This is a genomic window from Streptomyces sp. NPDC028635, from assembly GCF_040637635.1.
GTDB lineage: Bacteria > Actinomycetota > Actinomycetes > Streptomycetales > Streptomycetaceae > Streptomyces.
This window is the reverse complement of sequence record NZ_JBEZWX010000046.1, coordinates 1-54,674: the sequence shown is the minus strand read 5'-3', so window position 1 is coordinate 54,674 and position 54,674 is coordinate 1. Positions and strand designations below refer to the sequence as shown.

Sequence of the window (54,674 nt, the reverse complement as noted above, 5' to 3'; positions counted from 1 at the left end):
CCGGCCCCACCGACAGGCTGGGGCCGGACGCGGCGACGAGCACCGTCTCCAGGCGGACGTCCCGGCTGGGGCGGTTGCGGCCGCCGGTGCGGACGTAGGGCCTGATCATGTCCGGGTCGTGCCGCGGACCGCTCACGTCGTGGTGCCGCCTTCCGCGGCCGGGCGGCGGCCGGCGACGTCCATCTCGTGGCCGAGCCGGGTCGCGAGGCGCACCATGTGGTGGGTGATCAGGCCGACGTCCGCCTCGGGGCCGGTGGTGACGACGGAGAGCATGGTGTTCCTCGCGGCCGCGGTCGTCAGCCCGATGCGGCCCTGCGACTCGATGAGCAGCTGGCACATGCCCTTGCCGCCGACGTGCTCGTCCCATGCCTTGCCGGCGGCGCGCAGCGACGCGGTCACGGCGGCGAGCTTCTCGGCGTCCTCCTGTCCGATGGTCTGGGTGCGGGCCTGCAGGAGTCCGTCGCCGCTCATCAGCACGGCGTACGCGACGCCCTCGACGGTGCCGAGTTCCTGGTCGAGCAGCCATCCCAGGCTGTTGCTGTGCGTGTCGCGCATGGTCAGTGTCCTTCGGTGGGTCCGTTGTCTTCCGGCAGCGCGCGCCCGCGGCGGCTGCCTGCCGCCCAGGCGGCCGCGACGCCGGGGCGGCCCGGCACGACGGCGTCCTCGGCCGGTGGCGGGGGTGTGCCGCGCGGCCGGGCCGGGCGCCGGCGGACCGTGAGGCCGCTGGCGGTGGTCCGGGCGGGTTCCGGAGCGGCGCCTTCCCGCGAGGCGGGAACGGCGGCGGATCCGGGCGTCCCGACGGCCTCCGCCGGGGCGGCCGCGGCGGCGTCCTGGCGTGCGGCCGCGGCGGCCGGCTCCGGTGCGGCGGGTCGCGCCGCGGCGGCCGGCTCGGGGGCGGCGGGTCGCGCCGCGGCGGGCCGGGGAGCGGGGGCCGGTGCGGTCAGCAGGCTCTTCGGCAGCACGAGGACGGCCCGGGTGCCCTGGTAGATGTTCGGTGCGGTGAGCTCGACGCGGAAGCCGTAGTTCTCGGCGAGCAGTGAGGCGACCCGCAGACCGGTCTGCGGGTGGGCGCCGAGCCGGGTGATGTCGTCGCGGTGCTTGCCGGACATGATGTCGCTGGCCCACAGCAGCCGTTCGTCGTCCATGCGCAGGCCGGCGTCGTCGACGGTCAGGAAGCAGGCGTGGTGGCCCTCCTCGACGGAGACGTGCACGCGGGCGGTCTGCGGGGAGTACCGCAGGGCGTTGTCCAGCAGCAGGGCCAGGGTGTGCACGACGGCCTCGACGGCCCGGCTCTCCACCGCGACGGTGTCCAGCTCGTGGTGTTCGATGCGCTGGTAGCCCTCGATCCGGCCCATCGCGGCGCGGATCACATCGGTCAGGGTGGTCCGGGGCCAGCGCCGGGACAGCTTGTCACCGGCCAGGACGGCGTAGCCCTGCGCGGTGAGGAGCATCTGCTGCGCGATGTGGTCGATGTGCACGAGGGTGGCGTACGCCTCGTCGTCCTGGTGCGAGCGCACGCCCTGGCTGATCTCCCGGCTCAGCCGGGACGCCTTGGCCACGACGTTGGACGCGAAGCTTCGCACGGCGGCCCGGGTGGCCTCGCGGGCGTCGCGGTGCGCCTTCTCGATCGCGCCGTCGGCAGCCGAGCGGATCTGTGCGGTCTGCTCGTCGGCCGTGGCCTGCGCCGCCTCGCGCACACGGGTCACGGTGGCGGTCACCTGGCCGGTGAGGTCGCGCAGCCGGCCGGCGAGCGGCGTGTGCGCCAGCGGCGGGGGCGGGGTGAGGTCGGCGTCGGACGCCTCGCCGGAGGCCAAGGCCGGTATCGCCGCGGTGAGCCGGGCGAGGGCGTACTCCGCGGCCTGCAACTGCTCGGTGAGATGCTGCGCGTGGCTGCGCAGCTGTTCGGCTCTGCCGCGTTCGCGCCGGTACACGCGGTGGAAATGCCAGGTGGTCCCGGTGGCGGCCAGGGCGACCGTGGTGCCGGCGGCCAGTAACAGGTCGGTCATCGAGTCCTCTCCAAGGTGTCCGGCCCGTGAACCGGCCGGCACGGGGCATGGCGGCCGGGCGAGGTGCCACCACCGGCTGGATGCGGGCATGACAGGCCCGACGCCGGGATCCCGGCGAACCCGCGCACGAGCGGGCGGCGCCGCGCCGGTGAGGACGCGACGCGGGTCCGGGCGGCGGCGCGTGCGGTGCCGCCGAAATGGACGGGCCTGCCGGCCAAGTCGGGGAAGGCGGCGGGCACAGTGTCCTCTCGGGTCCGCGGTCTCGTCGTCCTGCGTCGCGTCCGCGACGCCCGGTGGCCGTTGCCGGTCAGCCCGGAGTTTATCGGCAAACCCGCAGTGTGTTCGACGCTTCGGCCCGGAACCTGTGAAAGATCCATGACGACCCGGCAGCGACCCTGACCTGCGGGTCCGTTCCTTCGCCTATGTCCCGAACAACCCTGGTAAGCAGGGAGGTTGCCCCCTTTGCGTACAGGGCCGGCGGGAGCTGACGGCTTCCCGGTACTCGGTACGGCGGACGGCTCGAAGGTCACCGGGCGGGTGGCGCCGACCGTACGCCCGCGCGGAACTTCGGGACGCGCACGGTGACTTTCATCCCCGCGCCCACGGCGGTCTCGATGACGAGCCCGTAGGCGTCGCCGTACACCTGACGCAGCCGCAGGTCCACGTTGCCCAGCCCGATGCCGGTGGACGGCCCGCCGGTTCCCCTCAGGATCCGGCGCAGCCGCTCCGGTTCCATGCCGACCCCGTTGTCCTCGATGACCACCCGGGCGTCGGGACCGTCGTCCTCGGCGAGGATGGTGACGGAGCTGCGCTCCACGCTGTCCTCCAGGCCGTGCTTGAGGGCGTTCTCCACCAGCGGTTGCAGACACAGGAACGGCAGCGACACGGACAGCACCTCGGGTGCGATCCGCAGGTTCACCTGAAGCCGGTCTCCGAAGCGGGCCCGGGCGAGCTCCAGGTACTGCTCGATGGAGCGCAGTTCGTCCGCGAGCGTGGTGAAGTCACCGTGCTTGCGGAAGCTGTAGCGGGTGAAGTCGGCGAATTCGAGGAGCAGTTCGCGGGCCCGGTCGGGGTCGGTGCGGACGAAGGAGGCGATGGAGGCGAGGGAGTTGTAGATGAAGTGGGGCGATATCTGCGCCCGCAGCGCTCGGATCTCCGCCTCGATCACGTCGGAGCGGCTGCGCTCCAGCTCGACCAGTTCCAGCTGGACGGAGACCCAGCGGGCCACCTCGTCGGCGGCCCGGGCCAGGACGGCGGACTCCTCGGGCCCGAAGGCTCCCAGAGCCCCGGTCGGGCGGCCGTCGACGGCGAGGGGCGTGAGGACACCCCAGCGCACGGGGCAGTCGGGCTGCTCGCAGACGACCCTGACGGCCTGCGTGGCGCCCTTGCCCACCACGTCGGGCATCAGCCGCTCCACCAGGTCCCGGTGGTGGGCGCCCGGCCCCTCCCAGGCGAGCACCATCTCCTGGTCCGTCAGGGTCATGGACGCCTCGCCCAGCAGCGGTCTCAGCCGCCGGGCCGCCTTGCGGGCGGTGTCGGTGGTGAGCCCGGCGCGCAGCGGACGCGCGGCGAGCGAGGCGGTGTGCAGCGTGTGGAACGTGGCGCGCTCCACCTCGGTGCCGAGCGAGGGCGGCTCGCGGCGGCCGCGCCGGCCGGTGCCGGTCAGGTACCCCACGGCCGCGCCGAGAGCGAACAGCGCGGTGGCGCCGGCGGTGAGGAAGGCGAGGAGCTGAGTGCTCATGACCGGACCCCCGTCTCGGGCAGGTGCAGGCGGGCCATGATGGCGGAGGTGCTGCGCGGGACGCGGTGCCGGGTGGCGAGGGACACCACGATCATGGTCGTGAAGCCCAGCGGCACCGACCACACCGCCGGCCAGGCGCACAGCACGTGCGGCCACCCGGTGCCGGGAGTGGCGCCCATCGCCGCGGCGACCGCGACCAGCGCGCAGCCCCCGCCCGCCACCAGACCTGCCGCCGCACCGGGCGGGGTGAGGCCCCGCCACCAGATCCCCAGCATCAGCAGCGGGCAGAACGACGAGGCGGAGACGGCGAAGGCGAGTCCGACGGCGCCTGCGGCGGGCAGGTCCGGCAGGGCGAGGGAGGCGGCGACCGGTACCGCGATGCCGAGCAGCGTCGCGAGCCGGAAGTGCCGTACGCCGAGTGTGGGCAGGACGTCCTGGGCGAGCACTCCGGCGACCGACAGGGTGAGCCCTGAGGTGGTGGACAGAAACGCCGCGAACGCCCCGCCGGCGACCAGCGCCCCGGCCAGGTCGCCGGCCGCGCCGCCGATGAGCCGCTGCGGCAGCAGGAGCACCGCAGCGTCGGTGTCGCCGGACAGCATCAGATCGGGGGCGTACAGGCGGGCGAGCGCGCCGTAGACGGGCATGAGCAGGTAGAAGGCGGCGAGCAGTCCGAGGACGATGACGGTGGTGCGGCGGGCGGCGCGTCCGTCGGGGTTGGTGTAGAAGCGCACCACGACGTGCGGCAGCCCCATGGTGCCGAGGAACGTGGCCAGGATCAGGCCGTACGTCGCGTACAGGCCGTGTTCCTCCCGGCCCTGCGTCACGGGTCGCGCCCAGTCGGCGGGCAGGGCGCGGACCCGCTCCCCGGTCGCCACCCGGGGCACGCGCGCACCGGCGGGAAAAGTCAGCGCGCTGCCGGCCGCGAGACGGTGTGTGCCCTCGGCGAGCAGGATCTCCTCACGGTCGTGGCGCGTGCCGTCGACCGTGCCCCGCGCGGTGACGCGGACGGGACGGTCGATCGCGAGGTCCTGCGGAGCGTCCAGGCTGACGAGCGTGGGCCGGTGGAAGGTGGCCGGGCGGTCCCAGGACGGCTGCGGGGTGTGGTCGGCGCGCCAGGCGGCGAGCAGGAAGAGCACGGGGACGAGCAGCGCGGTCAGTTTCAGCCAGTACTGGAAGGCCTGGACGAAGGTGATGCTGCGCATGCCGCCGGCCGCCACCGCCGTCGTCACCACGGCGGCGACCAGCAGACCGCCGCACCACTGGGGGGCGCCGGTGAGCAGGCGCAGGGTGAGTCCGGCGCCGCGCAACTGCGGCAGCAGGTAGAGCCATCCGATGCCGACGGTGAACACGGACGCGATGCGCCGTACCGCCTGGGACTCCGTCCGTGCCTCGGCGAAGTCGGGCAGGGTGTAGGCACCCGAGCGGCGCAGCGGGGCCGCGACGAAGATCAGCAGGACGAGGAAGCCGGCCGTGTACCCGATCGGGTACCACAGCATGTCGACGCCCTGGGCGAGCACGAGCCCGGCGACGCCCAGGAACGACGCGGCCGACAGGTACTCGCCGCTGATGGCGTAGGCGTTCAGCCGTGGCGGGACGCTGCGGGAGGCGACGTAGAAGTCGGACGTGGTGCGGGAGATGCGCAGCCCGAGCGCGCCGACGAGGAGGGTCAGTGTCACGACCACCGCCACCGCGACCATCGCGTAGGTCTGGTTCAACCCCTCGCCCCCTGCGCGTCGTGCGGCCCGGCCCGCGCCGTCTCACGAGGGGTCCGGCACCGGGGCTCTCCTGCTGGTGCCCGCCGCCTCGGCGGTGATCGCGTGTGGCGGTGAGTGTACGCAGCGGTGCCGTGGTGGAACAGGTGCCGTGCCTTCTTCCGGGCGGCGGCGCGGGGCCGGGACCGGCCGGTGCCCGGCGGGGTCAACGGCCGTTCCGCGGCCCGCCGTTCGCTCGCTGGACGAGGAGATCGCGCAGGTCGCGGGCGTTGCGCCGGCTCACGGCCAGGATCCGGTCGCCGATGCGCACGCTCAGGCTGCCGCCGTCGAGACGGAGCTCCTCGATGCTCGCCAGACGGACCAGATACCGCCGGTGGATCCGGACGAAGCCGCGGGGGCGCCAGCTCTCCTCGAGGGCGGCCAGGGAGTGGCGGATCAGGTGGCCGGTGCCCTGACGGGTGTGCACACGGGCGTAGTCGCCGTGTGCCTCGACGTGGGTGATGTCGTCGACGTCGACGAAACGCGTCACCCCGCCGAGCTCCACCGGGAGGCGGGAGCCGCCCACGGCGGAGGACCGGGCCCCGAGGACGCCGCTCTGCGCGGGTGCGGCGTCGGGGACGTCCGGGCGCATGCGGGCGGCATACGGTCCGGAAGCGGCGGCGAGGGCCTCGGTCACCCGCCGCACCGACTCCGTGAACCGCTCCCTGCGGATGGGTTTGAGCAGGTAGTCGACGGCCTTGAGGTCGAAGGCGCGTACCGCGTGGTCCTCGTGGGCGGTGACGAACACGATCAGCGGCGGCGCCGCGAACCCGGCCAGCAGGTGCGCCATGTCGAGGCCGCTGAGGCCGGGCATGCTGATGTCGAGGAAGACGACGTCGATGCCGTCGTCCGCGGCGTGCCCCTCGCCGACGGCCCGGCCGAGCCGGCGCAGCGCCTCGGTGGCACCCTGGGCTCCCTCGGCGTGGCTCACGCGGGCGTCGTCGCGCAGCAGGTACAGCAGTTCCTCCAGGGCCGGTGCCTCGTCGTCGACCGCGAGCGCCCGCAGGCCCGCCCGCCGCGGCGCCCGGTCGCGTCCCTGCGCGCCGCCCGCGCTCCCGCCACCCATCCGGCCCCTCCCCCGGGCTCGACCGGCCCACCCCGTGCGGTGGGCTTCCCGGAAGGACGATAGCCACGAGACGACCGGGTCCGTCCAGACCTTTCTCATGCCGGGGTCTCGCGCATCCGCCCGGCCGGCAGCGGCGCGGCCCGGACGAGGTCACGGTTCCCTGGACCGCGCGGACGCGACGTACTCGTTCTCGTGGCGTTCCGCCCGGCGCACGTACCAGCGTCCGATGCACAGCAGGACCGGATAGGGCACCACTCCGAGGGCGAGCCACACCACGAGGGGGACATGCCCCTGCGCGTCGAGCGACGGCATCCGGCGCAGGATCAGGGGCAGCGGCCCGAGCAGGGCGACGAGCAGCACGACCGCGCCGAGGGCGAGCCTGGCCTGTCTGCGCACCAGCGCCCGGACCGGGGGGACGTCGTCGGGGGCTCCGGCGTCGCTCCCGACGGCCGGCCCGGGGTGCGGACGCGGGCGCCCACCGCGGGGCGCGACCGGCTCACCGGTGACCACCTCACGCCGGGGAACGGCGTCGGCACCCAATTCCCGCACCCCCCAAGGGCCCCGCTGGGCCGCGCTGCTGCGGCGAGTGTACGCAGCGCCGCGATCTCGGACCAGACGGCGGGTCGCGCGGGCGGGCCCGCGTCACCGAGGCCGCGGGTCAGGGTCCGTCCTCGGTGAGCTCGAGGTCCTGGTGGGCGATCTCCAGCTCGACGAAGCATTCCTCGGCCTTGCGGAAGGCGATCTCCAGGGCGGCCGCCGCCCGCGGGCCCGCGTGCGCCGCCGACCACCGCCGTACGTCGTCCAGGACGTCGGACCAGCGACCGGCGGCGCTTTTGATCCTTCCCACCGTTTCGGTGAGTTCGTGCGCGGTCCTCGGGGAGCCGGAGGGAAGCCCCCGAAGCTCGTCCAGCAGTTCCTGGATACCGGCCATGCGGCTCCTCCTCCGGGCCGCCCGGGAGGAGGAGCCCTGAGCCGCACGATAGGCGTCGGGACCGCTCGCCTTCCGCACCGGGGGCGGGGCGCATCGGCGAGCGGTCCGTGTCATCGCCGGACGGTCGGCGCCGGCGGACGAACGGGGGGGATCAGCCCGCCGGCGCCGACCGCCCGCGCACCGGGTGGGTGCGGCGGGGTCAGCGGCCGGCCGTCGTCGCCTCGCGTGGCCCGGGGTTGCGGTCGTCGGTGCCCAGCGCGTGCAGGATCTCCTCGACGCTCTCCTTGGCGTCGCCGAAGAGCATGCTGCTGTTCTCGCGGAAGAACAGCGGGTTCTGCACGCCCGCGTAGCCGGAGGCCATGGAGCGCTTGAACACGATGACCTGCTCGGCCTCCCAGACCCGCAGCACCGGCATGCCGGCGATCGGGCTCGACGGGTCCTCGGTGGCGGCGGGGTTGACGGTGTCGTTCGCCCCGATGACCAGGACGACCGAGGTGCCGGCGAAGTCGTCGTTGATCTCGTCCATCTCCAGGACGATGTCGTACGGCACCTTCGCCTCGGCCAGCAGCACGTTCATGTGCCCCGGCAGGCGACCGGCCACCGGGTGCACGCCGAAGCGGACCTCGACCCCCCGCTCGCGCAGCCGGCGGGTCAGTTCCGCGACGGGATGCTGGGCCTGCGCGACGGCCATGCCGTAGCCGGGGGTGATGATGACCGAGCTCGCGTGGGCGAGCATCTCGGCCGCCTCCGCGGCCCGTACCTCGCGGTGCTCACCCTGCTCCTCGTCACCGCCGGAGGGCGCCTCGATCCCGAAACCGCCCGCGATGACGGAGAGGAAGGACCGGTTCATCGCCTTGCACATGATGTACGACAGGTAGGCACCCGAGGAGCCGACCAGCGCGCCGGTGACGATCAGCAGGTTGTTGTCGAGCAGGAAGCCGGCCGCGGCAGCCGCCCAGCCGGAGTAGCTGTTCAGCATGGAGACGACGACGGGCATGTCGCCGCCGCCGATCGAGGCGACCAGGTGCCAGCCGAGCGCCAGCGCCAGCACGGTCACCGCGATCATCAGCGCCAGGTCCGGCCGAACCGTGAACCACACGGTCAGAGCGACGAACGCGACGAGCGCACCGATGTTGAGCGCGTTCTTGCCGGGCAGCATCAGCGGCCGGGACTTGATGCGCGCCGACAGCTTGAGGAACGCGACGATCGAGCCGGTGAAGGTGACGGCGCCGATGAAGATGCCGATGAACACCTCGGCGTGGTGGATGCCCAGCAGGTCCGCCCCGATCCGGGTCTGCTCGCTGCCGTGCGCCTCCACCTCGAGGTAGCTGTTCCAGCCGACCAGTACGGCGGCGAGGCCGACGAAGCTGTGCAGGACGGCGATCAGTTCCGGCATCTGCGTCATCTCGACGCGGCGGGCCCGCCACAGGCCGATCGCGGCGCCGAGTGCCATCGCCACCACGATCAGCGCGACCGCTCCGGCGGTGATGCTCTGCGCGGCGACCACGACGGTGGCGACCAGCGCGAGAGCCATGCCGGCGATGCCGTAGACGACACCGGCGCGGGAGGTGCGGTGCTGGGACAGGCCGGCCAGGCTCAGGATGAACAGCAGCGCGGCGACCAGATCGGCAGCGTGGGAGGCTGTCAGGGAGGTCATCTCGGCTCAGCCTTTCGAGAACATGGACAGCATGCGGCGGGTGACGGCGAAACCGCCGAAGACGTTGACGCTCGTCAGCAGGATCGCGACGACCGACAGCGCGGTGACGAGCGTGCTCTCGTGCCCGATCTGGAGCAGGGCACCGATCACGACGATGCCGGAGATCGCGTTGGTCACCGACATCAGCGGCGTGTGCAGCGCGTGGTGCACCTTGCCGATGACGTAGTAGCCGATCACGACCGCCAGCGCGAACACGGTGAAGTTCCCGGCGAGTTGGGCGGGCGCGAAGGCGACCAGCAGGAACATCGCGAGCATGCCGAGCCCGATCAGGGTGAAGCGTCCCGCAGGGGTCAGTCGCGTCCGTTTCGGCTCGGGCTCCGGCCTGGGGGCCGGGGTCTGCGCGGCGGGCGCGGCGGAGACCGCGACGGGCGGCGGCGGCCAGGTGACGTCACCGTCGCGCACCACCGTCACGGCCCGCTGGACGACGTCGTCGAAGTCGATCGTGAGCTGTCCGTCCTTGCCGGGCGTGAGCAGCTTGACCAGGTTCACCAGGTTGGTGCCGAACAGCTGCGAGGCCTGGGCCGGGAGCCGGGAGGCGAGGTCGGTGTAGCCGATGATGGTGACGCCGTTGTCGGTGACCACCGCCCGGCCGGCGACCGTGCCCTCGACGTTGCCGCCCTGGGCGGCGGCCATGTCGACGATCACGCTGCCCGGCTTCATCGCGGCCACGTCCCGGGCGGTCAGCAGGCGGGGCGCGGGACGGCCCGGGATCAGCGCGGTGGTGATCACGATGTCCACGTCCTTCGCCTGCTCGTGGTAGAGCTCGGCGGCGGCGCGGTCGTAGTCGGCCGTGGTCGCCTTGGCGTACCCGTCGGTGCTCGCCTCCTGGACGACGTCCACCGGGAGGTACTCGCCGCCCAGCGACTTCACCTGGTCCGCGACCTCGGGCCGCGGGTCGGTGGCGCGCACGACGGCGCCGAGGCTGGAGGCGGCGCCGATCGCCGCGAGACCCGCGACGCCCGCGCCCGCGACGAGCACCTTCGCCGGCGGCACCTTGCCCGCCGCGGTGACCTGGCCGGTGAAGAACCGGCCGAAGACATGCGCGGCCTCGATGACCGACCGGTAGCCGGCGATGTTCGCCATCGACGACAGCACGTCCATCGACTGGGCCCGCGAGATGCGCGGCACCGCGTCCAGCGCCAGCGCGGTGATGCCGGCCTCGGCGAGCGTCCCGAGCAGCTCGGGCCGCTGCGCCGGGGCCAGCAGGGCGACCAGGCTCGCGCCCCGCCGCAGCCGGGCGATCTCCGCGTCGGAAGGGGCGTTCACCTTCAGCACGACGTCCGCGGTCCAGGCCTCGCCGATCTCGGCGCCCGCCTCGCGGTAGGCCTGGTCGCTGAAGCCGGACGCGGCGCCGGCCTCGGGCTCCACCACGACCTCGTAGCCGAGGCCGAGCAGCTGACGCACCGTGGCGGGGGTCGCCGCGACACGCGTCTCCCCGGAGGCGGACTCGGCGACGACGCCGAGGCGCTGCGGTGGGTGGTGCGCGGGTTCATGGGCAGACATGTCTCGTGTTCTCTCCTCGCAGGAGGGACGGGTATCCGCGATCAAAAGGCTGTCCACGAGCCGTGTTCCCCGTGGAGCAGGTCGTAGGAACCTACCCGCCCGACGGGTCTGGGCTAAGGGTGTCACCCAGTGGTTTGTTTCACTCCGGGGTCATGGCGTGGTTCACTCCGCGCCGCTCGCTGCGAGCACGCGGGGCAAAGGGGTGGTCCCCACCGGTCACCGTGCCGGCGATCGCGGCGGCGGTCGCGATGTCCGGCCCTCGGGCCGTCATCTCCGGCGGCCCTCGGGCCGTCACCTCCGCCGTGCACAGTCACGGTGCGTCGGTACCGGTGCCGTCACGACCTGGGGCGATGTCGGCGGCCACTGATAGCGTGCCAGGCCCTGTCGACAAGATCACGAAAGGCGGCACCCGTGCGGGAAGTGACGCGCCACGACGTCAGCGACCGGCGTCTGGCCGAGGCACTCGAGGACATCCGCAGGCGGGCCAGGGGGCGCCTGCACGGGCTGCGGTACGACGACGCGTCCCCGCGGCGACTGCGCGAGATGGGCGACGAACTCGTCGAGCACGTCGCCGCCCGGACGGTGGGTGAGCCCATGCTCGACGAGACGTCGCTCCTCGCTCTGCGGACCGCGGCGGAGTGTGCGCTGGGCGCGCTGAGCATCGGGTGTTTCCCCGACGGGGATCAAGAGGTCTCCTTCCCGCTCGTCGAGGAGGAGCTGACCAGCGAGGACATCGCCTTCGGCGAGATGGTCGACGACGCCCCCACGGCCAGGACCTGGCTGGACGCCTTCCAGTTGGCCCTGGTCAGCGGTCTGGTGTGGGACTGGCAGCGGGTGATCGGCCTGCTCCTGCGCGGCGACTACGCGCCGGCGGTGCGTGACGGGGTGCCGTCCGCGCGGTTCACCCCCGTGTCCGACGCGGCGGATCTCGCGGCCATGGACGCCCTGTGCGGCTACCTGACCGAGGCGGAGGGGCAGCTGCCGCGGGACTGGCCGACCGTGCCGCTGTGCAAGCCGGACGACGACACACGCGCCGAAGCCGCCCGGGGCCTGGACGCGGCGGGTGTCCTGACGCCCGACCAGCGTCTGCTGCGGACGCTCCTCGACGACGACCAGGACCGCTTCGAGGAGGTGCTCGCCGGCCGGCTCGTCGCACACCGGCAGGGCGTGGGCGCCGATCCCGCCCCCGCGACGCTCCTCCCGCTCGGCGTGCTCGCCCCGGCCGTCCTCGCGGTCCAGGTGCACGGCTGGGAGCTGGGCGTCCGCTCCGGCTATCTGCCGCCCGACCTGCTGGGCTCCCCGCTGGCGCTGCAGCAGGCGGACGCCCTGGGCGTCAACGACCTGGGCTACTGGGCCGCCAAGTAGCCGGCCGGCGGCCGGAGGAAAGTCGCCCGGGCGGTCCCGGGGGATATCCGATGGTCGGACACCCGGCTACCTTCGGCCGACGCGGCGCCGGCCCCGCCTTCCCTAGCGTGGCCGGCATGGATATCGACGTACGGCACAGTCCCTCGTTCACCGTGGCGCGGGTGCGCCTGGCCGCCGGTGAGTCGGTGCGGGCCGAATCCGGGGCCATGATGGCGACCTCCGGCGGGATCGCCGTCTCCGCCATGGCGGAGGGTGGGCTCCTCAAGGGGCTCAAGCGCAGCGTCCTCGGCGGAGAGTCGCTGTTCGTCACCCGGTTCACCGCGGACACCGGCGGCGGCTGGGTGGATCTCGCCGCGCGGCTGCCGGGCGACGTGACCGCCATCGACGTCGACGGCGGGGTCGCTCTCGCCCGCGGCGCCTGGCTGTGCGCCTCCGACGGGATCGGCCTCGACACCAAGTGGGGCGGGTTCAAGAACCTCGCCGGGGGCGAGGGCGGCTTCCTGGTGCGGGCCGAGGGGAGCGGACGGGTGGCCGCCGCCTGCTACGGCGCCCTGGACCGCGTCGAGCTGGGCCCCGGCGAGACGCTGGTGCTGGACTCCGGTCACCTGGTCGCCTTCGAGGACGGGCTGTCGTACCGCACGCGCAAGGTGACCCAGGGGCTGATGCAGACCCTGAAGTCCGGCGAGGGTCTGGTCTTCGAGTTCACCGGGCCCGGGCGGCTGTGGACGCAGAGCCGCAATCCGTCGGCCCTGGTCACCTGGCTGACCACCCGGCTCCCCTTCAGCCGGGGCTAGTCGATGCGAGGTGTCATGACGAACCACGGGATCAGCGGGGCACGCTTCCTCGGCCTGACCGGCGGGGCCGCCGCCGCGCCGGCGCTTCCGGCCGGCCCCGCCGACGTACGTCCGGCCGCCCTCGACGACACGCTTCCAGCCGGCCCCGCACCCGCCGGCAGTGCCCCGCGCGGCGGGCTGCGTCACCGGGGTGTCGTCCACGAGGCCGCGTCGGGGAGAGCCCGGCCACGGCCTGGAGCCCGCTCCGCGCCCGCACCGACCTGCGGGCGATACGGCACCGGCTGCACGCCGACACCGTTGAAGATCACCGGCGACGGTGTCGAGCGGCTCACCGTCACCGCGACCGCAGCCACACCGCCGTGTCCGCGGGGAGCCTGCCGTCCGCGGTGAGGGGGCCGCTGGCCAGGAGCAGCCGTGTGTGCGGCGGCAGGTCCGTCGGCGCCCCGGACAGGTTGACCACGCAGAGCAGGCCGCCCGGACGGGCGAAGGCGAGGACGCCGGCCGGGGCGGAGAGCCAGGTCAGAGGGCCGTCGCCGAAGCCGGCCTCGCAGCGGCGCAGGGCCAGCGCCTGCCGGTAGAGGGTGAGCATGGAGTCCGGGTCGCCGCTCTGCCGGTCGACGGCGTACGCGGCCCAGCCGGCGGGCTGCGGCAGCCAGGGTTCACCGTGCGAGCCGAAGCCCGCGTAGGGGGTGCCGGCCTCCCAGGGCAGCGGTACGCGGCAGCCGTCGCGCCCCGGGTCGGTGCCCCCGGAGCGGAAATGCATGGGGTCCTGGATGCGGTCGAGGGGCACGTCGGCCTCGGGCAGGCCCAGTTCCTCGCCCTGGTAGAGGTAGACGGAACCGGGCAGGGCCAGGGTCAGCAGGGCCGCCGCGCGGGCGCGCCGGGTGCCGAGTGCCAGGTCGGTGGGCGTGCCGAAGGCCTTGGTCGCGAAGTCGAAGGCGGTGTCCCGGCGGCCGTAGCGGGTGACGGTGCGGGTCACGTCGTGGTTGCACAGCACCCAGGTGGCGGGGGCGCCGACCGGGGCGTGCTCGGCGAGCGTGTCGTCGATCGAGCGCCGCAGCCGGTCCGGGTCCCAGGGGCAGGCGAGGAAGGTGAAGTTGAAGGCGGTGTGCAGTTCGTCGGGGCGCAGATAGCGGGCGAAGCGTTCGGCGTCGGGGAGCCAGACCTCGCCGACGAACACGGCGCCGTACTCGTCGGCGACGGCCCGCCAGGAGCGGTAGATGTCGTGCAGTTCGTCCTGGTCGACGTAGGGGTGCGGGTCGACGCCCTCGGTGAAGTCGGCGAGGGCCGGATCCTTGACGAGCAGGGCCGCGGAGTCGATGCGTACGCCCGCCACTCCGCGTTCGAACCAGAAGCGCAGGATGCCCTCGTGCTCCTGGCGGACGGCGGGGTGCGCCCAGTTGAGGTCGGGCTGTTCGGGGGTGAACAGGTGGAGGTACCACTCGCCGTCGGGCACGCGGGTCCAGGTGGGCCCGGAGAACTGGGAGGGCCAGTCGTTGGGCGGGAGTTCGCCCCGGGCGCCGCGGCCGGCCCGGAAGTGGAAGAGTTCCCGTTCCGGGCTGCCGGGTCCGGCCTCCAGGGCCGCGCGGAACCAGGGGTGCTGGTCGGAGACGTGGTTGGGCACGATGTCGACGATCACCCGGATGCCCTTCTCGGCGGCCTCGGCGATGAGCTTCTCCGCCTCCGCCAGGGTGCCGAAGGCGGGGTCGATGGCGCGGTAGTCGGCGACGTCGTATCCGCCGTCGACCATCGGGGAGGCGTACCACGGGGTGAACCAGACGGCGTCCACGCCGAGTTCGGCGAGGTGGGACAGTCTCGCGCGGACGCCCGCGAGGTCTCCGACGCCGTCGCCGTCGCCGTCGGCGAAACTGCGCGGGTACACCTGGTAGATGACGGCGTCTCGCCACCAGGCGTCGGTGCGGCGCGAGTGAGGGGCTGCCACGTGAGAGGTCCTTTCGGGCAGGGGTGGGGCTTCGCCGCCGGCCCGGAGCTGCGGGGCGTCGGACGGGCCGGCGGCGAAGGCTGGGAAGCGTACGGGGCGTACGGGGCGTGCGGCGAAGGTGCGGGCGTGGGGGTGTGCGCGGTCGGGGACGCGCGGGCGCGTCAGCCTTTGAGACCGCCGGCCGTCAGGCCGCTCATGATGTTGCGCTGGAAGACCAGGAAGAGCAGCAGCGTCGGCAGTGAGGCGATGGTGAGCGCCGCGATCAGGACGTTCACGGGGACGCCGTTGGAGAGGGAGTAGATGCCGACGTTGAGGGTCTGCTTGGAGGGGTCGGGCAGGGTGAGCATCGGCCAGAGGAAGTCCTTCCAGATGCCGACGACCGCGAAGATGGACACCACGCCGAGGACGGGCCGGGAGACCGGCAGCACGATGGACCACAGGACGCGCGTCGGGGAGGCGCCGTCGATGGCCGCGGCGTCGAGGAGTTCCTTGGGGATGGAGTCGAAGAACCGCTTCAGCAGGAAGATGTTGAAGGCGTTGGTGACGGACGGCAGCCAGATCGCCCAGGGTGTGTTCAGCAGGTTGCGCTGCACGAGGGGCACGTCGAGCACGGTCAGGTACTGGGGGACGACGAGCACGGTCGCCGGGATCATCAGCGTGGCGAGCATCATGCCGAGGATCGCCTTGCCGAGGACGGGCCGCAGTTTCGACAGCGAGTAGGCGGCCGCGACGTCCAGGACGAGCTGGAAGGCGAGGGCGCCGAAGGCGTAGTAGAGGGTGTTGAGCAGCAGGGTGGAGAGGTCCATGACCTCCCAGGCGCGGGAGTAGTTGTCCGGGGCGAAGGACTTGGGCACCCAGGTCGGCGGGGTCTGCACCACCTCCTGGCTGTCCTTGAAGCCGCTGGAGATCATCCAGTACAGCGGCCCCAGGAAGACCAGGGTGAAGGCGGCGACGACCACCGTGAAGGCCGTCCAGTAGACGATCCGGCCGCGGGGGCGGGCGAGCCGCGCCGGTGAGATGAGTGTGCGTGTGGACATGCCGGTCTCCCCCGGTCTACTCGTCGTCGGCGCGGCTGAGCTTGGCGTAGGCGGCGGAGAATCCGGCGAGCAGGACGAGCAGGAGCAGTCCGAGCGCCGCCGCGGCGCCGTAGTCGTTGAAGTTGAAGGCGTACTGGTAGATGAGGTAGACGACCGTGGTCGTCGAGCCCTGGGGTCCGGCGCCGCCGGTGAGCAGGAACGGCTCGACGAAGACCTGCATGGTGGCGATGATCTGCATCAGCAGCATCAGCGACAGGATGAGCCGGGTCTGCGGGATGGTGACGTGCCAGATCTTGCGCAGCAGTCCGGCGCCGTCGAGTTCGGCCGCCTCGTACAGTTCGCCGGGGATGCCCTGGAGCGCGGCGAGGTAGATCAGCGCGGCGCCGCCCATGTTCATCCAGGTCGCGGCGACGACGACGGACGGCATCGACAGGCCGGGGTCCTGAAGCCACTGCTGCTCGGGCAGGTGCAGAAACCGCAGCACCTCGTTGAGCAGACCGTAGCCCGGGTCGTAGAGGTACTTGAAGAGCAGCACCGAGGCGACGGGGGGCAGCATCACCGGGAGGTAGACCAGCAGTCTGAGGTAGCCCTGGCCGTGGCGGAACTCGTTGATGACGATCGCGACGACGAAGGGGACGGCGAAGCCGAGCAGCAGCGCGAGGACGGTGAACAGCGCGGTGTTGCGCCAGGCCTGCCAGAACGCCGGGTCGTTGACGACGGTGGTGAGGTTGTCCAGGCCGGCCCAGCTGACCCGGCCCGCCTCGGTCTTCTGGAAGGCGAGGACGAACTCCCGGATCATCGGGTACCAGGAGAACACCGCGAAGCACAGGACGGCCCCGATGAGGAAGCCGTGCGCGGTCAGGTTGCGGCGCAGGTTCCTGACGAACCGGTCGTGGCGGGACGGGGGGCCCGCCCGGCGGGGCGGGGCGGGACGGCGGGCGGGGTCCGCCTTGCTCGGGGTCAGGCTGGGGGCCGACATCGTCGCTCCTCGGTGCGTGCTGGTCGGGCGTCAGGGTCGCGGGGCGGCATCTCGCCGGGCGGCCGGCGGCGTCGCGCGGTGGGCGCCGTGCGGGGCGGGGGCGGGCCGGGCCTCTCCCCCGCCGGAGCGGTCACTGGTGGGCCAGGACCTGGTTCACCTGTGCCTCGGCCGTGGACAGCAGCTTGTCGAGGTCGGCGTCCTTGTCGGTGAGGACGCCGGACATCACGTTGTCGAGGACCTTGTAGAGCTCCTGGGCCTTGGGCGGTTCGGCCTTGCCGGGCACCGGGTTGTCCATGAAGGTCCTGAAGTTGGCGACCGGCATGGTGGCGTTGGCCAGCCGGGCGGCGTCGTCCTTCTTCTTGGACTCCCCCAGCCAGAAGTTGGGCTGCGGGACACCGACGGGCAGCTGGTCGGCCTTGGTGCGGGCCCAGTCGAACTGGCCCTTGCCGACGGTGAGGTTCTTGTAGTTCAGCCAGGCGACGGCCGCCTTGATCTTGTCGGCGGAGATCCCCTTCTTGATCATGTAGTTGTTGCCGCCGGCGAGCGTGTTCCTCTCCCCGGGGATGGGCCCCATGCCGAAGTTGTCGTACGACGCGCCGAGTTGCTGGACCATGTAGGCGATGTCGTCGGGGGCGGCGAGGAACATGCCGAGCTTGTCGGTGGCGATCTGCTTCTGCAGGTCGCCCCACTTCAGCAGCTGGGTCTTGCCCATGCTGTCGTCCTCCCAGCGCATGGCGTGGAGGTTGCTCACGACCTGCTTGCCGATCTCGTTGTTGAACGCGGCCTTCTTGCCGCTGGTGTCCACGACGTCACCGCCGCGGCTGTACATCTGCGCGGTGAAGTGCCAGCCACCGGTGTTGGCCGCGCTGTACTCGCCGTACCCCGCGATGCCGTTGCCGAGCCCGGCGATCTTCTTGGCGGCGGTACGGACCTCCTCCCAGGTGCGCGGCGGGTTGTCCGGGTCGAGGCCGGCCTGCCGGAACAGCTTGCGGTTGATGAGCAGGCCCATCGTGTAGTTGCTGGTGGGCAGGCCGTAGAGCTTGCCGTCGTGCTTGAGCGAGCCGAGCACGTCCGGGTCGATGTCCTTCAGCGCGGGCACGGTCTTGTCGTTGACGTAGGCGGTGATGTCCTCGGCGCCGTCGTTGTCGAGCACCTGCGGCAGGTCGGTGAAGTAGGTGTAGAACACGTCGGGCTGTGACCGGGCCTTGAGCATCGCGGTGAACCGCGGCGGTTCCAGGCACTGCCCCGGAGTGGAACGGCCCTCGATCGTGACGTGCGGGTAGATCCTGTGGAACGCGGCGACGTCCTCCTTCCACTCCTTCAGCTCGGCCGCCTTGGCCGCCGGCGGCATGCAGTCGATGGTGATCGTCACCTTGGTCTTCGGGTCGAGCGGCGCGGCCGGGTCGGAGGACCCGCTGCCGGGGTTGCCGCTGCCGTTGTCGCTGCTGCTCGTGCCGCAGGCGGCGAGAGCGGTGAGCGCGAGGGCGGAGACGACGACGACCGCGCCGCTGCGGCGGGTACGGCGGAACCGGGCTGTTCTCATGGGTGGTCCCCTTCGGGCAGGAACGGTGAGGTGGCCCCGTCGCCGATGCGTGCTGGGGCGGTGTGAGGCTCGGCCGAGCTGGGCGGGGCGTCGCACACTCAACCACCGGCGACAAGTGAACGCAATATCTCGCGCAGTTTTCGTAAATCATCGACAGATCAGGGAAGACAGCCTTCCGTTGTTGTCGGACACGCGGGCAGGCCGGTGCAAGCTCGCACCGAGCTCGCACCGGCCTCCCGCTCCCGCGTGGCGCCCCACGGGCGCCGGACGTCACGGATTGACGTTGATCTTGAAGGTGGAGGTGGTGTTGCGTATGTCCACGGCGTTGCCGCTCAACTTCAGGCCGTTGAAGGTCACTTCGCCGACCGCCGGCCCCTGGTCGGGCTCGGGCATCTCATTGGCCCACAGACCGAAGCCCGACTTGGCGTCGAAGGCGTCACCGCTCTTGCGCGCGCCCGTGACGGAGATGTCGGTGAAGACGGTGTCCTTGATCGGGTTCACCGGCCGTCCGTTGAGGTACTGCGTCTGGAACATGATCCCGCTGTAGGTGGGATCGACGATGTCCACATGGTTCACCCGGATCCCCTGGAAGACCTTGGACGCGGAGAACAGCCAGATGCCCGGGAAGGTCTGCCCGCCCCAGAAGTGACCGCCCGCCCGCACGACGGAGATGTTCTCGAAGGTCGTCGGATCGGTCCCGAAGCCGTTCATCGGATAGCCGAAGTCCAGCGACGAGATGGTGATTCCCGAGTAGACGAGGGTGTCCGCGATGTAGATGTTGCGGAAGGTGTTGTTGTAGCCGCCGTAGACGGCCACACCGGCCGCCCGCCAGGTCAGGGTGGTGGAGAGGTTCTCGTAGACGTTGTTCTTCTCGTCCGCGCCGCCCGCGTCGATGGCCGAGAACAGCGCGAAGCTGTCGTCGCCGGTGGCGCGCGCGTCGTTGTTGGTGACGAGGTTGTCGGTGGAGCCGTTGGTCATGTTGACGCCGTCGGCGAACAGGTCCCGTATCCGGGAGTTGCTGATGGTCATCCGGTCGGTGTTGGCGCCCCAGTACAGGCACACCATGTGCTCGTTCCAGATGTCGTCGATGACGATGTCGGACACGCCTGAGAAGTCGAACACCTTGCCGGGGCCGTCGATGCGCGAGGTGTAGTTGCCGAAGTAGGCGAAGCCCTTGAACAGCGACCCCTTGGCCGAGGCGTCCGCGCGGAAGCCGATGTCCGTGTTCTCCTGCGACGCGGGCGCGTGGAAGGCCGTGAACCACGGCCCGGCGCCGACCACCCGCACGGCCTTGCCGTACACCTGGAACTTGCTCGACGTCTCGTAGTCCCCCGGCGGCAGATAGACACCGACGAGCTTGCCCGTGGTGTCCATGCGGACCTTGTCCAGGGCGTCCTGCACCGCCTGGTGCGTGAAGCCGGTGGGCACCACGTACGTGGCCGGGTCGGGGTTGGCGACCGGTGTGGCCTGTTCCAGGCTGACGAAGTCGATCGCGTACGTCGAGGTGTTCGCGGCGTCCTTCTGCAGCCGGATCCGGCTGCCCTTGGGCACGGTCTCGCCGAGCAGGATGTGCGCCTCGTCGTAGATGTGCCGTGGCGCCCCGGCGCCCGGGGAGTTGCCGGGTGAGGCTTCCGCCCCGTACAGCCAGGCGTACTTGGAGGTCAGCGGCAGCGCCTTCTTGAAGACGCCGTCGACGTAGACGTCGATCGTGGAGTCGATGCCGCCGCCGCCCGGCGCGTCCGGGATCGAGAAGCGGGTCACCAGCGTGTTGGTCGCCGCACGCGTGGTGAACTCGACGTACTCACCGGTCGCGTCCAGGCTGACGGCCTTGCGGCCGGAGGCCTCACCGGCGACGTCCCCGATGGTCCGGTTGGGCCCGACGACGGTGGCCCCGCCGCCGACCGTGCCGTCCTCCGCCTCGTACATGTCGTACGGCATGTGGGCGCCGCGTCCGACGAACAGCGGCTGGCTGGAGGTGTTGTTCTGGCGCTTGACCGGCACCTCGTTCGCGTCGTCGGCGATCACCGTCTTCACGGTGTACGAGCCGTTGGCCGCCGTCCACGGCCCGAGTTCCACGTCCGCCGAGGCGCCGGCGGCGAGTGAGCCGCTGTAGGCGCCGGTGAGGGTCTTGACCGTGTTCCCCTGGGCGTCGGTCACGGTGAGGGTGACGCCGTGACCGCCCGCCGCGCTCGCCTTGTTGCCCTGGTTCCTCAGGGCCACCTTGAAGGTGACGGCGTCCCCGGCCGCAGGGCTGGACGGCGAGGTGGTCATCGAGGCAGCGACCAGGTCGGCGCTCTCCACCGGCCTGACGACCAGGGCAGTGGGACTGGTGTAGGTGTTGTTGGACTCGTTCTGCTCGATCACCTTGTCGCCGTCGTCGGCGACGGCACTGAGCTGGTAGGTGCCGGCGTCACGCTGCCCGAGCGAGGCGGTGACGGTGGTCTGGGCGCCGGCGGCGAGGGGACCGACCTGCGCGGTGGCCACCTTGGTGCCGCCGAGCCGCACGGCCACGGTGCTGGCCGGGGCGGCGACCGGGCCGCTGTTGCGCACGGTGGCCGCGACACTGACGGCGTCCGACTCCACGGGGGCGGCGGGCGACACGGTCAGCCCGGTGACCTCGAGGTCGGGGTTGGGCGCCGGCACTCCGATCACCTGGAACTCGGCCAACTGTCCCGCCGGAGCACCGGAGTTGGCGGTGACCTTCAGCTGTACGTCGGCCACGCGGGCGGAGACGGGCACGGTGACGGTGTTGCCGTCGGCCGGGTCGAACGTGTAGCTCCTGGCCGCGACCAGCGAGGTGAAGCCGTCGGCGCTCTGCTCGCGTCCGAGCACCTCGATGGTCTGGGTGCGCCTGGACCAGGCGGCATCCGGGTTGAGCTTGAGGACCAGGTGGTCGAGATCGGCGTTGGCGCCGAGCTTGACGGTGAGTGTGTCGGGGTAACTGCCGCCCGCGCCTTCCCAGTAGGTGCCGAGGTCGTTGTCGTTGGCGTTCCCGGCGACGTAGGTGTACACCACGGACGAGGCACTGATCGGCTTGCCGACGGCGAGGTTCGAGCCGCCTCCGCCGCTGCCGTTGCGGGTGACGCCGTTGCTCGGCGCGGACCGGTTGCCCGCCGCGTCCCCGGCCCGCACGGTGTAGGTCACCGTCCTCGTCGCGGGCTGGGTGTCGGTGAACGTGGTGACGTCCCCCGCGACACTGGCGCGCAGGACGTTGTCGGCGTAGATCTCGTACGTGGTGACGCCGACGTTGTCCGAGGAGGCGGTCCAGGTCAGCTTGATCTTCCCGTCGCCGGGCTCGGTGAGGGCCAGGTTCGCGGGTGCGGTCGGGGCCTGTGTGTCGCCGGTGTCGCCCTTGCGGGTGACGGTGTTGCTGTTGGCGGACTGGTTGCCGGCCGCGTCCCTCGCCCGCACGTAGTAGGAGACGGTCTCACCGGCCGGCCGGGTGTCGGTGAACGTGGTGACGGCTCCGCCGACGCTGCTCAGCAGCGTCCCGTCGGCATAGATGTCGTAGCCGGTCACACCCGTGTCGTCGGTGGCCGCGGTCCAGGTCAGACGGATCTGCCCGGTGGCCGGCTCGGTGAGCGCGAGACCGGACGGGGCAGTGGGCGCCTGTGTGTCGCCGGTGGCGGGACCGTAGATCTCCAGCTCGGAGATCTGTGCGGCCGGCTGGACGGTGTTGGCCGTGACCAGGACCCGCACATAGCGGGTGGTGGCCGCGTCGAAGGTGAGGGTCGCCGCGTTGCCGCTCGCCGGGTCGAAGGCGTAGGCGCGGGAAGCGGTGAGGTCCGTGAAGCCGGTGCCGTCGGTGCTGCCCTGGATCTTCAGGGTCTGGCTGCGGCTCTCCCAGCCGGCCGGCAGCCGCAGCACGACGCGGTCGACCCGGACGGAGGACCCGAGATCCGCCTGCAGCCACTGCGGAAAGGCGTTGCCGGCGCTCTCCCAGTAGGTGGCCCGGTTGCCGTCGTTGGCGTTCCCGGCGGCGTAGACCTGGGTGGTGGAGCTGGCCGTCAAGGTGCGCCCCGCGGCGAGGTTCGCCGACGATCCGGAGGCGGCGTGCACCTCCAGCTCGGAGAGCTGCGCCGCCTGCCAGCCCGTGTTGGCGGTGACGGCGATCCGGACGAACCGGGTCTGGGTCGCCGGGAACGCGACCGTCACGGTGTTCGCGGAGGCCGGGCTGAAGGTGTACGTCGCGCTGTTCTTCAGGGTGTTGAAGCTGGTGCCGTCGGCGCTGCCCTGCACGGAGAGGGTCTGGTTGCGGCTCTCCCAGCCCGCGGGCAGTTTCAGGACGACCTCGTCGACACGCTCGGTGGAGCCCAGGTCGGTCTGCACCCACTGGGGGAAGTCAGAGCCGGCGCTCTCCCAGTACGTGCCCTGGTCGCCGTCGGTGATGTTCGGCGCCGCGTACCCGCTGTGCGTACTGCTCGCCTGGGCGGTGTCCCCCAGCGCGATGTTCGGTCCCCCGGCGGCCCGGGCGGCCGCCATCGGGCCGCCCAGTGCCAGGAGACTGGTCACGATCGCGGTGCTCAGGGCCCGTGATCTCCTTCTGCGGATTGTCATCGGTCCTCGATCTCTCCCCGTAGCCGTTGTCTGCTTTTCGCTCCTGTCAGTTTTTTTCGTTCACGGCTCAGAGAGTTGCAGAGGATCATGTGAACGTCTACGGCTCGGAAGCCACATCTTGCTCCGCTTCCCCTGGGCCCGGATTCGGGGACCGCGGGCGAGGGCCACGCTCACCGGCGGACCGCGCACACGACACCGGCGCCGGTCCCCGGGGAAGTCCCGGGGGCCGGCGCCGGTGGAACGGTGGCCTCGGATCAGCTCGTGGGTGCCTGGGCGGTCGAGCCGCGGACCACCAGTTCCGGCTCGAACAGCAGCTCACCGGGGTGGGCCTGGGTGCCCTGGATCTGGGCGCACAGCAACTCGACCACGGCCCGGCCCATCGCCTCGATGGGCTGGCGGACGGTCGACAGCGGCGGCTCCGTGCAGCTCATGAAGGCGGAGTCGTCGAAGCCGACGACCGAGACGTCCCCGGGCACGGACAGCCCGCGGCGGCGCACCGCCCTGATCGCGCCGAGGGCCAGCGGGTCGCTGGCGCACACGATCCCGGTGACGCCCCGCTCGAGCAGCCGCGAGGCGGCCGCCTGCCCGCCCTCCAGGGAGAAGATGGAGCGTACGACGAATTCGTCCGGCAGCGCGGACCCGGCCGCCTGCGCCATGGCCCGGGCCGCCTGCAGCTTGCGTCCCGACGGGACGTGGTCGCCGGGACCGAGGACGAGGCCGATCCGCTCGTGGCCCAGCGAGGCCAGATGCCGCCAGGCCTGTTCCACGGCGACGGCGTCGTCGCACGAGACACAGGGGAAGTCCAGCCCCTCGATGGACGCGTTGATCAGCACGACCGGGATGTTGCGCTCGGCGAGCTGACGGTAGTGCTCGTGCGGCGCGTCCGCCTGCGCGAACAGGCCGCCCGCGAACACCACGCCGGAGACCTGCTGTTGCAGCAGGAGCTCCACGTAGTCCGCCTCGGAGACGCCGCCCTGCGTCTGGGTGCACAGCACCGGCGTCAGCCCCTGCTGCGCCAGGGCGCCCCCGATCACCTCCGCGAACGCCGGGAAGATCGGGTTCTGCAGCTCCGGCAGCACCAGTCCGACCAGCCGCGCGCGCTCGCCGCGCAACTGCGTCGGCCGCTCGTAGCCGAGGACGTCGAGGGCCGTCAGCACGGCCTGCCGGGTCGCCTCGGAGACGCCGGGCTTGCCGTTGAGGACACGGCTCACCGTGGCCTCGCTGACCCCCACCTTCTTGGCCACCTGAGCAAGTCGTCGTGTCATACACGCAAGGCTAGCGCAAGAAGCGCAAGCCGATTACGCGGAGGATACGGCCGCGAGACCGCCTGGACGCAAGCGCGTTGCAAGCGGGCCGGGCGCGGTGCCGGAGCGGAGCGCGTTCGGGTGCGGCTGCCGGCCGTCGGCGGCGCAGGCCGTTTCAGTTCCGGTGCCGGCGCCGCAGCAGGTGACGGCCGGTGAACGCGGCGGCCAGGACACCGAGGGCGATCAGGGCGTAGAGCTGGTAGCGGGTGATCTCGTCGTAGAGGGCGGTGATGTGGCTGCCGGCCAGGTAGGCCGCAGTGGCCCACAGGCCGACCCAGAGCGCGGCACCGAGGGCGTTGAAGACGAGGAAGCGGCGCCAGGGCATGCCGCTGGTGCCCGCGATGATGCCGTTGGCCTGGCGCAGACCCTCGACGAAGCGGGCCAGGACGACGATCTTGGCGCCGTTACGGGTGAAGAACTCCTCGGCCCGGTGGAAGCGTTCGGGGGTGAGGAGGACATAGCGACCCCAGCGGTGGACGAAGGCGCGTCCGCCGGTCCGCCCGATCAGGTAGCCGACGTTGTCCCCCGCGACGGCCGCGGCGAACGCGAGCACCGCGACGGCGACGATGTCCAGCCGCCCGGCCCCGGCGTAGATCCCCGCCGCGATCAGGACCGTCTCGCCCGGGGCGGGAATGCCGAAGTCCTCCACGAAGACGACGGCCCCGACGGCCCAGTAGCCGTAGTGGCCGAGCAGCGGGGCCAGGTGGGCCAGCGGGCCCGGCAGAGGCGGCGCCATGGGCCCACCGTACGTCACCTGCGCACGGGCCGGGATCGGCGCGCCGCTCGGCCCAACGGCCGAGGAGAGGGCCGCCGGGAGGCGGCTGCCGTCACCATCGGCGGGGCCCGTCAGGCCGGTTCGGGTGGGGAAGGGACCGAGGCGTCGGCGTCGGGGAGACCGCCGACGCCGTGGTGCCTCACCCCTCAGCGGCTGTCGGCCTCGACCGCGGCAGCGGCCGGTACCGCCGCCTCCCGGCCGGCCTCGTGAACTGCTCCCGCCTCCAGTGCCGCACCGCCGGGCCCGGTGGGAGCGGTGCCCCCCGGCAAGGTGGCGCGGCTGCGGCCCGCCACGGCGATGGCCAGCAGGACCAGGCCGCTCAGGCCGCCCAGCACGAGGAACGCCAGGCGGTCGGTGGCCGCGTAGAGGGCGACGCCGAGAACGGGGCCGAGGACGTTGCCGATGTCGGAGACCAGGCCGAACAGACCGAAGGCCTTGCCGTCGTGGGCCGTTGCGGCCTTCAGTTCGACGATCCCGCGCCGGGCCGTGAGGAAGAGCGTCGCATAACCGAACATGTAGACCATGAAGCTTCCGCCGACGGCCACGAAGTGCGCGCTGGCGGCCATGGCGCACAGGCCGACGGCCGTCAGGCCGAGCCCGGTCGCGGCGAGGGTCCGCAGCGGCAGCGTGTAGCGGCCCAGCAGCCACATCGTCAGGCCCGAGACGGCCAGTCCGGCGACGAAGACCGCCGAGATCGCCGTGCGTGCCGACGTGTGCGCTCCGGCGCTCAGGTAGACCGGCAGGAGCGGTTCGAGGGCCGAGTAGACGAGGAAGGTGAACATGTCGAGCCCGCCGAGCAGCAGGGCCCACACCCACCAGCGGACCGGTGCGGGCCCGGCAGCGGGGGCGTGCGGCGCGGCGGCGGCGTCCGGTTCTTCCGGAGCCTGCGCGGGTTCCTGGCCGGGGATGGCCAGGAGGAGTCCGACGGCCGTCGCCGCGGTGATCACCGCGCCCGCGAGGAACAGGCCGGTCAGGCCGACGGGCACGGCCACTCCGGCGATCAGCGGCCCGAGGAGGAACCCGGCGACCGCGGCCGACCCGAAGTTCCCCATCATCCGGCTCGTCGGGATCCCGTGCCGGCGGCACAGCGCCGTCATGCCCGCGTAGAGCGCCGGGGAGACCAGTCCCTCACCGATGCCCCAGCACACCCGGGCGGCCAGCAGGGTGACGCTGTCCCGGGCCACGGCCGTGAGCGCGATACCGACCGCGGCGGTGAGCATGGACAGCATCGCCACCCGGTCCGCGCGCCATCTGTCGACCCACCATCCGCCGACCGGCTGGGCCAGCGCCTTGGCCCCCGCGAACAGGGCGAAGGTCAGGGCGACGACGACCGGCCCCGCCCCCACCCGGTGCTCCAGGTCCGGCACGAACGGGATCATCACCGTGTAGGACGCGTTGACGCTGATGACGGCTGCCAGAAGCAGCGCGATACGGCGCCGGCCTGGTCCCATGTCAGTCTCCCCTGATGTAGGCGGACAGCACCTGGTGCATGTGGGCCAGCGCCGGTTCGAGGTCACCGCGGTGTCCGGGGGCGTAGACCAGGGCCCACAGATCGGTGCCGGTCAGGGCGTGCCGCTCCTTGAACCGGTAGTTGTCGCGGCCCCACTCGATCCGGCGCATGCCGTGCCGGTACGCCCATTCGGTGCTGCGGTACATGAGGGCCACGTACGTGCTCAGGTCGTGGAGCGTGGCGTAGTCGACACCGCCGCACATGAAGGTCACCTCCGACCCGCGCCGGAAGGCGAAGAAGGCCCCGACGAGGCGGTCGTCCACCTCGGCGGCGACCAGCATGGCACCGGGCACCCGCAGCATGCCGTGCAGTGAGTCCTCGTCGAACAGGGCCGGCCAGTCGTTCTTGTCGCTCGTGTCGACGGTCAGCGGGTACGCGGCGGGCACCAGCGCGTGCGCCTCCGCTCCCTCGACCATCCGGATCCGCAGGCCGCGCTCGTCGGCCCGGCGCAACCGCCTCTGCACATCCCGCCTGATCTTGTTGGTCACGCGGTTCATGTGGTCGTCGAAGTCGCCGGAGAGGTCGCAGCTGTAGGTGCGTTCGAGAAGGACGCGGCCGACCGGGGGTCCGGCCACCGCGAGCCAGTCGGCCATGCCCTCCTCGGTCAGGTTGGGCACGACGAGCAGCTCGGCCGGTCCGGAGGCGATCCATTCCATGGCGGTGGCGTACGCGCCCCGCACCAGCGCGGCGGGCACGTGCCCGCGTTTGCCGTACATCGAGTACGGGGAGCCGGCGAAGACCACCGGGTCGCCGAACCGGCCCACCAGGCCGACCTGCCGCTCGTATCCGTCCCAGAAGGGCGACTCGTGGACGGCGTAGAGCGGGAGGACCGACGCGCCGTCCGGGTCCGCCGGGTCGGTGTGCACGTACGCGTGCCGGGAGCGCTTCTCGATGCCGATGCCCTCCCAGGCGCGCAGCCAGGCGGCGGAGTCGTAGAGGCAGCTGGCGGTCACGTGCTCCGGCACCTCGTCGGACAGCCGCCAGTCGGCCGTGGTTACCACGCGCCGGGCGGTTTGTGTGGTGTCCACCCCGCACACCTCCTGCTCGGGCCATCGGTCGGGACGGGGACACGGTAGGGACGACCCCTCTCACGGCGGTCTCACGCCGCTCTCTCCACCGGGCCGGCCGGTCCGGGCCGGCCGGTGCACATGTCCGGGCCGGTCGGTGCACGCGTCGGGGACGGCCGGTGCACGTGTCGGTGCCGGCGGGCGCGACGGCGGGTGCATGTGTCCGGACCGGCCGGTGCCAGTGCCCCTCGTCCCGGCGCTCACCCGGGGAATTGAGTGGCCGGATATCACCGTGAGAACACGACAAGAGCGACCGGCCCTAGCGTCCACCTCAGGGCCGGGGGGCCACGGCGTCGTGGACGGCTCGTCGACATCGAGGTGCTGACCGTGCCGTGCACGGACTGTGGTGCACCCGTCCCGGTTCATGCATTCCGGCGACAGGGAGCAGGCGGGGCCTGTTCCGCTCACAAGGGGAGAGACATGAAGGCGCAGCTGGCGATGTTCGGCAGCAAGCCCGTGGTTCGTCCGGAACATCGGCGGCTGGAGTGGCCGGTGGTGACGCAGGAGGACAAGGACGCCGTCCTGCGGGCCCTGGACAGCCGCAAGTTCACGGTCGGCGCGAAGAACGAGCAGGAGATCAGCGGGCTCGAGACGGAGTGGGCCGAGTTCTGCGACACCCGCTACGCGGTGGCCGTCAACAGCGGCACCGTGGCGCTGGAGCTGGCGCTGACCGCCCTCGGCCTCCAGCCCGGCGACGAGGTGATCGTGCCGGCCCTCAGCTACGTGGCGACCGCGATGGCGCCGCTGTACCAGCTGGCGATCCCGGTCTTCGTCGACATCGACCCGGTCACGTTCAACATCGACGTGCGGCAGATCGAAGCGAAGATCACGTCCCGTACCCGGGCGATCGTCCCGGTCCATCTCGGTGGCCTGCCCGCCGACATGGACGAGATCCGCGCCCTGGCGCGCAAGTACGACCTGCTGGTGGTCGAGGACGCCGTGCAGGCGCAGGGCGGGAAGTACCGCGGTGAGACCGCCGGCTCCATGGGCGCCGCCTCGGTGTTCAGCCTCAACGTGGAGAAGTCCATCCCGACGTGCGGTGAGGGCGGCCTGATCGTCACCGACGACGAGGACGTCGCCGAGCGCTGCCGGAGCCTGCGCATCCTGGGCGAGGACCTCAGCACGGAGGAACGGCTGTACGTGTCCGCCACCCGCGGATCGAACCTCAAGCTCAGCTCGGTGCTGGCCGCGTTCACCCGCTCGCAGCTGGCCCGGTTCTGGGACTACCAGGTGCGCCGCGAGCAGAACATCCCCGTCTTCCTGTCGCGGCTCGCGGCGCTGCCGGGCATCGTCGTCCCGCCCGTCCCGGACGACCGTACCCACATGTGGCACATGCTGCGCTTCCGCTTCGACCCGCAGGCGGCGGGCCTGGACGGGGTCACGCCGGGCCGGTTCCGCCAGGCGCTGCGCCGTGCGCTGCTCGCGGAGGGTGTGCCGCTGACGCACTATCAGATCATTCCGCTGCCCGGTCAGCCGGTGTTCCAGGAGCAGAACGCCTACGGCAACGGCCTTCCGTGGTCGTTGCCCGGGGCCAACCCGCAGCGGTACGACCTGGCCGCCTACCCCGTGACCTGCCAGGTCATCGAGGACTCCCTCTGCCTGCGACGCATGCACCTGAACCCCGACGCCGGTCCCGCGCTGGAGGAGTACGCGACCGCCTTCGAGCGGGTCTGGGAGAACCTCGACGTCATCGCCCGCTTCGCGCGCGGCCTCGACTACGAGCCGCCGTGGGCCGCCGTCAAGGGCCACGGCCGGAAGGTCGGTGTGCCGGCGTGAGCCTCCAGATCGCCGAGGCGGTCACGGACGAGGCCGCGCGCTGGGACGACCTGCGCTCCCGGGCGATGACGGTCCGCGAGCACGTGCTCAAGATCGGTGCCGGTGCGATCGGCACGCACGTGGGCGGTTCCCTGTCCGCGACCGACATCCTCGTGGCCCTGTACTTCGGGGTCATGCGGGTGCGCCCGGACGAGCCGGACTGGGCGGGGCGCGACCACTTCGTGCTCAGCAAGGGCCACGCCAGCGCCGCGTTGTACGCGACGCTCGCCGAGCGCGGGTACCTGGCCCCCGCCGAGCTGGACACCTACGGCAGCGCCACCGGGCGGCTGATGGCGCACCCGACACCCGCGGTGCCGGGCGTGGAGTTCGCCACCGGGTCGCTCGGCCACGGTCTGTCGCTGGCCACCGGACTGGCCCTGGCCGCCCGCCGGGCCGGACGGCCCAACCGGGTGTTCACCCTGATGGGCGACGGCGAGCTGCAGGAGGGGTCGGTGTGGGAGGCGGCGATGGCGGCCGCCCACCTGGGGCTGGACAACCTGACCGCGGTGGTGGACCGCAACCGTCTGCAGATCAGCGGTCCGACCGAGGGCCGGATGGGGCTGGAGCCCCTCGCCGACAAGTGGCGGGCCTTCGGCTGGCAGGTGGCCGAGGTGAACGGCCACGACTTCGCCGAACTGGTTCCGGCGCTGCGGTCCGTCCCGGTTCCGGGGCGCCCGACCATGCTGATCGCGGAGACGGTCAAGGGCCGCGGGGTGCGCCATCTGGAGCACCGCAAGCAGGTCCACTTCGCCAAGCTCGGTGAGGCGGCGTACGAGCGAGCGCTCGCCGCCCTGCGAGCCTCCTCATGAGCGGCACGCTGAGCGGGGTGGGCACGGCGCGGCCGGCCGCCGACCCGCGGCAGGACGGCTCCGACCGGGCCGCCTACCGCGCCACCCTGCTCGAACTGGCGCAGGCGGACCGGCGGATCTGGTGCCTGGACTCGGACATGGGCGGGCTGGAGAAGCAGTTCGAGGCCGTCCTGCCGGAGCAGTACGTGGACCTCGGGATCGCCGAGGCCAACCTGATGTCCGTCGGGGCGGCTCTGGCCAGCACCGGCCTGCTGCCCTTCGTCAACACCATGGCCGCCTTCGCCTCCGCGCGGGCCCTGGAACAAGTCAAGATCGACATCGCCTACCACCGGCTGCCGGTCCGTATCGTCGCCACGCATTCCGGCCTGTCCGCGGGCCATCTGGGGCCGACCCACCACGCCCAGCAGGACCTCGCCGTGATGCGGTCGCTGCCGCACATGACGGTGATGACGCCCGCGGACGCCGAGGAGACGGTGCGGATGGTCAACGCCGCGGCCTACCTGCCCGGTCCGGTGTACATCCGGCTCGGCCGCGGTCCGACCGACCCGGTCCGCCGCGGCAACGCCGGCTTCACCGTCGGCCGGGCGGCCAAGCTGCGCACCGGCGGCGACCTGACGATCATCGCGGCCGGTTCCCACCCCGTCCTCTTCGCGCTGGAGGCGGCCGACCGGCTCGCCGGACAGGGCGTGGAGGCGGCGGTGCTGAACATGCACACCATCAAGCCCCTCGACGTCGAGGCGGTGGTGCGGGCCGCCGACAGCACCGCCGGCATCGTGACCGTCGAGGACCACTCGGTGCTCGGCGGGCTGGGCGGCGCGGTCGCCGAGGCCGTCGCCGAACACCGGCCGGCCCGGGTGCTGCGCGTCGGGGTGAGTGACGCCTTCGCCTCCCGGCCGGGCGACCACCGCACCCAGCTCCGCGCCGCCGGCGTCAGCGCCGACCACGTCGTCGCCGCCGCCCTGGCCGTCCTGGACGGCCGGCCCCGCACGACATCCGTGCACCACCCTCACACCACGAAGGAGAGCGCGTCATGACCACCGCCACCACGAACACCTGCCCGGAGTGCACCGCGACCGTACCGACGGCTCCGGACCTGCGCGTGACGTCGATCGTCGTCTGCCCGGGCTGCCAGGTGGAGCTGGAGATCATCTGCCTGGACCCGGTCGAGTTCGCGCTCGCTCCGGAGATCGAGGAAGACTTCGGGGAGTAACGGGTGACCACGAGTGTGTCGCAGGACGGCCTCCTGGCCGTCCTGACCACCCGCGTCCGTCTCGAGGAGCGGCAGATCTTCGCCGCCCTCGAGCGACGCGGTGTCCCGTACGTGTCGATCGACGACCGTACGCTGATCAGCGACCTCCACGCGGCGCCGCCGGTGCGGTACCGGGGTGTGGTGAACCGGATCATGTCGCACACGCGCAGCGTCTACGCGGCGCGGCTCTTCGAGGCGACGGGCCATCAGGTCCTCAACCCGAGCGGCGTCATCGAGGTCTGCGGCGACAAGATCCTCACGTCGCTGGCGCTGGTGCGCGCCGGGTTGCCGACCCCGCGGACGGTGGTGGCGGTGACCCCCGACGCGGCGCTGCGGGCCATCGAGGAGATCGGGTACCCGGCGGTGGTCAAGCCCGCCGTCGGCTCGTGGGGGCGGCTGCTGTCGAAGGTCAACGACCGGGACGCGGCGGAAACGCTCGTCGAGCACAAGCAGGCGCTGCGTTCACCGGTGCACTCGGTCTTCTATGTCCAGGAACTCATCGACAAGCCGGGCCGTGACATACGGGCCATCGTGCTCGGTGACCAGGTCGTCGCGGCCGTCTACCGCAGGTCGGAGCACTGGATCACCAACACGGCGCGTGGCGCGGCCACGGAGCGCTGCGAGGTCACTCCGGAGCTGGCCAAGCTCGCGCTGCGGGCCGCGGAGGCGGTCGGCGGCGGCATGCTCGCGGTCGACCTGATCGAACGCTCCGACGGCGAGGTCCTGGTCACCGAGGTCAACCACACCATGGAGTTCCACGGGCTCGGTTCGGCCACCGGACTGGACATCGCCGACCTGCTCGTCGGCCACGTCCTGGAAACGGTGGTCGCGTGAGAGCCTCGGTGATCGGCGCCGGCGGCTACATCGGCGGGGAACTCGTCCGGCTGCTGCTGCAGCATCCGCACGTGGAGCTGGCCCAGGCCACCTCGACGCGCCTTCGCGGGCGTCCGCTCAGTGCCGCGCATCCCAATCTGCGCGGCCAGAGCGACCTGTCCTTCGTGGCCGAGGAGGACCTGTCGGAGTCCGACGTCGTCTTCCTCGCGGTGCCGCACGGCGCGTCGGCGAAGAACATCGGCAGCTGGTCCGCGCTGGCGCCGAGGGTGGTGGACCTGAGCGCCGACTTCCGGCTCCGCGACAGCGCCCGCCGGGAACGCTTCTACGCCGGCGCCGCACCGGAGGAGTCCTGGCTGGAGCGGTTCCAGCCGGGCATCCCCGAACTGCACCGCGAGCGGCTGCGCGGGGCCACCCACATCGCGGTGCCGGGCTGCATGGCCAACGCCGCCATCCTCGCCCTGCATCCGCTCGCCGCGGCGGGCCTGGTCGCGGGCACGGCCCTGGTCGACGCCCGTACCGGCTCCAGCGGCGGCGGCAGGACCCCCGACGAGGGAAGCCACCATCCCGAGCGCAGCGGTGCCCTGCGCATGGCCAAGCCGCACGGTCACCGGCACACCGCGGAGATCGAGCAGGCCTGCGGCGTACCCGTGCACATGACGGTGACCGGCATCGAGGCGGTGCGCGGCATCCAGGTGGCCTGCCACATCACCCCGTCCCGGGCCGTCACCGAGCGCGAGCTGTGGGCGCTCTACCGCGCGGCCTACCAGGACGAGCCGTTCGTACGGCTGGTCAGGGAGCGGTCCGCCCTGCGCCGGATGCCGGAGCCGAAGATCCTCAGCGGCACCAACTACTGCGACATCGGCCTGTCGCTCAACGCGGAGGGAGATCACCTCATCGTCGTGGCGGCCATCGACAACCTGGTGAAGGGAGGTGCCGGCAATGCCGTCCAGTGCTTCAACATCGCCGCCGGCCATGACGAGACCGCGGGACTGCGCTTCGCCGGGCTCCACCCGGCCTGAGCGGTTCGTGATCAAGGTGGGCGGTTCGCTCGGCGCGGAGATGGCCCGCGCCTGTGCCGACATCGCCCACCTCGTTCGGCAGGGCGGCGAGGTGGTCGTCGTGCACGGCGGCGGCGCCGAGGCCGACCGGCTCGCCGCCGAACTCGGCCGGCCGGTGCGCACCCTGACCGCGCCGAACGGCCGGCACAGCCGCTACACCGACGCCGCCGCGCTGGACGCGCTGGTCATGGCGATGCTCGGCCGCGTCAAACCGAGACTGCTCGGGGAGCTGGCCGGCGCGGGACTGCGTCCCGTCGGTCTGTCGGGGATCGACGGATCCCTGGTCACCGCCCGCAGGACCCCGCCGGCCAGAGCCGTGGTCGACGGGGTCGAGCGGGTCGTCCGGGACGACTTCTCCGGGCGCGTCCAGCAGGTGGATCCGCATCTCCTGCTGACCCTGCTGGACGGCGGCTACGTCCCCGTGCTGTCGCCTCCGGCACGGGACCCGGACAACGGCATGCTCAACGTCGACGCCGACCGGTTCGCCGCACGGCTCGCGGTGGCCCTGGCGGCCGACTGGCTGATCATCCTGTCCAACGTGCCCGGGCTGCTGCGCGATCCCTCGGATCCGGCCAGCCTGGTCGCCGAGGTGCCCGACGAGGAGCTGGGCACCTACCTGGACGGCACGGGCGGGCGCATGAAGGTGAAGCTGCGCAGCGCGGGTGAGGCCTTCCGGGCCGGGGTGGCGCACGTCGTGCTCGCCGACGGCCGCCTGGACTCCCCGGTGCTCGCCGCCCGGGCGGGCACCGGCACGACGTTCGTCCGGGGGTCCCGCCGGCCCTCCTCGCTGTGAACGCCCGCATGTCCCTTCCCCGCAAGGAGTGTTGATGAGTACACGTGCCGAGTCGCTGCTGCACCGCATGGTGGGCATCGCGTCGCCGTCGGGCGAGGAGGCGGAGCTGGCCGCCTTCCTCGCCGGGGAGCTGCGGGAGTGGGGGTTCGAGACGCACCTCGACGAGGTCGGCAACGTCATCGCCGCGCGCGGGCCGGCCTCCGGCCCGACCATCATGCTCATCGGCCACATGGACACCGTGCCGAGCCCCCTCGAGGTGCGGCGGGAGGGCACCGTCCTGTACGGGCGTGGCACGGTGGACGCCAAGGGACCGCTGGCCACCATGATCTGCGCGGCCGCGGCCGCCGAGGTGGGCCCCGTGCGCCTGGTGGTCGCGGGGGTGGTCGAGGAGGAGACCTTCGGGCGGGGTGCGACGCACCTTCTCCAGGGGCACCGGCCCGACGCCGCTTTCGTCGGGGAGCCCAACGGGTGGTCCGGTGTCGGCATCGGGTACAAGGGGCGGGTCGTGGTGCGGTACGCCGTGCGCCGGCCCGCCGTGCACACGGCGAGCCCCGAGGAGAAGGCGTCCGAGGCGGCCGTCGCCTTCTGGAACGAGGTGGCCGGCTACTGCGCGGCGCACACGGCGGGCACCCGTGCCTTCGACCGGCCCATCCCGACGCTGACGGAGATGGGCGGCACGATCGAGGAGGCGAGGATGACCATCGCCTGCCGCACTCCCCCGGGGTTCGACCTGGAGGCGTTCGAGCGGTTCCTGACCGACGCGGCCGGCGACGCCGTGCTGGAGATCGACGACCGGACCCCGGCGGTGCGCGTCGACACCCGGGGGGCCGCGGTGCGCGCCCTGTGCTCCGCGATACGGGCTCAGGGCGCGCGTCCGACGCTGAAGCTCAAGACCGGTACGGCCGACCTCAACATCGTCGAGCCGCACTGGAACGTGCCGATGGCCGTGTACGGTCCGGGCGACTCCGCTCTCGATCACACCGACCGGGAGCACATCGATCTCGCCGAGTACGCGAAGGCCGTCGATGTGCTCCGGCAGGCGCTGGAGACGCTCGCGGCCGAGCTCGTACAGGCCGGGGAGCAGGAAGGGGAGCACGCCGGGCAGCAGGCCGGGCAGGCGGCGGCCGCCGGTGCCCGGTGACGCGAGGCGTCGCTCAGGACACGCCCCGCAGGGCGGGCCCCGGGTACGCGACGGCCTCGGGCACCGGGACCGGGTCGCCGGCGATGATCCGCTGGTGCAGTTCCTGGAGGCGCGCGCAGGGGTCGAGGCCGACATGGCTGATCAGTGCGGCCCGGCCCGCGTGGTAGACCGCGAGGGCGTCGGCCCGGCGGTCGGACAGATAGAGCGCCGTCATCAGGTGCCAGCGCAGCTGCTCGCGTAACGGGTGCTCGTCGACCAGCAGGCTCAGTTCGCCGACCAGTTCCCGGTGGTGACCGAGGGCGAGTTCGACGTCGAAGCACTCCTCCAGCAGCGTGAGCCGGCGCTCGGCCCAGTACGCGGCGACCGGCTCGAGCGCCCGGCTCGCGAGCCCGGCCAGCGGCTCTCCCCGGAACAGCGCCAGAGCGGCGCGGTAGTCGGCGACGGCGCCCACCGGGTCGCCGGCCCGGGCCCGCAGCCGGCCGCGCTCCCTGAGCTGCTCGAAGAGCTGGGTGTCGACGGATCCGTCGGGCAGCCGCAGCAGGTAGCCGCCGCGGACCGTCTCGATGAGGTCGGCCCGGGACCCGGCCTGGACGAGGGCCTTGCGGACCCGCCACACACAGGTCTGTATCTGTTTGTCCGCGGTGACCGGCGGGGTGTCGCCCCACACCGCGTCGACCAGCCTGCCGAGCGGGACGGCCTTGTTGACCTCGGTCACCAGCACGGCCAGGACGATCAGTTGGCGGCTTTCGGGGAGGGCTGCCTCCCGTGTGCCGGAACAGACTCGCAACGGCCCCAGGACGCGGAAGAAGGTCTTGCGGGCACTGTCGGACGACGATTCGACGATCATGGGAATCCTCGGTTCGGTGAGGGTGCCGAAAGCGCTGTGTCAGCTCTTGTCTTCGTCACCCTCGGTTTTGAAGATCGAGACGTACCTCAGGGGCGTTTCCGCGACGAAGTGGGTGTGGGCGGAGCCCGCGGCGGCGGCGAAGACGTCACCGCGGGTCATGGTGCGGCCCTGGTTGCTGCAGGTTCCCTCGATGACGTAGAGGAACTCGGCGTGCCGGTGCACGTGCGGCTCCGTCCGGTAGCCGGGCTCGGCCTCCACGATGGCGACGTGGTAGCCGTCCGCGCGGGCGGCGATCCTGGCTCTCGCTTTGCCCTGGGTGCCCCAGGGGATCCACGGGAGCGTGTCGTCGCCGTCGACGTGGGCGATGTCCCAGCCTTCGAGTGAGGGTTCCATGGCTTCCTTCTCCTGGCACGGGTGGCGCGGGTGCCCGCGGGGGATTCGGGCACCCGCGCCGGTCTGGGATGGGCGGTCAGGCGGTGGCGGCCGCGGTGCGGTCCGCGTCGGGGGCGGCCGCCTCGGGCCCGGCGGCCGGGGTGTCGGCGGGCTGCGGCCGGCGCGGGATGCCCAGCGCGCACAGCGCGCCGGCGAGGACGACGCCGACGCCCACCCACACGGCCGGGTGCATGCCGTCGACGAAGTCCGAGGGCGACGCGGCGCTGCCGTGATTGGCGAAGACGGTGCTCAGTACGGCGATGCCGAGCGCGCCGCCCACCTCGCGGACGGTGGTGTTGGCGCCGGAGGCCTTGCCCGCGTGCTCCTGGGCGACCGAGCCGAGCACCACGGCCGCGGTGGGCGCGAAGACGAAGCCCATGCCGATGCCGGCGACGACCATCGGTGCGACCAGGGTCCCGTAGGCGGTGTCGGTGTCGGCGACCAGGTTGATCCAGGCCAGGCCGACGCCCTGGAGGAAGAGGCCGAAGGCCATGAGCCGGCCGCCGCCGACCTTGTTGGTCAGCACACCCGCGACGGGCGCGACGAACATCGGCATCAGGGTCCAGGCGAGGGTGCGCACGCCCGCCTCGAAGGGGGTGCGCGGCGGGGCGATCTGCAGGTACTGGGCGAGCAGGAAGAGCGAGCCGAAGACGCCGAAGTACATGCTGGCGGAGACGACGTTGGTGAGCGTGAAGGCGCGCACCCGGTAGAAGGACAGCGGCAGCATCGGCTGTGCGGCGCGGCGCTCCCAGAGCAGGAAGAGGACCAGCAGGACGACCCCGGCGGCGAACGCGCCGAGCACGGTGCCGGAGGTCCAGCCGTCGTCGGAGGCGTGCACGATGCCCCAGACCACGGCGAACAGGGCTGCCGCGGCGAGCAGCATGCCCGGCAGGTCGAGGCCCACGCCCTCCAGCCGGCTCTCGCGCAGGACGAAGCGGATGAGCGGGACGGCCACGATGCCCACCGGCACGTTGACCCAGAAGATCCACTTCCAGTCCAGGCCGTCCACCACGGCGCCGCCGACGACCGGGCCCATGGCGACGGCCAGGCCGCTGATGCCGGACCACAGGCCGAGGGCCAGGCCGCGCTTGTTGGCCGGGACGGCCTGGGACAGCAGGGTCAGGGAGAGTGGCATCACGGCCGCGCCGCCGACGCCCTGGACGGCCCGGGCGGCGATCAGCTCGCCGCTGGTGGTGGCGAGGCCGCAGAAGACGGAGGCGACGGTGAACAGGGTGATGCCGAGGACGAAGACCCGGCGGCGGCCGAAGCGGTCACCGAGCGCCGCGGCGGTGAGCAGCAGGCAGGCGAAGCTGAGCACGTACGCGTTGACGAACCACTGCAGGTCCTGCGTGGAGGCGTCGAGCTCTACGGACAGGGTGTGCAGGGCGGTCGAGACGACCAGGTTGTCCAGCGCGACCATGAACATCGGGACGCTGGAGGCCACGATCGACAGCCACAGCGGCGCCGACCGGATATCGGGCTTGGGCATGGGGGGTCTCTCTCCTCGGCGGTTCGTCAGGGGACGGCGAAGGGAACGGATCGGTCGGTGGTGACGGGGTTCAGGAGCGGGCCTCGGCGGCCTGCTGCTCGGCGATGCGGCGCTTGGCGTCCGCCCAGGTGATCGGCAGCTCGCCGACGGGGACTTCCCAGAAGGTGAAGACGGACCGGCGCATGGTGGAGCGCAGGCCCTTCACGATCGTGTGGTGCGGCTCCGCCTTGGCGTAGGCGTAGAGCTGCTCCCGGCTCTCCCAGGCGGACAGGGTCCAGAAGGTGCGGCGCAGCGGGTCGGCGATCAGCGAGGCGCCGAGGGCGCCCTGCGCGCCGCGCACCTGCTTCCAGGCGGCCAGCGACTGGAGGAAGAACCGCGGCACGTCCTTGAGGGAGCGCACCTCCAGGCGCGAGGCCATCACCAGGGCGGTGGTGACGCCGGGCTGCGGCTCGTTCGGGGTGGTCCAGGGAAGTGTGGGCATGACGGTGCTCTTCCTGAGAGGGGCCTACCTGCGGAAGCCGCCGACGGGCATAATGGATAGTGTCACTATGGATACTGTCGCTATCCACTATAGACAGTGGAGCTATCGAATGAACAGAAGGAGACAGGACCGATGCGGATCTCCGAACTCAGCCGGAAGAGTGGGGTGTCGGTGCCGACGATCAAGTACTACATCCGGGAGGAGCTGCTGCCCGCCGGCCGCCACACCTCGGCCACCCAGGCCGACTACGACGAGCAGCACCTGCGCCGGCTGCGGCTGATCCGGGCCCTGATCGGGGTGCGCGGGCTCTCCGTGGAGGCCACCCGGCAGGTGCTGGGGGCGCTGTCCGAGGAGCAGTCCCATCCCCACCTGGTGCTCGGTCTGGCCCTCGGCGCGATCCGCCTCCCGGAGGAGCCCGCCGGGGAGTCCGAGCACCCGGCCGCGGTGGACGCCCTGCTGAAGGAGCTGGGCTGGCAGGTGCACAGCCATGCCCCGGCCCGTGGGGTGCTGGCGGAGACGCTGGCCAGCCTCCAGCAGTTCGGGATGGCCCTGGACTGGCACGCCCTGCTGCCCTACGCCCGCCTCGCCGAGGAGACCGCACGGCTCGACCTCGACCATCTGGAGGGGGTGACGGACCCGCTGGAGCTGGCCGAGCGCGCCGTCGTCCTCACCACCTTGCTGGAGCCCGCCCTGATGGCGCTGCGCAGGCTCGCCCAGGAGCACGAGTCCGCACAGCGCCACCAGGAGTGAGACTCAGGCGCCGGGGCCGTCGAGTTCCGCCAGCAGCCGGTGGGCCGCCTCGGCGCCCGAGGAGAAGCCGGCCTCGTGCGAGCCGATCTGGTCCCAGCCCAGCTTGCGGGAGTGGAAGTAGGAGCCGCAGAGCTTGACCCGGGTGCCCTCGTTGACGTCGTAGATGTCCTTCTGCAGCTCCCGGACCTGGTTGTCGATGATCGGGTGGGTGTAGGGGAAGCGGGCGATGACCGTCTCGGGACGGACCTCGCGCGGGTAGTCCAGGGTGACGAAGTAGTCCTGCTCGGCGGTGAAGCCGTGCAGCTTGTTCATGTAGTACGCGACGTAGGTGTGCGCCCGGCCGTCCGCCGAGACCTTCCCGTAGTTCCACGCCTCCCAGCGCTCGCGGTCGGCGGGCATCACCGAGTCGTCGGTGTGCAGCACCACGTCGGAGGAGTTGTAGCGCACGGTGCCGAGGACGGTCCGCTGCCGCTCGGTGGGGTTGTCCAGCATCGCCAGCGCCTCGTCCGCGTGCGCGCCGATGACGGCGTAGTCGAAGCGCTCGCTGCCGGCGGCGGTGGTCACCACGACGCCGTCCGCTTCCTGGCGGACGCCGGTGACCGGCTCGCCGGTGCGGATCTCGGGGCCGATCGCGGCGATCGCCTTGCGGACGTAGGAGATGGAGCCGCCGCCCACGGTGCGCCAGTCCACCCGGCGTCCGCCCAGGCCGCCCTCGTCGTGGCCCATGTAGAAGGCGATCACCGTGGAGGCGGGGATCTCCCAGATCAGCTCCGCGGGCACGGACCACACGGCGGAGCAGAGCAGGATGACGTAGGAGTGCCGGAACTCCTGGCTGTAGCCGCCGCGGTCCAGGTACTCGCCGAGCGGGATGTCGGTGCGGCGGCGCAGGAAGTCGCGGCGGCCCTCGGTGTGGAAGCGGCGGGCCTCGCGCCAGATGGTGAGGAACTCCGGGGAGCCGGCGTAGCGGGCCCGCACCTCGTCCTCGCCGAGGTCGAGTTCCTCGGTGCCGTACTCCAGGCCGGAGTCCAGGTCGAAGAAGTTGAAGCCGCCGAGGTGTTCCACCGCGTCCACGCCCAGCTCGTCGAAGAAGCCGTAGAGGTTGGGGTAGGCGGGGCGGTTGAAGACGACGAAGGCGGTGTCGATCCCGAGGACGCGGCCGTTCTCCTCGACCTCGACGGTGTTCGCGTGGCCGCCGAGCCGGTCCTCCCGCTCGAAGAGGGTGATCCGGGCGCGGTCACGCAGGTGGTAGGCGGCGGAGATGCCGGAGACGCCCGCGCCGATGACGGCGACGCGCGGGGTGTGGTCGGGTGCCATGGTGGTCCTCACTGTGAAACGGACGGGTGATCAGGCGGCGGGCAGATCGGCGAGGTCGGCCAGGTCGACACGGTGCAGGTCGCCCGGCCGGCCGTGCTCGGCGGCGACGGCGAGCACGTATCCGGGTGCGGGGCGCAGCAGGTCGAACGACCAGGTCCGACCCGCCCCGGGCGGCCGGCAGGGGTCGTGCACGGTGATCGGCCCGGCGGACGGGGCGGTGAAGGTGAAGCCGGCCAGGTCCCGGGTGATCCCGGTACCGAGGGCCTTGAGGTACGCCTCCTTCAGCACCCACAGCTCGCTGAGCCGGTCGGCACGGGCCGCCGGCGGCAGGCTTGCCAGTTCGGCGCGTTCGGTGTCGGCCAGGTGCGGTACGAGGTGGGTGACCGCGTCCGGCGAGGCGGGCGCGCACTCGACGTCCACCCCGCAGGCGCGGCCACTGGTGACCACGCACGCGATCAGGCCCTCGGTGTGCGAGAGGTTGAACCGCAGCCCCCCGCACGGGGGTTCGGGCTCGGGCCGGCCCCAGGGGCCGGCCCGGAAGCGCCAGGTGTGCACGGGCCGCCCGCTGCGCGCGCTGAGCGCGTAGCGGGCCAGCATCCGTGCGCCCAGGAAGCGGCGGCGCGCGCCCTCGCCGCGCAGCCGTCGCAGGCGGGCGCGTTCCTCCTCGGTGAGCAGGCGCGGGCCGCCGAGCGCGCCGGCGAAGCCGTCCACCGCGCGCTCGGGCAGCAGCCACAGGACGGCCGGGTCGGAGGTCGGCGCGGGCGACGGGACGGCCGGCCCGGCGTTCACCGGGCCGCGGGAGGGCGGGACCAACGCGCCCGGGGCGCGGAGCGTGCTCACGCCGGTGTCCTCCTCGGGTCAGTGGCGGACGGCGTCCGGGTCGACGGCGCGCGCGGCGAGCGGGAACTGCCAGTGCGAGAAGAGCCGCTCCTCGCGGTGGAAGTGCCGCAGCACCCGCATCACCTCGTCCACGACGGCCCGGTCGGTGACGGCCTCGTGCGGCCGCAGGTGCCGGCGCAGCCGCTCCAGCTGGAGCAGCAGCACGGCGGCGTTGGGCAGCGGCTCGTCCAGGGCCTCGTGCGAGTGCACGAAGGTGAGCACGCACGCGGCGGCGGCGTGCACCACGCAGTACTCCTTGGCCAGGTCGAACAATTCCGCCGACTGGCCGTAGGCGCGGCCCAGTTCGGCGCGCAGGCGCTCGCACCGCTCGGCGAGCGAGCCGGTGTGGCCGAGCAGTTCCCCGGCGGTGTCGGCGGCCCGGACCAGCCAGTCGCGCTGGTCGTCCTCCTTGGCGTCCTGGGCGAGGGCGCGCAGCCGGGCGACGGCGTCCGGCGCGGCCAGCACGGTGTCGTCCCGGCCGCGGCTGAACAGCTCCTGCAGCCAGGGCTGGTAGGGCGGCATGGACCGGTCGATGCCGTACAGCACGGCCGCGTTGCCGACCGCCTCGGCCCGCAGCTGTTCGTCGGCGTTCAGCGCCGTGCTGAGCAGGGGCTGCAACTGGTGGCCGAGGTTGCGCAGGTTGACGACCGTGTTGCCGTCGGCGAAGTTGGCCACCAGCAGGTCGCGGAGCATCTTCTGGAAAACGCCGTAGTGCGGGTGGGCGCGCAGGAAGAAGCGGGCGCCGAGCACCACGGCGAGCTGGGACATGGTGCGTTCCAGCAGGGTCGGCACGAAGTACTTCACCACCGAGGAGGAGACGCTGACCTGCTGCGGTGTCACCTGCAGCCCGCGCACCGCGCCCAGGCTGACCGCGTCGGCCACCAGCAGGTCGGCGAAGGCCTCGGTCAGCTGACGGCGGCTGTAGGGGATGTCGCTGACGGCCTGGCCGAGGATGACGCGGCCCTCGGTGAAGTCCAGGGTGAGCCGCAGGCCGGTGTCCACGGCGGACAGCGCGATGCTGCTGATCTGGGCCCGGGCGGTCTGGGTGGCCTTCAGCGCGGTCTCCAGCCCCTGGCCCTCGGCGCCGAGCCGGGCCTCGTCGGGTACGAAGACGCCCTCCACCCGCAGCCCGCTGATGTCCATGGCGCGCAGGCCGTGCAGGCGCTCGCCGGGCAGCTCCTGGACGCTGCCGACCGGAGCGGTGCGCTTGTCCAGCACGAAGACGGAGAAGCCGCCGGTGCCGCCGCGCTCACTGGTGCGGGCGAAGACCACCATGCCGTCCGACCAGGTGGCGTTGCCGATGAGCCACTTCTCGCCGGTGAGCAGGTAACCGCCGTCCACCTTGGTCGCGGTCATGGCGTTGGCCAGCAGGTCGCTGCCGAAGGCGCGTTCGGACAGGCCCCAGGAGAGCCGGTGGCCGCGCTTGACGGCCTCGACGATGCGGCGCTTCTGTTCGTCGGTGCCGGCGATCCACACCGGCATGAAGGCCAGGTTGGTGATGATCAGCGCGGTGGCGGTGGCCGGGTCGCGCCGGGCGATGAGCCGGACGAGGTTGAACTCGGCCTCCACGTCGCCCGCGCGGCCGCCCTGCTCGCCGGGCAGGGCGTACTCGGGCACACCCCAGCCGCGCAGCATCTGCACGAACTCGTACGGGTAGGACTCCCGTTCGTCGAGCTCCATGATCCTGGCGTACGGCATCCGGCCGGCCGGGTCGTGCGGGCAGCCGAGGAACTCCTCCAGCCGCGCGGCCAGTTCGGTCAGGTCGTGCTGGGGCATCAGCGGCCTCCCGGGGCGTCGCCGAGGGGGACGGAGAGAGCGGGCCGGTCGTGGGAGAGCCCGTAGTCCGGCAGCCCCCAGCAGCGCAGCATCTGGACGGCCTTGTCCGGGAAGGGCACCCGCTCGTCCGGCTGGGTGATCGGGGCGTACGGCGTGCGGCCGGCCGGGTCGTGCGCGGAGCCGAGGAACTCCTCCAGCCGGGCGGCCAGTGCGCTGAGGTCAGGCGTGGGCATCGGCGGCCTCCTGAGGTGTCGCCGCGAGACGGACGGGGGTGGCGGTGAAGAGCTCGTCCCGCTCGCGCAGCGCGGCGAGGACGTCGAGGGCGGGCAGCAGGTGCGGGCCGTTCCGCCGGGGGTCGGTGCCGTCGGCGCGGGCCAGCAGGTAGGCGAGGGTGGCGCGCAGCCAGCCGGTGGCGCCGGGTGCGCCGCCGTACAGCGGGCGTTCGCGGTTGGCCCACCACAGGTGGACGCAGGCGGCGGCGCCGTGCAGCCAGGCGTAGCGCTCGGCGAGGTCGGCGAGGGCGTTGGGCTCCGCGCCGGGGCGCCGTGCGGCCTCCGCCTCGTGCGGCAGGCCGGCGACGGCCTCGGCGAGGCGGGCGACGAGGTCCGAGGTGTCGTCGTCCAGGGCCGCACGGGCAGGGCCGGCCACGGTGGGCAGTCCGCCCAGGACGGGGTCGACCCCGCGTGCGATGAGGTCGAGGCGGCCGGGCTCGTAGGGCGGCAGCTCGGCGTCCAGGGCGAAGACGCGGCGCAGGGTCTCGGGTGCGGGCGTGTCTGTGGTGGTGAGCAGGGTGGGCAGTTGGCCGCTGTAGGAGCGCAGGTTGGCGTACGGGCTGGCGTCGATCACCCGGACGACGGCGGAGTCGCGCTGCAGCTTCTGGAACACCCCGTCGCCGGGGGCCTGTTCGCGCAGCACCGAGCGGGTGGCCAGCACGGTGCCGCAGTGGCGCAGGGCGTCCTCGGTGGCCTCGGCGACCAGGTGTTTGGCGGCCGGGCCCCAGACGCTGAACGCCTCCGGCACCACGTGCACGCCGCGGGCGGCACTCAGCGCCACCGCGTCCGCGGCCAGCAGCGCGGCGGAGGCGGTCGCCACCTCCCGTGCCGCGTACGGCGTCGCGGACAGTGCCGTACGGCCGAAGCGGCGTTCGGCGGTGAAGCCGAGAGTGAGCCGCAGGGCGGTGTCGGCGATGCCGAGGGAACCCGCCATGCTCATCAGCCGCACCGCCTGCTGCGCCCGGATGGCGACGTCCAGGCCCTCGCCCTCCTTGCCGACCTGCGCGTCCCACGGCACCGCGAGGGCGTCGAAACGCAGCGTGGCCAGGTCGATGCCCCGCATGCCGGTGATCGGCGGCGCCGGCAGCCGGGTCAGGTCGTCGTCGTCCACGGATCCATCGGTCAGATCCAGCAGGAAGGAGGTGAAGGCACCCGGGCCGCGGGCGCCGGTGCGGGCGACGACGTAGACGGCCTGGGCCCGCAGGCCGTTGCCGACCAGCCACTTCTCGCCGTGCAGGAGTCCGTCCGGGTCGAGCCGCACCTGTCCGGCGAGCAGGTCGCTGCCGTGGTCGGCTTCGGTGAGCGCGAAGGCGACGGCGCCGCCGTCCCGCAGGATGCGTGCCACCCGCTCCTGCTGCTCCGTCGTGCCGTGCAGCTGGAGGCAGGTGGCGGCGATGATGCTGAACATGGTGCCGGGCATGATCCTGACGTCCCGGCGGGCCGCCGCACGGACCAGGGTGAGGCTGCGGTCGAAGGTCCGGAACGTTCCGCCCCACCGCTCCGGCAGGTAGTTGAGGTGGAAGCCGGTGTCGCGCAGCACCTCGTTCAGCCGCTCGGGCGAGGCGTTCGCCTCGTCGTGGGCGACGGCGGCGGCGTACCCGAACGGGTTGGCCGGGTCGGCCGGGTCGCCGAGCAGTTCCTCCAGCGTCTCGGGGGTCAGGGCGCCGCTCATCGGGCACCTGCCGTGGGGGCGGCGCCGGCGGGGGTCTCCAGCGGGACGGGGCGGTAGTCGGCGGCGCCGGCCGGGATGTGCACGCCCGCCAGACGCAGCTGGGCCAGACGGGTGTGGAAGGCGGCGCCGCGCATCAGGTGGTGGGCGACGTCCGCGACCCTGCGGTTGCTGGGGTTCTTCAGATAGCTGCCGGTGGCCCAGTCGTTGAAGGAGCCCATGGCCGGTCCGCACCAGATCTGGTAGTCCTGCGCCCGGTCCTCCTGCCCGGTCACCGCCCAGCGCGAGGCCATGCCCAGGTACCAGCGGAAGACCAGGGCCATCCGGCGCTTGGGGCTGCCCGCGGCGCGGGTGAGCTGTTCGGGGTCGCGGCGCTCGAAGTAGGCGACGCAGTCCTGCCAGACGTCCTCCAGCGGGCGGCGGAAGATCTGCTGCTCCAGCCGGGCGCGCTCGGCCGGGGGCAGCGCCTCCAGGCCGTCGTGGGCCTGGTAGAGCTGGTAGAGGCGGCGGGCGCGCATCGGGAACAGGGTGCCCTTCTTGAGCACCTGGAGGTCGACGCCCATCTCGAACATGTCGGCGGCCGGGGCCATCTCGCAGTCCGCGATGCCGGCCTCGGCGAGCATCGCCTTGGCGACCGGGGACGCCCCGGACTCCAGACAGGACTGGTTGACCGAGCCGGTGACGACGTAGGCCGCGCCCGTCGCGAAGGCCGCCGCCACCGCGACCGGGGTGCCGAGGCCGCCGGCCGCGCCGACCCGGATGGGGACGGGGTAGCGGTGCTCGCGCTGGACGTGGTCGCGCAGCCGCAGGATGGACGGCAGCAGCGCGGGCAGCGGACGGCGGTCGGTGTGGCCGCCCGAGTCGGCCTCGACCGTGATGTCGTCGGCCAGCGGGACGTGGTGGGCGAGGGACGCCTGTTCGGCGGTGATCAGTCCCTGCTCCAGCAGGGCGCTGACCGTGGCGGCGGGAGCGGGGCGCATGAAGCGCTCGGCGGTCTCCGGGCGGGAGATCTTGGCGATCAGCCGGTTGCCCGCGACGATCCGCCCGGCCTCGTCCCGCCGCAGTCCCGCCAGGCGATAGCGCACCACATGCGGGGTGAGGCCCATGTAGGCGGACGCCTCGACGCAGCGCACGCCGTGCCGCAGGAACAGCTCCACGGCCTCGCGTTCCAGCCGGTCCTCGCTGGGGCTGTGGATCAGGTTGACGGCGTAGGGCAGGCCGGGGATCTCGGCGGCGAACCGCAGCAGCGCCTTCTCGATCGTCTCGGGCAGCAGCCCGGCCGCTCCGAAGGACGCCAGGAAGCCCTCCCGGGCCAGGGCGATCACCAGGTCGGCGGAGGCGATGCCGCCCGCCATGGCACCGGCCATGTAGGGCTGCCGTACGCCGTGGGCGGCGGTGAAGGCGGACGAGCCCAGCCGGTGCGGGGGCAGCGGGGCGGCCGCGGCCAGCAGCTGCGGGCCCTGGCCGGCGGGGGCGGCGGTGCCGCCGGAGACGGCGCCGGGCCCCTGCGGGGTGGCGACGACGAAGCAGGGATTGTCGAGGTCGGCGAGGACCTGGTACACGCCGGCCGGGTCGGTGCTGGGAAGGCCGTCGCCGTACCAGCGCAACGGGGTCTGGGGGTGCGTGGTGGACATGGGAAGCGCAGCTCCTCGGCTGGTTCAGGCGTGGTCGGGGGCGGAGCGAACCTCGATGGCCGCGTCGGTGAGCTCGTAGATGCGCAGACCCGGCTTCCACAGGTCGGCGTCGGCGATCAGCAGCAGCCGGTCCGCTTCCCGCCGCACCTCCTTGATGTGCACGTCGAAGCGGAGTTCGCCGTCGCCGCGCAGGATCTGGCCGCGGTACTTCCAGCTCATCTCCACATCGGTGGCCATCGCGAAGCGCGGGTTCTCGATGCCCTCGGCCAGGCCCTGTTCCAGCACGAACAGCCGCATGGCCTGGAGCACGGCCTCCACGCCGAGCGAGCCGGGCATCACCGGGTCGCGGTGGAAGTGGCAGTCGAAGTACCACTCGTCGTCGCGCACCGTGCGCAGGCCGTGCAGATAGCCCGCGCCGTGCCGGCCGCCGTCGGTGACCAGGTCGACGTGGTCCACCAGGTGGAAGTGGTCGCCGGGCAGGTGCAGATGCCCGCCGGCCGGGTCGGTGAACGCGGGGGCGTCGGCGGGCAGTTCGATCCGGCGCACCCGCGCGGCGGCGACCTGCTCCTGCTCGATCCAGGGCGCGACGTAGCTGCCGTTGTCCAGGCCGACCTGGTTGGCCAGCGCGGCCTCGCTGAAGTAGCCGAAGAGGGACTCGCCGGTGTAGAAGACCTCGCCGTCCGCGGACAGTTCGTAGGAGAAGTTCTGCAGGACGGCGCCGGAGACGGCGCTGGTCATCAGCAGCTTGGAGTGGTGGCGGATGGTCTTGCCGCGCAGGTCGACGTCCTTGACCAGGGTGGCCCGGCCGTCCAGGTTGCGGATGGCGTACTGCTGCTCGGGGTCCTTCAGTGTGGCGCCGAGGTAGTAGCCGAGGAAGATGGCCGCCTGCAGCGAGGTCTCCATGTACACGCAGTTGGGCATGTGCGGGTAGGAGTTCTGCCGGTAGTACCAGGCGTCCTCGGGCGAGTCGTACTCGGTGACCATCTCCGAGCCGGGGCCCAGATCACCGCGGGTGCCCTTGAGCGACATCACGCGGTCCACGAACTGGAAGTCGCCGTTGGGGATGTAGGGCGCGCGGCTGCTGCGGTAGATCTCGAACTCCGGGCCCATCGCCATGTCCAGCAGGCCCTTGGCGGCGTGCGCCAGGTGCAGCTCGTTGATCATCGCGGGCTCGCCGCTGCGGTTGCGGCGGCCCAGGAAGGCGGGCACTCCCCCGGCCTCCGGGCGGTACGGCGTGCCGTCCTTCTCCCGCACCTGCAGACCGAGGTTGCGCATCTTGATGACCGGCTTGTCGCCCAGGTAGACGAGGATGTCGGCCATCACGGTCGGCCGCGGCAGCAGCGTGATGTCCATGATCTCGACCTCGTAGCGGATCTCCGAGTGCTCCGGGGTGACCTGTCCGCGCACCTGGACGTCGATCCGCTCATCGGTGACGGTCTGGAAGCGGGCGTCCGGCAGCGTGAGGTGCATGCCCAGGTAGAGCAGGTACGTCTGGAGCAGCTGCACCGCGCCTTCGGCGACCAGCGAGCCGGCCAGCACCGGGTCGTCGGGGAAGTGGCAGGTGAAGTACCAGGCGTCCGGCTGGAGTCGCTTGACGGCGGTGAGCTTGCCGAGGCCGCGCGGGCCGCCGAGGCGGTCCACGGTCACCTCGTCCACCATCCGCAGCATCGCGTCCGGCAGCCGCAGCGCCGGGTTGAGGCCCTCGTCCTGGGCGTGCTCGGGCCCGAAGACCTCACCGGGCCGGCCCTGCGCGAGCAGCTCCAGGTCGGCGGCGGTGAGCAGCGTCTTGTCGGTGCGGGCGAGCGGCTTGAAGTAGCCCTGGGTCAAGGCGGCGCGTTCGGCGCGCTCACGGTCGGTGATGACGACACCGAGCGGGGTGGCCAGCTCCTCCTTGCTGAAGAACCCGGCGCAGGCGTCCCGCAGTTCGAGGATCAGCTCGCCGTCGGCGTAGCAGTCGTAGCTGAAGAAGAAGAGCGTCGTGTCGCCGTTGTGCACGAAGCGGTCGATGGAGATGTCGTAGCGCAGCGTCTGACCGGCGCGCGGCAGACCGCCGCGGAAGGTCAGGGAGCTGTCCAGCAGGCGGTAGACCCGCTCGCCCTTGTTGCGGAAGTCGATGCCGAGATAGCTGACCAGCAGCAGGTCGCACTGGCCGGCCTCGACGGTGACGGCCGGCGGCGCGCCCCCGTCGACCAGGTACCAGGCGTCCTCGGGGATGTCGTACTCGGTGGTGATGGTGGCGGGTCCGAAGGTGCCGGTCGTCGCGTCCAGCTTCGTCACCCGGGTGACGAAGTGGTACGGCGGTGCGGGCAGCCGCACCCGCTTGGCGTAGGCGTCGATCGCCGCGAACGAGGGCCCGAACACCTTGGCCACGGAGCCGGTGGCGAACTCCAGCAGCGCGTCCTCGTCCCAGATCACGCCCTCCAGCGGGGCGCCGCCTCCGGACGCGGCGGGACCGGCCGGCGCGGCCGTGACGGGCGGTGCGGCGGCTTCGGCGGGCCCCGCGGAGAGGGGCGCGGCGGCCGGGAGCGCCGGGGCGGGCTCGGACGCGGGCACGGCGGGGGGCCGGGGTGCGCTCGCGCGGTGCAGGAAGGCGGCCGGGGCCTGCGGGGTCTGTGCCGGGGCCGGCTGCGCCGGGGTCGGCTGTCCGGAGAGCAGCGACTCGGCGCGGCTGAGGGTGGCGTTCTGCAGGACGCGCTGGGTCTCCATCACCACCGAGTGGGTGGCGACCATCTGCTGACGCAACTCGCGGACCAGGTCCGCGGCGGACGTGCCGGCGTCGCTGGGGTCCACGGGAGCGGCGGGGCCGGACGACGCGGCGGGCGCGGCGGCGGGGACGGGGACCGCGGTGGCGGTGTGCGGGTCCGTGAGGGCGGGGACGGCGGGGGCGGCCGGCGCCGGGCTCGCCGGCGCCCACGGAAGGAAGGCGATCGGGTCGCCGTCGAAGACGATGGCCTCGGGGTCCGCGACAGTCGGGTCGGCGGGCATGAGCTCGGATTCCTCCGGTGCGGTGGACGGGACGGGGGCGGAGGCGGGTCCTGCGGCGGAAACGACGGGGGGCGCGAGGGACGGCTCGGACCCGGCGTCGGGCACGGCGGCCGGCCCGGGCACGGCGGCCTGCCCGGACGCGGCGGTCAGTCCGGACGCGGCGGCAGGCACCGGTGAGGGCCTGGACGCGGCAGCGGGCAGCGCCGAGGGGCTGGACGCGGCGCCGGGCGCAGGGGCCGACCCGGACGCGGTGGCGGGCACGGGGGTCGACTGGGACGCGGCGGCGGCCACGGGGGCCGGCTGGGACGCGGGATGCGGCCCGGCCACCGATGCGGTGACCGGCCGGGCCACCGGCTGACGGTCCGTCAGCAGTCCGACCGATGGAGCGACGGCACGCACCTCACGGGCCACCCGCTCCGGTACGGGGTCGCCGCCGCCCACCCGGAACCGGGTGGTGCGCCGGGCGGGAACGACCGCCGGGGCCTCGGTCCCCGCGCCGAGCAGCGCGCCGAGGTCCACCGGCAGGCCGTGTCCGACCAGCCGGGCGACCAGCTGGGCGATCGACTTGGTGGCCGGCACACCGCGCCGGTCCACGCAGACCGCGACGTGCGCTTGCTCGCCGAGGGTGTCGCGCACCCAGCGCGAGCAGGTGGCGCCGGGACCGACCTCGATGAAGTAGCGGTAGCCCCGGTCGTAGGCGGTGCGGATCAGGCGCGGGAAGTCGATGGTGGAGCGCAGGGTGTGCGCGATGCGCCGGGCGATCCGTTCCCGGTCCAGGCCGGGCAGCTCCTGGTAGTCGTAGGCGGAGAACAGCTCCAGGCCCTCGAGGGAGCCGGTCGGGTAGTTGTTCAGCCCGGCCAGGCCGTCGAGTTCGGCGTCGACCACCGGGCAGTGCATCACCACGCTGACCGGCGAGCGGGCCGCCGGGCAGCCCAGTTCCTCGATCAGCGCGCGGCACTGCGCGGGGTCACCCGCGATCACCAGCTCGCCGGGCGTGTTGACGTGGGTGAGGAACACCCGGTCGTAGCGCGCGAGCGCGCTCTGCGCGGTGTGCTCGTCGGTGAGCAGGACGTGCGAGGCCCACAGGTCCTTGGCGGGGGTCTCGGCCGGGATGTCCTGCCACAGTTCGCGCACGGTGCGGCGGGCGCCGACCAGCCGGTCACGGAAGATCGGCGTGTTGCTGATCAGATCGTCCCGGCGGCCCTCGGCGGCCCAGCCGCCGGTGGCGAAGAGCATGCTCGACTCACCCAGGCTGTAGCCGAACCCGCCGTGCGCGGTGACGCCCAGGACGTCTCTCACCAGGTGGGTGTAGAGGATGGCGAAGCTGGTGCCGGTGGCCAGCATGAACGGCACGTCCTCGCCAAGAGCGGACTCCAGCTCCATCAGCTCCCGCCGTCCCGGCGTCACCTGGGTGCGCGGGTAGAGCAGGGCGGAGCGCAGCTGCCGGGCGGGTTCCTCGGCCTGCGCCTCGAAGTGCTCGAGCAGGCCGGGGAAGGCGCGGAACAGGTCCTGGCCGAGACCCGGGTAGGAGTTGAACGCGCCGGGGTAGACCAGCGCGACCTTGCCCTCGGGGCCGATCGGGCGGGCGGTGAAGTAGGAGCCGGCCGGGGTGGCCCACTCGCCGCCGGCGGCGTGCGCGCCGGGGATGTCCCGGGCGGCGAGCTCCAGCTGGCGGAGCAGGTCGTCCCGGTCGCGGCCGACGAGGACCACGCGCAGGGGGGCGCCGGGGAGTTCGCGGGCGGCGGCACGGGCCAGCGCCAGCGGGTCGGCTCCCTCGTCCAGCAGGCCGCGGTGCCGCTCGACGGAGGCCAGCAGGCCGTCCAGGCTCGCGGCGGAGAGCGCCAGCAGGACCGGGCCCTCGGCCCGCTGCCAGTCGCCGTCCACCGCGCGCCCCCGGGTCCCGTCCGCGGAGAGCACCAGATGGGCGCAGCCGCCCTGCGAGCCCACCATGCTGACGGCGGCGTACCGCCTGGCGTGGCGCGAGTCGCGCAGCCAGGGCCGCGACCGCTCCGGCACGTACAGCGCGGAACCGGCGAAGCCGTCGACGTACTCGGGGGCCGGGCGCTGCCATCCGGTGGTCCCGGGCAGGTAGCCGCCGTGCAGGCAGAGCACGGTGCGGATCAGCCCGGCCATCCCGGCGGCGCAGCCCGCGTCGCCGAGCTGTGCCTTGACGCTGCCGAGGGCGACGACGCGCGTCGGGTCGACGGGCCCGGCCGGGGCCCGCTCCTCCTCGGCGGTGGCGTCCGCCGCGGATGCGCGGTACACGCGTGCCAGGGCGGCCAGTTCGGCTTCGTCCTCGCCGGTGGTGCCCGCCGCGTCGGCCTCGACATAGCCGACCTCGGCGGCGCGGATCCCGGCGGCCTCGAGGGCGGCCTGCGCGGTGGCGGCCAACGTGTCGGCGTCCGCCTGCGGTACGGCGCCGTCGCGGGCCGTGGCCGTGCCGACGGCCAGGGCGTCGAGCCGGGCGTAGACGCGCCGGCCGTGCGCCTCGCCGCTGCGGGTGACGACGACCGCGCCGGCGCCTTCACCGATCCGCACCCCGCCGGCTCCGTCGGCGAAGGTCAGGCCCGCCTCGGAGACCGCGTCGGGGTGCAGCAGCAGGTGCTCGGCGGAGCCGGTCATGTCGACCGCGCCGATCAGCACCGCCTCGATGCCCGGGTCGAGCAGCAGCAGCCGGGCGACCTCCAGGGCCTCCGCCGTCCCCGAACCCTCCGCCGAGACGGTGAAGGACGGACCGGTGAGGTTCCACAGCGAGGAGATCCGGCTGGCCATCACGTTGCCGATGTAGCTGAGCACTTCGTTGGCCACGATCGGCGGCACGACCGCGTCGCGGCCCGCTGCCGCGATCGCGGCGAGCTGCTCCTCGGTCAGCTCCACGCCCGCGGCGTCGAACTGCTCCCGCAGGAAGGTCCCGAGCGTGTACCGGGTGAGCCGGGCGTGGGTGTACGGTTCCAGCTCCATCGCCACCACCACCGCGATCCGCCGCGGCTCGGGCGCGCTCGCTCCCGGCGGTACGGCCCGGCTGTACCCGGCGTCGCGCAGCGCCTCGTCGGCGACCTGGGTGGCCAGCGCGTGCTGCGGGTTGTAGGTGCGCAGGTCGGCGGGCGGGATCTTGTGGTCGACGGGGTCGACGTCCACCCCGTCGACGTAGGCGCCGTGCGGCACGGACTCCGCGGTCAGGCCGGCCTGTTCCAGGGTGCCGCCGCCGGTCTGCTCCAGGCCGCGCCAGCGGCGCTCGGGCAGCGGCCCGAAGGCGTCCGAGCCCGCGTGGACGGCCCGTTCCAGGGCGTCCACGCCTTCGAGCGGGCCGAAGTGCGCGCCCAGGCCGACGATGTCCAGCGCGGGCGGCTCGGCCGGGGCCTCCTCGACGGGTTCCCAGGTCTCCGCGGCCTCGGGCGCGGACAGCACGACGTGCGCGTTGGTGCCGCCGAAGCCGAACGCGGAGACGGCCGCACGCAGCGGACCCACCCCTTCGGGCCACGGCCGGCCCTCGCGGACCAGCACCTCCTGACCCACCCGTCCGTCACTCGAGCGCACCGGCTGCTCGACGCCGATCGTGGGCGGGATGTGGCCCTCGTCCATGGCCAGGATCACCTTCAGCATGCTGCTCAGTCCGGCGACGGTGAGCAGGTGCCCGATGTTGCCCTTGACCGAGCCGATCAGCGGGACCTTGCCGTGGCGGCCGAAGAAGGCGGCCACGGACTCGGCCTCGGTGGCGTCACCGAGGGGGGTGCCGGTGGCGTGGCACTCGAGGTAGTCGATGGCGGACGGGTCCACGCCGGCCTCGGCGTAGGCGAGTTCGTAGGAGGTGAGCTGGCCGCCGCCCTGCGGGACGAGCAGGTGGCGTCCGCTGCCGTCGTTGCTCAGGCCGATGCCGTCGATGACGGCGTGGATGCGGTCGCCGTCCCGCAGCGCGTCGGAGAGCCTCTTCACGGCGAGCATCCCCGCGCCCTGACCGGTGAGGATGCCCTCGGAGCGGTCGTCGAAGGGCTGGCTGAAGCCGCTCTCCGGGTAGGCGTGCAGGTCGCTGAAGGAGAGGTGGATGAGGGTGGGGTCGGGGGCGCAGACGCCGCCGGCCAGCACCAGGTCCACCTGGCCGGTGGCGAGGTGGGCGCAGGCCAGCTTGAGCGCGTACAGCGCGGAGGAGCAGGCCGCGTCCAAGGCGTAGCGCGGGCCGCCGAGGCCGAGCGCGGCGGCGGTGACGGCGGCCGGGGAGCCGCTGACGCGCAGGTGCTCACCGCGCAGCAGGGCGGGGTCGACCAGCGGGGCGCTTTCCGGGAGCCCGGCCAGTGCGGGCAGCCCGGCCCGGCGCAGCCCCTCCAGCACCGCTTCCCGGGCCAGGGGGACGCTGATCCGGGCCGAGGTCGGGGTGGGGAAGGAGTAGTTGCCGAGGATCAGCGCGGTGCGGGCGAGGGTCTCGGGCCGGGCGTCGTAGCCGCTGTCCCGCAGTGCCTCGCGCGCGGTGTGCATCGACCAGTGGAATATCCGGTCGAGGGGGGTGAGCTGCTCGGGGTCGAGGCGGTAGCCGGTGGGGTCGAATGCGAAGTCGGTGATGAAGCCGCCGCGGCGGCAGTAGATGCGGTGCTGCGGGTCGAGGTCGGCGTCCAGGGGCGTTGCGCCGAAGATCTCGTCACCGCCCTCCCGGCGGGCGTCCGCCCCGTTGCGCAGGTTCTGCCAGAACTCGGCGGGGGTGCGGGCGCCCGGGAAGAGACAGGACAGGCCGACGATGGCGTACTTGCTCATCAGAGCGAGGTCCCTCCGTAGGTCGGTCGGCCCGGCCGGCGGCGGGGGCGGGGGGCGCGGGCCGCCGCGGCACCGTCCGGGCGCCGGAGGGGGGCGGGCGCGGGTCCGCCCGCGAC

General features: G+C 72.7%; 40 protein-coding genes. 11 read left to right on the top strand and 29 right to left on the bottom strand.

Annotation, left to right across the window (positions count from 1 at the left end; translation table 11 throughout):
• Window positions 1–132: 132 nt before the first annotated feature.
• From AB0E88_RS31585 to AB0E88_RS31545, 9 genes are all read right to left on the bottom strand, one after another.
• On the bottom strand, window positions 133–555 hold the full coding sequence (locus AB0E88_RS31585) for a roadblock/LC7 domain-containing protein (RefSeq protein ID WP_361637770.1): 423 nt from the start codon (window positions 553–555) through the stop codon (window positions 133–135).
• Window positions 556–557: 2 nt separating this feature from the next.
• Window positions 558–2,006 (bottom strand): ATP-binding protein, encoded by a 1,449-nt coding sequence (locus tag AB0E88_RS31580; protein WP_361637768.1) that lies wholly within the window; start codon window positions 2,004–2,006, stop codon window positions 558–560.
• A gap of 526 nt (window positions 2,007–2,532) precedes the next feature.
• Window positions 2,533–3,747, bottom strand: a complete 1,215-nt coding sequence (locus tag AB0E88_RS31575) for a histidine kinase (RefSeq protein WP_361637767.1) — start codon at window positions 3,745–3,747, stop codon at window positions 2,533–2,535.
• On the bottom strand, window positions 3,744–5,462 hold the full coding sequence (locus tag AB0E88_RS31570) for a cation acetate symporter (RefSeq protein WP_361637765.1): 1,719 nt from the start codon (window positions 5,460–5,462) through the stop codon (window positions 3,744–3,746). Before AB0E88_RS31570 ends, AB0E88_RS31575 begins: the two co-directional genes overlap by 4 nt.
• Before the next feature lie 202 nt (window positions 5,463–5,664).
• Window positions 5,665–6,564, bottom strand: a complete 900-nt coding sequence (locus AB0E88_RS31565; RefSeq protein WP_361637763.1) for a LytTR family DNA-binding domain-containing protein — start codon at window positions 6,562–6,564, stop codon at window positions 5,665–5,667.
• A gap of 150 nt (window positions 6,565–6,714) precedes the next feature.
• Complete coding sequence (locus AB0E88_RS31560; protein WP_361637761.1) at window positions 6,715–7,104, bottom strand: hypothetical protein; 390 nt, start codon at window positions 7,102–7,104, stop codon at window positions 6,715–6,717.
• A gap of 118 nt (window positions 7,105–7,222) precedes the next feature.
• Window positions 7,223–7,495, bottom strand: coding sequence for a hypothetical protein (locus tag AB0E88_RS31555; protein WP_361637759.1), 273 nt, complete (start codon window positions 7,493–7,495; stop codon window positions 7,223–7,225).
• A gap of 199 nt (window positions 7,496–7,694) precedes the next feature.
• Window positions 7,695–9,152 (bottom strand): Re/Si-specific NAD(P)(+) transhydrogenase subunit beta, encoded by a 1,458-nt coding sequence (pntB, locus tag AB0E88_RS31550; protein ID WP_361637757.1) that lies wholly within the window; start codon window positions 9,150–9,152, stop codon window positions 7,695–7,697.
• A 6-nt stretch (window positions 9,153–9,158) separates the two neighbouring features.
• Window positions 9,159–10,715 carry a Re/Si-specific NAD(P)(+) transhydrogenase subunit alpha gene (locus AB0E88_RS31545; RefSeq protein WP_361637755.1) on the bottom strand — a complete coding sequence of 519 codons (1,557 nt, stop codon included), beginning with the start codon at window positions 10,713–10,715 and terminating at the stop codon, window positions 9,159–9,161.
• Between the two features lie 411 nt (window positions 10,716–11,126).
• Between AB0E88_RS31545 and AB0E88_RS31540 the strand changes: the two genes are divergently transcribed.
• On the top strand, window positions 11,127–12,080 hold the full coding sequence (locus AB0E88_RS31540) for an immunity 49 family protein (protein ID WP_361637753.1): 954 nt from the start codon (window positions 11,127–11,129) through the stop codon (window positions 12,078–12,080).
• 116 nt (window positions 12,081–12,196) lie between these two features.
• Complete coding sequence (locus AB0E88_RS31535; RefSeq protein WP_361637751.1) at window positions 12,197–12,874, top strand: TIGR00266 family protein; 678 nt, start codon at window positions 12,197–12,199, stop codon at window positions 12,872–12,874.
• A 334-nt stretch (window positions 12,875–13,208) separates the two neighbouring features.
• Here AB0E88_RS31535 and AB0E88_RS31530 read toward each other — a convergent pair whose 3' ends face one another.
• The 9 genes from AB0E88_RS31530 to AB0E88_RS31490 all read right to left on the bottom strand — a co-directional run bounded on the left by AB0E88_RS31530 (window position 13,209) and on the right by AB0E88_RS31490 (window position 27,522).
• Complete coding sequence (locus AB0E88_RS31530) at window positions 13,209–14,816, bottom strand: glycoside hydrolase family 13 protein (protein WP_361637749.1); 1,608 nt, start codon at window positions 14,814–14,816, stop codon at window positions 13,209–13,211.
• A 161-nt stretch (window positions 14,817–14,977) separates the two neighbouring features.
• A complete protein-coding gene (locus AB0E88_RS31525) occupies window positions 14,978–15,853 on the bottom strand; it encodes a carbohydrate ABC transporter permease (RefSeq protein ID WP_361637747.1) in 876 nt (291 codons plus the stop codon).
• Window positions 15,854–15,869: 16 nt separating this feature from the next.
• Window positions 15,870–16,832: a sugar ABC transporter permease gene (locus AB0E88_RS31520; protein ID WP_361637746.1), complete on the bottom strand. Its 963-nt coding sequence runs from the start codon at window positions 16,830–16,832 to the stop codon at window positions 15,870–15,872.
• 130 nt (window positions 16,833–16,962) lie between these two features.
• A complete protein-coding gene (locus AB0E88_RS31515) occupies window positions 16,963–18,375 on the bottom strand; it encodes an extracellular solute-binding protein (RefSeq protein ID WP_361637744.1) in 1,413 nt (470 codons plus the stop codon).
• 270 nt (window positions 18,376–18,645) lie between these two features.
• The gene (locus AB0E88_RS31510) at window positions 18,646–22,932 is read right to left on the bottom strand and encodes a discoidin domain-containing protein (RefSeq protein ID WP_361637742.1); all 4,287 of its coding nucleotides are present in this window, start codon (window positions 22,930–22,932) and stop codon (window positions 18,646–18,648) included.
• A 254-nt stretch (window positions 22,933–23,186) separates the two neighbouring features.
• A complete protein-coding gene (locus AB0E88_RS31505; RefSeq protein WP_361637740.1) occupies window positions 23,187–24,197 on the bottom strand; it encodes a LacI family DNA-binding transcriptional regulator in 1,011 nt (336 codons plus the stop codon).
• Between the two features lie 154 nt (window positions 24,198–24,351).
• Window positions 24,352–24,972, bottom strand: coding sequence for a DedA family protein (locus AB0E88_RS31500; protein WP_361637738.1), 621 nt, complete (start codon window positions 24,970–24,972; stop codon window positions 24,352–24,354).
• 185 nt (window positions 24,973–25,157) lie between these two features.
• Window positions 25,158–26,462: an MFS transporter gene (locus AB0E88_RS31495; protein ID WP_361637736.1), complete on the bottom strand. Its 1,305-nt coding sequence runs from the start codon at window positions 26,460–26,462 to the stop codon at window positions 25,158–25,160.
• Window position 26,463: 1 nt separating this feature from the next.
• Window positions 26,464–27,522, bottom strand: a complete 1,059-nt coding sequence (locus AB0E88_RS31490; RefSeq protein ID WP_361637734.1) for a GNAT family N-acetyltransferase — start codon at window positions 27,520–27,522, stop codon at window positions 26,464–26,466.
• 486 nt (window positions 27,523–28,008) lie between these two features.
• Here AB0E88_RS31490 and AB0E88_RS31485 point away from each other — a divergent pair, with 486 nt between their 5' ends.
• From AB0E88_RS31485 to AB0E88_RS31450, 8 genes are read left to right on the top strand one after another with little or no spacing between them, the layout of a single operon-like run.
• On the top strand, window positions 28,009–29,364 hold the full coding sequence (locus tag AB0E88_RS31485; protein ID WP_361637732.1) for a DegT/DnrJ/EryC1/StrS family aminotransferase: 1,356 nt from the start codon (window positions 28,009–28,011) through the stop codon (window positions 29,362–29,364).
• A complete protein-coding gene (locus AB0E88_RS31480; protein ID WP_361637730.1) occupies window positions 29,361–30,212 on the top strand; it encodes a transketolase in 852 nt (283 codons plus the stop codon). Before AB0E88_RS31485 ends, AB0E88_RS31480 begins: the two co-directional genes overlap by 4 nt.
• Complete coding sequence (locus AB0E88_RS31475; protein ID WP_361637728.1) at window positions 30,209–31,246, top strand: transketolase C-terminal domain-containing protein; 1,038 nt, start codon at window positions 30,209–30,211, stop codon at window positions 31,244–31,246. Before AB0E88_RS31480 ends, AB0E88_RS31475 begins: the two co-directional genes overlap by 4 nt.
• Window positions 31,243–31,422, top strand: coding sequence for a lysine biosynthesis protein LysW (locus AB0E88_RS31470; protein WP_361637726.1), 180 nt, complete (start codon window positions 31,243–31,245; stop codon window positions 31,420–31,422). Before AB0E88_RS31475 ends, AB0E88_RS31470 begins: the two co-directional genes overlap by 4 nt.
• Window positions 31,423–31,425: 3 nt before the next feature.
• Window positions 31,426–32,295 (top strand): lysine biosynthesis protein LysX, encoded by an 870-nt coding sequence (gene lysX, locus AB0E88_RS31465; protein ID WP_361637725.1) that lies wholly within the window; start codon window positions 31,426–31,428, stop codon window positions 32,293–32,295.
• The gene (argC, locus tag AB0E88_RS31460) at window positions 32,292–33,314 is read left to right on the top strand and encodes an N-acetyl-gamma-glutamyl-phosphate reductase (protein WP_361637723.1); all 1,023 of its coding nucleotides are present in this window, start codon (window positions 32,292–32,294) and stop codon (window positions 33,312–33,314) included. The genes lysX and argC overlap by 4 nt, the downstream gene beginning before the upstream one ends.
• Window positions 33,268–34,146 (top strand): [LysW]-aminoadipate kinase, encoded by an 879-nt coding sequence (locus AB0E88_RS31455; RefSeq protein ID WP_361637721.1) that lies wholly within the window; start codon window positions 33,268–33,270, stop codon window positions 34,144–34,146. Before argC ends, AB0E88_RS31455 begins: the two co-directional genes overlap by 47 nt.
• A 34-nt stretch (window positions 34,147–34,180) precedes the next feature.
• Window positions 34,181–35,287, top strand: coding sequence for a [LysW]-lysine hydrolase (locus AB0E88_RS31450; protein ID WP_361637719.1), 1,107 nt, complete (start codon window positions 34,181–34,183; stop codon window positions 35,285–35,287).
• 13 nt (window positions 35,288–35,300) lie between these two features.
• Here the strand turns inward: AB0E88_RS31450 and AB0E88_RS31445 are convergent, their stop codons facing one another.
• The 4 genes from AB0E88_RS31445 to AB0E88_RS31430 all read right to left on the bottom strand — a co-directional run bounded on the left by AB0E88_RS31445 (window position 35,301) and on the right by AB0E88_RS31430 (window position 38,536).
• Window positions 35,301–36,134, bottom strand: coding sequence for an AfsR/SARP family transcriptional regulator (locus tag AB0E88_RS31445; protein WP_361637718.1), 834 nt, complete (start codon window positions 36,132–36,134; stop codon window positions 35,301–35,303).
• Window positions 36,135–36,173: 39 nt separating this feature from the next.
• Window positions 36,174–36,527 carry a cupin domain-containing protein gene (locus AB0E88_RS31440; RefSeq protein ID WP_361637716.1) on the bottom strand — a complete coding sequence of 118 codons (354 nt, stop codon included), beginning with the start codon at window positions 36,525–36,527 and terminating at the stop codon, window positions 36,174–36,176.
• 76 nt (window positions 36,528–36,603) lie between these two features.
• Complete coding sequence (locus tag AB0E88_RS31435; RefSeq protein ID WP_361637715.1) at window positions 36,604–38,055, bottom strand: MFS transporter; 1,452 nt, start codon at window positions 38,053–38,055, stop codon at window positions 36,604–36,606.
• Between the two features lie 70 nt (window positions 38,056–38,125).
• The gene (locus AB0E88_RS31430) at window positions 38,126–38,536 is read right to left on the bottom strand and encodes a DUF3291 domain-containing protein (protein ID WP_361637713.1); all 411 of its coding nucleotides are present in this window, start codon (window positions 38,534–38,536) and stop codon (window positions 38,126–38,128) included.
• Between the two features lie 132 nt (window positions 38,537–38,668).
• Here AB0E88_RS31430 and AB0E88_RS31425 point away from each other — a divergent pair, with 132 nt between their 5' ends.
• Entirely contained in the window at window positions 38,669–39,286 is a 618-nt protein-coding gene (locus tag AB0E88_RS31425; protein WP_361637711.1) for a MerR family transcriptional regulator, read from the top strand.
• Between the two features lie 3 nt (window positions 39,287–39,289).
• Here AB0E88_RS31425 and AB0E88_RS31420 read toward each other — a convergent pair whose 3' ends face one another.
• The 7 genes from AB0E88_RS31420 to AB0E88_RS31390 are packed head-to-tail and all read right to left on the bottom strand — an operon-like array spanning window position 39,290 to window position 54,558.
• The gene (locus tag AB0E88_RS31420; RefSeq protein ID WP_361637710.1) at window positions 39,290–40,600 is read right to left on the bottom strand and encodes an FAD-dependent oxidoreductase; all 1,311 of its coding nucleotides are present in this window, start codon (window positions 40,598–40,600) and stop codon (window positions 39,290–39,292) included.
• A 30-nt stretch (window positions 40,601–40,630) separates the two neighbouring features.
• A complete protein-coding gene (locus AB0E88_RS31415; protein ID WP_361637708.1) occupies window positions 40,631–41,440 on the bottom strand; it encodes a 4'-phosphopantetheinyl transferase superfamily protein in 810 nt (269 codons plus the stop codon).
• Window positions 41,441–41,458: 18 nt separating this feature from the next.
• Window positions 41,459–43,255 carry an acyl-CoA dehydrogenase family protein gene (locus AB0E88_RS31410; protein ID WP_361637706.1) on the bottom strand — a complete coding sequence of 599 codons (1,797 nt, stop codon included), beginning with the start codon at window positions 43,253–43,255 and terminating at the stop codon, window positions 41,459–41,461.
• Window positions 43,255–43,488 (bottom strand): hypothetical protein, encoded by a 234-nt coding sequence (locus AB0E88_RS31405; RefSeq protein ID WP_361637705.1) that lies wholly within the window; start codon window positions 43,486–43,488, stop codon window positions 43,255–43,257. The genes AB0E88_RS31410 and AB0E88_RS31405 overlap by 1 nt, the downstream gene beginning before the upstream one ends.
• Complete coding sequence (locus AB0E88_RS31400) at window positions 43,475–45,199, bottom strand: acyl-CoA dehydrogenase family protein (protein WP_361637704.1); 1,725 nt, start codon at window positions 45,197–45,199, stop codon at window positions 43,475–43,477. The genes AB0E88_RS31405 and AB0E88_RS31400 overlap by 14 nt, the downstream gene beginning before the upstream one ends.
• The gene (locus AB0E88_RS31395; RefSeq protein ID WP_361637702.1) at window positions 45,196–46,830 is read right to left on the bottom strand and encodes a PfaD family polyunsaturated fatty acid/polyketide biosynthesis protein; all 1,635 of its coding nucleotides are present in this window, start codon (window positions 46,828–46,830) and stop codon (window positions 45,196–45,198) included. The genes AB0E88_RS31400 and AB0E88_RS31395 overlap by 4 nt, the downstream gene beginning before the upstream one ends.
• 24 nt (window positions 46,831–46,854) lie before the next feature.
• The gene (locus AB0E88_RS31390; RefSeq protein ID WP_361637700.1) at window positions 46,855–54,558 is read right to left on the bottom strand and encodes a beta-ketoacyl synthase N-terminal-like domain-containing protein; all 7,704 of its coding nucleotides are present in this window, start codon (window positions 54,556–54,558) and stop codon (window positions 46,855–46,857) included.
• Between the last annotated feature and the right edge of the window lie 116 nt (window positions 54,559–54,674).

Coding starts and splice junctions, on each gene's coding strand:
- AB0E88_RS31585 (WP_361637770.1), bottom strand. CDS start 555: ATGCGCGACACGCACAGCAACAGCCTGGGATGGCTGCTCGACCAGGAA.
- AB0E88_RS31580 (WP_361637768.1), bottom strand. CDS start 2,006: ATGACCGACCTGTTACTGGCCGCCGGCACCACGGTCGCCCTGGCCGCC.
- AB0E88_RS31575 (WP_361637767.1), bottom strand. CDS start 3,747: ATGAGCACTCAGCTCCTCGCCTTCCTCACCGCCGGCGCCACCGCGCTG.
- AB0E88_RS31565 (WP_361637763.1), bottom strand. CDS start 6,564: ATGGGTGGCGGGAGCGCGGGCGGCGCGCAGGGACGCGACCGGGCGCCG.
- AB0E88_RS31555 (WP_361637759.1), bottom strand. CDS start 7,495: ATGGCCGGTATCCAGGAACTGCTGGACGAGCTTCGGGGGCTTCCCTCC.
- pntB (WP_361637757.1), bottom strand. CDS start 9,152: ATGACCTCCCTGACAGCCTCCCACGCTGCCGATCTGGTCGCCGCGCTG.
- AB0E88_RS31545 (WP_361637755.1), bottom strand. CDS start 10,715: ATGTCTGCCCATGAACCCGCGCACCACCCACCGCAGCGCCTCGGCGTC.
- AB0E88_RS31535 (WP_361637751.1), top strand. CDS start 12,197: ATGGATATCGACGTACGGCACAGTCCCTCGTTCACCGTGGCGCGGGTG.
- AB0E88_RS31525 (WP_361637747.1), bottom strand. CDS start 15,853: ATGTCCACACGCACACTCATCTCACCGGCGCGGCTCGCCCGCCCCCGC.
- AB0E88_RS31520 (WP_361637746.1), bottom strand. CDS start 16,832: ATGTCGGCCCCCAGCCTGACCCCGAGCAAGGCGGACCCCGCCCGCCGT.
- AB0E88_RS31515 (WP_361637744.1), bottom strand. CDS start 18,375: ATGAGAACAGCCCGGTTCCGCCGTACCCGCCGCAGCGGCGCGGTCGTC.
- AB0E88_RS31510 (WP_361637742.1), bottom strand. CDS start 22,932: ATGACAATCCGCAGAAGGAGATCACGGGCCCTGAGCACCGCGATCGTG.
- AB0E88_RS31505 (WP_361637740.1), bottom strand. CDS start 24,197: ATGACACGACGACTTGCTCAGGTGGCCAAGAAGGTGGGGGTCAGCGAG.
- AB0E88_RS31500 (WP_361637738.1), bottom strand. CDS start 24,972: ATGGCGCCGCCTCTGCCGGGCCCGCTGGCCCACCTGGCCCCGCTGCTC.
- AB0E88_RS31495 (WP_361637736.1), bottom strand. CDS start 26,462: ATGGGACCAGGCCGGCGCCGTATCGCGCTGCTTCTGGCAGCCGTCATC.
- AB0E88_RS31485 (WP_361637732.1), top strand. CDS start 28,009: ATGAAGGCGCAGCTGGCGATGTTCGGCAGCAAGCCCGTGGTTCGTCCG.
- AB0E88_RS31475 (WP_361637728.1), top strand. CDS start 30,209: ATGAGCGGCACGCTGAGCGGGGTGGGCACGGCGCGGCCGGCCGCCGAC.
- AB0E88_RS31470 (WP_361637726.1), top strand. CDS start 31,243: ATGACCACCGCCACCACGAACACCTGCCCGGAGTGCACCGCGACCGTA.
- AB0E88_RS31455 (WP_361637721.1), top strand. CDS start 33,268: ATGACGAGACCGCGGGACTGCGCTTCGCCGGGCTCCACCCGGCCTGAG.
- AB0E88_RS31450 (WP_361637719.1), top strand. CDS start 34,181: ATGAGTACACGTGCCGAGTCGCTGCTGCACCGCATGGTGGGCATCGCG.
- AB0E88_RS31445 (WP_361637718.1), bottom strand. CDS start 36,134: ATGATCGTCGAATCGTCGTCCGACAGTGCCCGCAAGACCTTCTTCCGC.
- AB0E88_RS31440 (WP_361637716.1), bottom strand. CDS start 36,527: ATGGAACCCTCACTCGAAGGCTGGGACATCGCCCACGTCGACGGCGAC.
- AB0E88_RS31435 (WP_361637715.1), bottom strand. CDS start 38,055: ATGCCCAAGCCCGATATCCGGTCGGCGCCGCTGTGGCTGTCGATCGTG.
- AB0E88_RS31430 (WP_361637713.1), bottom strand. CDS start 38,536: ATGCCCACACTTCCCTGGACCACCCCGAACGAGCCGCAGCCCGGCGTC.
- AB0E88_RS31425 (WP_361637711.1), top strand. CDS start 38,669: ATGCGGATCTCCGAACTCAGCCGGAAGAGTGGGGTGTCGGTGCCGACG.
- AB0E88_RS31420 (WP_361637710.1), bottom strand. CDS start 40,600: ATGGCACCCGACCACACCCCGCGCGTCGCCGTCATCGGCGCGGGCGTC.
- AB0E88_RS31410 (WP_361637706.1), bottom strand. CDS start 43,255: ATGCCCCAGCACGACCTGACCGAACTGGCCGCGCGGCTGGAGGAGTTC.
- AB0E88_RS31405 (WP_361637705.1), bottom strand. CDS start 43,488: ATGCCCACGCCTGACCTCAGCGCACTGGCCGCCCGGCTGGAGGAGTTC.
- AB0E88_RS31400 (WP_361637704.1), bottom strand. CDS start 45,199: ATGAGCGGCGCCCTGACCCCCGAGACGCTGGAGGAACTGCTCGGCGAC.
- AB0E88_RS31395 (WP_361637702.1), bottom strand. CDS start 46,830: ATGTCCACCACGCACCCCCAGACCCCGTTGCGCTGGTACGGCGACGGC.
- AB0E88_RS31390 (WP_361637700.1), bottom strand. CDS start 54,558: ATGAGCAAGTACGCCATCGTCGGCCTGTCCTGTCTCTTCCCGGGCGCC.